We start from the raw sequence: 55,286 nt of genomic DNA, 5'->3' as shown, positions 1-55,286 counted from the left end.
GCGCGCCGCCGCCCGCGCCCCCCCCCCCCCCCCCCCCCCCCCGGGGGGGGGGCCGCCCCCCCCCCCCGGCCCCCCCCCCCCCGCCGGCCGGGGGCCCCCCCCCCCCCCCCCCCCCCCCGGCCGTGTCCTATTTCCCCTGGCCCTCGGTCACGGCCAGGGGGTGGTCCGCCTCGGGCCGCAGGCCGTCCGGCTGCGGCCGGGTCGCGCCGGACGGCCGGGTGCGGCGCAAGGCCGGCGCCCACCAGTTCGCCGGGCCGAGAGCCGCCATGACCGCCGGGACCAGCACGCCGCGCACCAGCAGGGCGTCGACGAGGGCGGCGACCGCCACACCGACGCCGACCAGTTTCAGGCTGCTGACCCGCGAGGTGACCAGGGCCACCGTGGAGACCGCGACGGCCGCCGCGGCGGAGGTCATCAGCCGGCCGGTGCGCGCGATGCCCCGGACGATGGCGAAGGTGTTGTCGCCGGTGCGGTCGTGCTCCTCCCTGAGCCGGCCGAGCAGGAAGACCTCGTAGTCGACCGACAGGGCGAGCGCGATGGCCAGCGTGAACAGCAGCAGCGAGGCGTCCAGCGCACCCGTGACGGAGAAACCGGCCACCAGGCTTCGGCCGTGGCCCAGTTGGAAGACCAGCACGAGCGCGCCCGCACTCGCGCCGAGGCTGAGCACGGCGACCACCAGGGCCTTGACCGGGGCGACCAGGCTCCGGGTCAGCAGGACCAGCAGGACCACGAACACGGCCGCCAGCAGGCAGCCCACCCTGGGCAGTGCCGCGCATACCGCGGCGACGGTGTCGGTGATCTCGGCGGCGCGGCCACCGACCAGGGCGACACCGGGTACCTGCCGCACCGCGCGCACGAGCCGGGCGGCCCGTTCGCCGCCGGGAGCGTGCCGGGCGGCCACGACGAACACGGCCTGCGCCGAACGCGTCGCGGCGGCCGTCGGCGTCGGTACCGTCCGTACCCCGGCCACCCCCGGCAGCGCGCGCAGCCTGCTCGCGTAGCGTTCGCGTGCGCGCCGCGCGTCCCCGCTGGCCGGGGGCAGGTCGGCGACGACGGACAGCAGCCGGTCGGGCGGATGGTCGAAGCCGGCCTCCAGATGGGCCACGGCGGCGGCGGCCGGAGCGGACGCGGGCAGCACCCGCTGGTCGATGACGCCGAGGTGCACCCGGCTGAACGGCAGGGCGAGGACGAGCAGCACCACGCCGGCTGCGGCCCCGGAGAGCAGCGGCCGGGCGGTCACCCGGCGGGTCACCGACTGCCAGAATCCGCTCGGCTCGCCCAGCCGGCACCGGCGCAGCCCGCGCAGCGGGTCACCGCGATGCAGATGGGGGCCCAGCAGGGTCAGCAGGCTGGGCAGCAGGAACAGCGCGGCCAGGGCCGACAGCACCGTGACGACGATCCCGGCCAGGGCCAGGGCCCGCAGCAGCGGTGAGGGGACGACGAGCGTGGCCGCCAGGCAGGCGGTGACCGCGGCGGCGGAGAAGACGACGGAGCGTCCGCTCGTCCGCCAGGCGGTGCGCAGGGCCCGTACCGGCGTCGCACCGTAGGCCGTCTCCTCCTGGTAGCGGGAGAGCAGGAACAGGGTGTAGTCGACGGCCAGGCCGAAGCCGATGGCGGAGGCGGCGTTGACGGCGAACACCGACACGTCCGTGACCCTGGCCAGCCGGCCCAGTACGGGGATGGTACACACCACCGCGCAGGCCGCGACCAGGACCGGCAGCAGCGCGCACACCAGTGAGCCGTAGGCGACGAGCAGCACCAGCAGCACGGCCGGCGCGGCCAGCAACTCGGCCCGCAGCAGGTCCCGTTCGCACTGTGCGTCGATCTGGGCCGTGAGCCACGCCGAGCCGCTGATCTCCAGCGTCGCCGGCGCGGCAGCCGCGCGCACCTCCGGCGCGATCCGCTCGGCGGTCCGTCCCCGGCGGCGTTCGTCGCCCGCCAGGTCGGCCGTGACCAGCAGTGTCCGCCCGTCGCGCGAGCGCAGCCACGGGTCACCCGAGCCGGCGAAGGAGGCGACCGCGTCGACGCCCGGGGTGTGCGCCAGCAGCGACGCGATCCTGCGGTCCGCTGCGGCGAGGCGTGCCGTGGACGCGGCGGCGGCCCCCGGGTCCGCGGACACCGCGAAGACGACGTCCGGGCGGGGCAGACCGAGCCGGGCGGCCCGCCGTTCGGCGCGTTCCGCCTCGGTCCCCGTGGCCAGGGTGCCCCCGGATCCCAGCATCCCGAAGGCCGGCACGATCTGCAGCGCGGCGATCACCAGCACGGACAGCGCACACAAGAGCATCGCCCACGCCTGTCTGCGGCTCTGGTCAAGCATCCGTCCGTCACTCCCGCCTCGGCACATCGACCCTTTCACCACAGGGGCCAACGAGACCGTGGCGTGCCGGGCATGGGTTTGCGCGGAATCCACCGCGTATGGGGGTCAGTTGGCGGCACGAGGTCCGACGGGAGCACCCGGCGCGGAAGCGGAAACGTTCAGCCCGTACCTCGGCTCCCCGCCGTGGGCGAGTAGGTCTGGACCATTGACCTGCACATGGCAATGCGGCTATGGAATGCAGTGCACGGGCGCATGTTCCCGTCCCGTACCCGAGGAAGGGCCCCCGCATGTTCAGACCCCGTACCACCCGCCGCTGGTCCCGGACCCTGTCACGGTTGTTCGCGCTGTTCGCCGTAGTGCTCGGCCTGCAGACGGTTCCGGTGCACGCGGCGCAGGCCGCGCCGGCCTTCAAGGTGCTCGCCTTCTACGACGGGACGTACGACGCGGCACACATCAGCTTCGTCCGCGAGGCCAACACCTGGTTCCCGCAGGCCGCCGCGCAGTACGGCTTCTCGTACACCTCGACCAACGACTGGAACCAGCTGAACACCGCCAACCTGGCCAACTACCAGGTGGTCATGTTCCTCGACAACTACCCGCACACCGCCGCGCAGCAGTCGGCGTTCCAGACCTACGTGAACAACGGCGGCGGCTTCTTCGGCTTCCACGTCTCCGCCTTCAACGCCGACAGCGGCGACTGGCCCTGGTACCACAACACCTTCCTGGGCACGGGCACCTTCCAGACCAACACCTGGGGGCCGACCGCCGAGACGCTCAGGATCGACGACCCCGCCCACCCGGCCACGGCGGGCCTGCCGGCCACCATCGCCTCCTCGGTCAGCGAGTGGTACAGCTGGCAGTACGACCTGCGGCAGAACCCGGCGATCGACATCCTCGCGTCGCTGGACGCCTCCACCTTCCCGGTCGGCACGGACCCCAACCAGTCCTGGTACAGCGGCTACTACCCGATCGTCTGGTCCAACCACAACTACAAGATGATCTACGCCAACTTCGGCCACAACGCGATGGACTACTCCACCAACACCCCCTTGTCCTCCACCTTCGCCAGCGCCCAGCAGAACCAACTGCTCATCCAGGGCCTGCGCTGGCTGGGCGGGCAGTCGGGCACCACCCCGCCGCCGGCCGCCACCGGACCGATCCACGGCTACGGGGGCAAGTGCGTGGACGTGGCCGGCGCGGGCAGCGCCAACGGCACCGCGGTGCAGCTCTACGACTGCAACGGCTCCGGCGCGCAGAACTGGACGGTGGCCGCGGACGGCAGCCTGCGGGCGCTCGGCAAGTGCATGGACATCACCTCGGGCGGCACCACGAACGGCGCCCAGGTGCAGCTCTACGACTGCAACGGCTCCGGCGCCCAGCGGTGGCAGCCCGGCACGGCCGGGTCGCTGGTGAACCCGCAGTCCGGGAAGTGCCTGGACGCCACCGGCCCCAGCTCCGCCAACGGCACCCGGCTGCAGATCTGGTCCTGCACCGGCGCGGCCAACCAGAGCTGGACCCTGCCCGCCTGACCGGTGGGGAGCAGGGCACGGCTCCACCTCCCCGGCAGGGGAGTGGCCGGGCCGCGGGACGCCACCGTCGGCGTCCTGCGGCCCGGCCGCCGTTCATCCCCCGCCTGCCGTTCCGGCCGCCGGGGTCACTTGGTGCGGTAGGCGTCGAGGACCGTCTGGGCGAACGCGTTGCCCTGACGGTCCTTCACCTCGGCGCGCAGCGAGACCGAGCCGCCCGCGGCCGGGTTGTCCACGGTGACCGCGCCGTGCCGGACGGCCACCGGCCGCCAGGTCCGTCCGCCGTCGTAGGACACGGACACCTTCAGCGACGCCAGGTTCCGGCCGGCCGCCGAACCCTGAACGGTGACCGGCACCGACTGCCGGACGCCGGCCGGGCCGGTGGAGTCCAGGTCGAGGTGCGGCGCGTAGCGGACCACACTGGCCGGGACGGAGGCGGCCGACGAGGTGTGGGCCGAGGTGAACTCGGCCTGCCAGGTGACCTCGGAGGTGACCGAGGAGACACCGGCCGCGGCCCGGCCGACCGTGGTCACCAGCCGGTAGCGGGCCTTGCCCGGCGGCAGTTCGAACCTCGCGGCGTCGAGCACACCGCTCGCGGTGGCGTAGCTCTTGCCGTTGCGGTACAGCGTGGTGGAGGCGGACGCCGCGTCGTACAGGCTGCCGCCGGGGTGTCCCGCGCCGTCCGTGAACGGGGCGATCGTCCCGGTGAGCGTGTCGCCGTCCCGGACGAGTCCGCCGCCGTCGCCGAGGGCGGGTCCGAACACGCCGGTGCCGACCGTCTCGGTGCGGCTCGTACCGGCGGGGTAGGTGCGGGCCGGGACCTCGTACTCGGTCTGGACGCTGCCGTTGTCCGGGTCGACCTGCTGGGAGAGCGCCGCCCAGGCGTGGTCGCCCTGCACGTACACCGTCCGGGTGTTCGGCAGGTCGTCGTAGAAGCCGACGGCCGAGCCCCCGGCGCCCGGAAGGATGGTCCAGTTCACTCCCAGGGCGTTCGGGACCGACGCCCCCTGGCGGAGTGTCAGCTCGGCCAGGTCGTCGGCGGCGACGTGCTGGACGTGACCGGTGTAGAAGCCGTCCTTGAGGGTGTCGGCGATGTGGTACTCGGTCGCGCCGTCGGACCAGTGCGAGGCGAAGTACGACGTGACCTCGCCCGGCGCCGGCGCCTCGCCGATCATTCCGGTGCGGGCGCCCTTCAGACTGGCGCTCAGGCCGATGCCGACGGACGCCTCGGCGCCGCCGGAGCGCACCACCGTCGAGATGAGCGTGGCGTAGCCGGTGGCCTGCGGGTCCGGCAGGGTCACCTCGACGGGCCGGGCGTCGCGCGCGTCGAAGGCGATGGTCATGTCGTGGTCGACCGTCACCTTCGGGGCGACGAGATTGTCGATGCCGTCGGTGGCGAAGTTGCGCCCGACGAAGGCGTAGTCGCCGGCCGGCACCTCCACGGTGGCGGTCCCGTCCTCGCCCCTGACCAGCTCGAACACACCGTTGCCGATGCCGGTGAACCAGGCCGCCCAGTTGAAGTAGTCGGGCGGCAGGCCGTCGCGTCCGGTGGCCTTGACGGTGACTTGGTAGGTGTTCGCCGCGCGGTCGAGTCCGCCCACGCTGCGGACGGTCTGGCCGCCGCCGGCGGCGGCGAGCGTCACGCTGTACGCGCCGTCGGCCTCGCCCCCGACCCGGGTGTCCGCGGTCACCTCGACACCGGCGGTGCCGCCGGCCGGGACGGTCACCCGGTCGGCGCCGAGAGTGAAGAGACCCTCGGGAGCGGCACCGCCGCCGGGGCCGGTGGTGGTGGCGGTCAGGTCCAGGGTGACCGGCTGGTCCCCGAGGTTGCGGTAGGTGACCGTACGGGTCTGCGGCTCGTCGTCGGTGTGCGGCCACTCGGCGCGGCCGAAGTTCAGCGAGCCCGGCTCGGCCACGACGGTCTGCGCGGTGGCCCGGGTGAGGTCGATCCGTCCGGTGCCCTGCTGGTAGGCGCTGTAGCCGCCGGGCTTCGCGGATCCGGTCAGCAGCGCCTTGATCTGCGCGCCGCTGAAGTCCGGATGCTGCTGCATCAGCAGGGCCGCCGCGCCGGTCACGTGCGGGGTGGCCATGGAGGTGCCGCTGAGGGTGACGTACCCGGGCGCGGGGTGCGGGTCGCCCGGCCGGGTACCCTCGGCCGCGGCCGCGGTGATGCCGACACCGGGCGCGGTCACGTCGGGCTTGACCCCGCCGTCCATGCGCGGGCCGCGTGAGGAGAAGTCGGCGAGCTTGTCGAGCTTGTCGACGGCGCCCACGGTCAGGGCGTCCTCGGCCACGCCAGGGGAGCCGACCGTGCTCGCGGCGGACCCGGAGTTGCCCGCGGCGATCACGAACAGCGCCTGGTCGGAGAGGGCGTCGACGGCCTCTTCGAGGGGGTCGGAGCCCGGTTCGTCGGGGGCGCCGAGGGACATGTTGACGACGTCGGCGCCCTGCGCGACGGCCCACTCCATGCCCGCGACGATCTCGGACGTCAGACCGGAGCCGGCGGTGTTGAGGACCTTGCCGTTGATCAGCCGGGCGCCGGGTGCCACACCCTTGTACCTGCTGTCCGAGGCCGCCCCGGTACCGGCGGCCGTCGAGGCGACGTGTGTGCCGTGCCCGTTGTGGTCCAGGACGTCGGCGTCGGACGAGAAGTTCTGCTCGGCGACGATCCGGCCGGCCAGGTCCTGGTGCCCGGGGTCGATGCCGGTGTCCAGCACCGCGATCTTCACGCCGGTCCCGTCGAAGCCGGCCTTCCACATCTCGGGGGCGCCGATCTGCGACACGCTCACGTCGAGGGCGGCGGTCACCACCCGGTCGAGGCCGACGGAGGCCACGCCGGGGGCCAGTTCGCTCACGCCGTTCCCGGTGTCGGTGAGCGCGGACCAGGCCGCGGTGGCCTCCTCGGGGGACACCACCAGGGCCTCGGCGTCCACGGAGGTGAGTTCCCGTACCGGTGTGTCCGTGTCCGCGTGCAGCCGGCCGCGGGCCGCCGGGTTCGCCGCCGTGTACTCAACGAGCACCGGGGCGCCGCCGCGGGCCAGGTCGTGGTACTCGGGGCGGGCCAGTTCGGCCACGTCGAACAGCGCCCGGTCGACCTTGCCCTCGGCGATCAGCGCGTCGGCGTCGGCGGGGACGACATAGGTGTGGTCACCGGTGTGGCTGATCTGCAGGGGTATGCCGGCCCGGCCCTTGGCCGGCGTCACGCCGACGGCGTCGCCGCCGCGGTCCAGCAGGACCTGGTCGCCGGTGATCAGCGTGACCGTGCGGTAGGAGGGCGCGGCGGGTGACGGCGCCGCCGCGGCCGGGGAACCCGCCGCGGCGGCCGGGGCGGTGGTGAGCCCCGTCGTCATGGCCACCGTCAGCAGCAGTGCGCCGGAGCAGGCGGAGGCATACGTGAGCCGTCTTGTTCTTCTTCGTGATCCCAGCACTGTCGTCCTGTCTGTTGGTGGGGCAGGCAGAGAAACGTGTGACGTGAGCGCCGTTCGGAAAGCAGCTCATTCTGTCAGGGACGCGCCAGGTCCACCATGGTCGAGATGCCGGGGAAGATGTAGATCGGGACAGTCAACTACCTTGGAAAATAAGAGTGTTGACGTGGACGGTGCCGGTCGTGCCGGATGCTTTTCCGGGTCGCCTTTAACCTTCATTTAATGATCAGGGGGGGCGATGTTCAGGCGTCGATACGCGAGGGGGTGCCGCCCGGGTCCGGTGGCCCCGGTGGCGTGAACAATGCCGAGGGTGTGACTGCGGACGGTGCTCCGGACTCACTGTCCGTGTGGCGCGCGGGACGGCCGGGACGGCCCTGTCCCGGCGGTGGCGGGCGGACTTGTCGCCACCTTCGCCGAGTGTTTTACATATATTTGCCTTCTATGAGGAGATTGACCGGTGGGAGCAGGACACGCTGGCTGAGCCGAGTGCGCCGGGATCCGGTGCTGGTCTCGCCGGCGCTCCTCGCCCTGCTCATCGCCATCCTTGAGGTGCTGATGCCGCCCGAGAAGCCGGTCTACCGGCTCCTGCCGGCCGTGCCCGCGCTCGCGGCGGTGCTGTGGCCGGTCGTCCCCACGCTGCTCCTCGGGGTGGCCTGTCTGCTGGGGGTCGGTGTCTACGCCGTGGCGTCGGCCGACCACTCCGCGCTGTTCACCGTCGGGGCGATCGCCGCGGTCACCGTGGCGGCGGCCTACGCCAGTCATCTGCGGTTGCAGCGGGAGGACACGATCACCGAGGTCCGTACCGTGGCGGACGCCACGCAGAAGGTGCTGCTGCGGCCCATCCCGCGCCGCGTGGGACCGCTGGAGATCGGCAGCCTCTACCTGACCGCCACCCCGCACGCACGCGTCGGCGGCGACTTCTACGCGCTGGCCGACACCCCCGACGCGATCCGCCTGATCATCGGCGACGTCCGGGGCAAAGGACTGCCCGCCCTCGCCGCGGCCTCGGCGGTGCTCGGCTCGTTCCGGGAAGCGGCGTACGAGGCCACCGACCTCACCCAGATCGCCGACTGCCTGGAGACCACCCTGTGCCGGGACGACGCCGCCGCGCTCGCCCAGGGCGACCCCGCCGAACTCTTCGCCACCGCCGTCCTCGCCGAGATCCCCCGCCACGCCACCCACGCCACCATCCTCAGCTGCGGACACCCCCCACCCCTGCTCGGCCGCCACGGCGACGTCCACGTCCTCGACACCGACGACCCCAGCGCACCCCTCAACCTCGGCGGCCTGCTCACCCCCACCTTCCACCCCCGCCGCTTCGCCTTCACCACCGGCGACCAACTCCTGCTCTACACCGACGGCGTCACCGAGGCCCGTGCCGCCGACGGAACCTTCTTCCCCCTCACCGCCTGGGCCCGCGGCCAACTGGACAAACCACCCCGGCAGGTCCTGAAAAGCCTGCATGACGCCTTGCTGGAACACAGCGGGGACAACCTGGGCGACGACATCGCCGCCGTCGCGGTCCGCAGGCTCTGACCGGTACGGAGGCGAACCGGGCCGCGGGGCACCGGCCGTGGGCCCGCGCGCGGAGGGCGGACGGAAACGGGCGGACAGCGGTTGGAAAAGGGCGGACGGCGGGTGGAAGGGGGCGCGGCCCATGGAAAGGGGGGCGCTGCGGGCCGCTCGTGGTGGCTCGCAGCGCCCCCCTGGCTCGACCTGAGGGGTACTCAGGAGTGCTCGGCCGGGAGCGAGTGTCCGGCCGGGCTACGACCCGACCTGTGCGGCCACCAGGTTCGAGAAGGTGGTCAGCCGGGTGTAGACACCCGGGTAACCGGCCCGGGCGCAGCCCTCGCCCCAGGAAGTGATCCCTGCCAGGGCGCCCCCGATGAGCAGGGGACCGCCGCTGTCGCCCTGGCAGGTGTCCACGCCGCCGGAGGTGTATCCGGCGCACACCATGTCGGTCTGGACGAAGTCCGAACCGTAGGAGGTACGGCAGCTGGAGTCGGACACGACCGGCACGGTCGCGGTCCGCAGCTGGTTGGAGGAGCCTCCGTTCTCCGAGGTGGTGCCCCAGCCGAGGACGCGGGCCGTGGTACCGGCGGCGTACACACCCGTCTGGGAGGAGGAGACGTACGGCGCCGTGGTGTACGGCATCGACGTCGACAGGGTCAGCACGGCCACGTCGTCGCCGTTGGTGGCGTCCGTGTAGTCCGGGTTGATCCAGATTTTGCTGACCCGGCTGACCGTGCCGTTCGTCCCGTTGAGGTAGGTCCGGCCGCCGACCACGCGGATGCTGCCGGTGCTCTCGCCGACCATGCAGTGCGCGGCCGTGATCACCTTGGTGGCGGACACCAGGGTGCCGCCGCAGAACTGGTTCTGCGCGGCGTCCGTGATCTGCATGATGAACGGGTACGCCGTCGTCGTGGTCGTCGTCCCGCCGACGATGGGCTGCGGAGCGGCGAGCGCCGAGGGGGCTGCGATCAGCGCGGTGGCGGCGGCAGCGGTGGCCACGAAGGCGGCGGCGGTCTTTCTGGCACGGGTGAGCCCGAACATGAGTCTCCTCAGTGGGGGTGGCCGGTGGGGGACGCGCGGGGTGGGGGGTCATGAGGGCCGCGGGACCGACCCTCATGTGCCCGGGCGAGCGGCACGCCCTTACGCTAGGACTCGGAACCCTCGACTCCCAATGAGGGAACCCCCTAAGGGAGTAGGGCAGGGAAAACCCTCGGTCGCGCCCAGTTAACCGGCGGCTCCCTCACTTCGCGCGGCGGCCCGCCGCCAAACGGACGATATCCACCCGCGAGCGGATCCCTAGCTTGCGGTAGACCCGGGTCAGGGTCGCCTCGACCGTCTTCACACTGATGAACAGGCGTGCGGCGATCTCCCGGTTGGTCGCCCCCTCCATGACCAGCGCGGCCACCTGACGCTCCGTCGGGGCGAGCCCCTCAAGGCCGTCGAGCGTGGCCGGGGCGGCGGCCGGCCGCGGTTCCGGCGCGCTCGCGGCCTCGTCCACCCGGCGCAGCCAGGGCAGCGCACGGCACCGCCGGAAGAGGCGGGTGGCCTCCTCGTACGACGTCGTCGGGCCGCGGCCGGCCCCCGGGGCGTCGGCGCCCGCCCGCCGGGCGTGCAGCGTGGCCAGGGAGAAGGCGGCCCGCGCCTCCTCCAGGCCGTAGCCCAGTTTGGTGAGGCGGTCCTGAGCGGCGGTCAGCTGGGCGACGGCGGCCTCCTGGTCGCCGTGGGCGGCGCGCACCAGCGCCTCGGACCGGTCCAGGACGGCGAGGACGCTCTCCCGGCCGAGCCGCAGCGCGTGCTCCCGCGAGACGTCGATGACGTTCTGCGCCTCGTCCGGCTCACCGATACGGACGAGCGCCTCGGCGAGGTCGCCCTGCCAGCGGCCGCGCGCCGGGTCGGTGATGCCGAGCCCGTCCTCCAGTTCGCGCACCCGGCGCAGCGAGCGGACCGTGCCCGCCGGGTCCCCGGCCACCAGTTGGGCGTACCCGAGCGCGCCGAGCGCCCGCGACAGATACATCTGGTCGCCGTCCTCCGCGGCCTGGTCCACCGCCTCCCGGGCGAGCACGAGCCCCCGGTCCACGTCGCCACCAGAGGACTCGGCGAGCGAGGTGAGCATGGCGGAGGCGGTCTGTCCGATCCCGGAGTCCCGGGCCAGCCGGAGGCCCTCACGGGCCAGGTCGAGGGCCCGGCCGCAGTGCCCGGAGCGCAGCTCGGTCTCGGCCAGCCCGCGCAGGAAGTGCACCTCGCTCTCCACCGATCCGCGCCGGCGCACCTCGCGCAGCAGCGCGGTCACGGTCGCCCGCGCCTGGGCCAGCTGGTCGCCCATGACCAGCCAGCGGAACCGGGCGCTGCCCGCGCCGTTGTGATGGCAGGCCACCGCGGGGTCCTGAGGTTGCTTCAGGGCGCGCTTGATGGTGGCGGGTGCGTCCGGGTGACCCATCAGGGTCTCGGTCTGGGCCTGGAAGGCCAGGGAGAGCAACTCGGTGCGCCGGTCGCTGCCGCGGGCGGCCAACTCCGCGGCGTGCGCGGCGGCCTCGCGGGCCTCGGTGAAGTCGCCCTGAAGGATCAGGCCCCGCCAGGCCAGCTGGTAGTGGACCAGGGCGAGCAGCCGCGGGTCGTCCCCGGCGTCGGCCAGAGCCTGCGGGAAGACCGAGTCGACCTCGGTCATGGTGTGGCCGGCCGTGTCGATCACGATGATCCAGGCCCGTACCCGGTCGGCGGGCACGGTGGCCCGGGTCAGCACCTCACGGGCGATGTCCCCGGCGAGGTCGACCTCGCCCGCGGTGATGGCGTCCTCGGCGGCCTGCAACCGGTGCTCGTCCGGTCCCGGCGCGGTGCCGGCCGGGGTGTGCCGGCCGGCGAGCAGGCCGAGGTGCGCGGCCACCAAGGGGGCCCCGCGGTCCCGGGCCTGGGTGGCGGCCCCGGCGAGCCGGGCGGCGACCTCCGGGTCGGTGCCGGTGGTGGCCAGGGCGAGGTGGCGGGCCCGCTCGATCGGATCGCCGGCCGCGGTGGACAGCGCGGCGTGCGCGGCACGCCGCTCGTGCGCGGGCGCCTCCGCGTACAGCGCGGCCGAGATGAGCGGGTGCGCGAACCGGATCGCGGGACCTGAAGGGCCGTCGAGGTCGGTGGCGAGCAGACCGAGTTCGGCGGCCTGGGCGCACTCGGCCTCGGCGTTGTCGCGGCCGGCCGCGAGCAGCAGCGCGGGCGTCGGACGGGCGCCCGCGCTCGCCACCAGCAGGGTGCGGCGGGCCTCGACCGACAGCAGGTCGAGGCGGCTGAGCACGAGGGCGCGCAGCGAGGTGGGCACGGGCAGCGGCTCGCCGGGCCGGGGCGGGGTGGGGTTCTCGGCCAGGGCCCGGCCCAACTCCAGGGCGAACAGCGGGTTGCCGCCGCTGGTGCGGTGGATCTCGCGGACCGTGGAGCGCGGCAGGCGGTGGCCGCGGTGGTCGAGCAGCGTGGCGACCTGGGCGCGGCTGAGCGGACCGAGCCGGATGGCCACGGTGTCCGGCGGGGACGCGCGTAGATGACGGTCGTACTCCTGTCCCTCCGTGCGTACCGCGCACAGGAGTTGCACCGGGGTGCCGCCGAGGCGGCGCGCGGCGAAGCCGAGGAGTTCGGCGCTGGCCGGATCCAGCCACTGCAGGTCGTCGGCGACGATCAGGACGGGGCCCTTGGCGGCGAGCGCGCGCAGCGCGGACAGCACCGCGAGGCGCAGCGCCAGGCCGTCGCGTTGCAGGGTGGACTCGCCGCGGCCGGTGAGTGCCGACTCCAGCGCGGTGCGCTGGGCCGCGGGGAGATGGCCGGAGACCTCCTCCAGGACCAGGCCGAGGAGGTCGGCGAGGGCGAGGAAGGGCAGATGGGATTCGGACTCGGTGGCGGAGCAGCGCAACACCGTGCGGGCGGCTCCCGCGTATTCCGCTGCCAATGCCCGCAGGACGGTCGATTTCCCTATTCCGGCGGGGCCGTGCAGCAGCACGCTGCCACCCGAGGTGAGCTGGTCACGCGCGGCGGCCACCGGTTCGTCCCGGCCGAAGACCAGGTCGGGGCGGTGTCTTGCAGGCTCCCGGAAGTCCCGTCGCACGGTCACCGCTCCCCTCGTGTGTCGTGTCCGGGCCAAATTCTAGGCAATGATTCCTGAAATTCGGATGGACCGCGTACCGAGGGCATTAAACGGGGGCGCGCAGCGAGAAATTCAAATCTTCGTCAAGTGAACGGACGACTGGGCCGGGACGGACGTGGCGCGGGCCCCCAGGCCGCCGGCACCACCACCTGAAGCCGCCGGGCCCGGGTCGGCCGCTCGACACGCTCTCAAGGCGCTACTTCGGATCTTGCAGTCCAATGTTTTGATTATGCAAAATTCTGTCCGATTGTTGCGTCTTGATATCGCGGATATTACGGTCCCCCATGCGTCGCTGCCACTCGTCCTCCCTCCGTCCTCACCCCTGTGAACCGCTCCGCCGGCCACCGTCCATGAGGCCGGCGAGGTGTCCTGCCGTGCGCTGGAGTGTGTCGATCGCCTGTGTTCCCGCTCCCTCCCCGCCCCTCCCTCTCTGGTGGTACCGACGGAATAAATCCGGCATTTCACAGCAAAAGGAGTGATAAGTGTTCCCTTTCCTCCGAGATCTGAGACGAGCCCTGGCCTGGGCGGTCAGCACTGTGGTGCTGGCCGCCGCAGGCGTCCTGGCGCTGGTCGCCCCACCGGCTTCGGCGGCGACCGCCGCCACCGGCGGCAGCGGCGCGAGTCTGCCGTACGTCGAGGTGCAGGCGGAGAACTCCGCCACCAACGGCACGGTCATCGGCCCGAGTTACACCCAGGGCCAGTTGGCTGACGAGGCGTCGTACCGCAAGGCGACGACGCTTCAGGGCACCGGCAAGTACGTCACGTTCACCACGCCGGTGGCGACCGACTCGATCAACTTCCGGTACAGCATCCCCGACACCTCGGGCGGCTCGGTCTACACCGCCCCGCTGTCGCTCTACATCAACGGGGTCAAGCAGCCCGACTTCACCCTGACCAACGCCTACAGCTGGTACTACGGCAGCTACCCCTTCACGAACTCGCCGGGCAGCAACCCGCACCACTTCTATGACGAGGCCCACCGCCTGTTCCCCACGACCTATCCGGCGGGAACGACCTTCAAGCTACAGGTCGACGCGGCGGACACCGCCTCCTCGTACACGATCGACTTCGCCGACTTCGAGCAGGTCGGCGCCGCCCTGACCGCACCCTCGGGGTCGGTGTCGGTGACCAGCGAGGGCGCCGACGCGACCGGTGTGAACGATTCGACCAGCGCGTTCAACGCCGCGATCAGAGCGGCCGGTTCCGGCGGCACCGTGTGGATCCCGCCCGGCACCTACAACATCCCCGGCCACATCAGTGTCAACAACGTCACGATCGCCGGCGCCGGCATGTGGTACTCGACCGTCACCGGCACGGCACCCGGCTTCTACGGCAACTCCGCGCCCTCGCCGAGCACCGGCGTTCACCTCCAGAACTTCGCGATATTCGGCAATGTGCAGGAACGCGACGACAGCGCCCAGGTCAACGGCATCGGCGGTGCCATGAGCAACTCGGCCGTCGCCAACCTGTGGATCGACCACCTGAAGGTCGGCGCCTGGATGGACGGGCCGATGAACGGCCTGACGTTCAGCGGCATGCGCATCCGCGACACCACCGCGGACGGCATCAACTTCCACGGCGGTGTCACCAACTCGAAGGTGACCGACAGCGACATCCGCAACACGGGCGACGACGGCATCGCCACCTGGGCGGACTCCGGCATCGGCGCCGACGCGAACGACACGATCTCCGACAACACCGTGTCACTCCAGATCCTCGCCAACGGCATCGCGATCTACGGCGGCCACGACAACACCGTCAGCGGCAACCGGGTGGTGGACACCGGCCTCACCCAGGGCGGCGGCATCCACGTGGGGCAGCGCTTCTCGTCGACGCCCGTCGGCATCACCACGATTTCCGGCAACACCATGATCCGGGACGGCAGCCTCGACCCGAACTGGCAGTTCGGCGTGGGCGCCCTCTGGTTCGACGGCAGCCAGGGCGCGATCACCGGCCCGATCAACGTGACCAACGCGCTCATCCAGCAGAGCCCGTACGAGGCGGTCCAGTGGGTCGAGGGCACCATCAGCGGGGTCAACCTCGACAACGTGACCATCGCCGGAACCGGAACCTTCGCCCTCCAGGAACAGACCGGCGGCGCCGCGAAGTTCACCGACGTCACGGCCACCGGCGTCGGCTACTCCTCGCCGGTGTACAGCTGCTCGGTCGGGAGCTTCACGGTGACCGACGGCGGCGGCAACTCCGGCATCAGCGGGACGCCGTACTGCGGCGGGTGGCCGGCTCCGGTCTACCCGCCCTACCCGTCCGAAGGCGTGACGGCCACCCCCGGCGCGCTCAACTTCGGTTCGGTCCCGACCGGTTCGACCAGCGACGCACAGACCGTGACGGTCTCCAACCCGACCAACGCCGCCGCGCCCGTCTCGTCGGTCTCCACCAGCGGCGACTACGCCCAGACCAACACGTGCGGCTCGTCGATCCCGGCGAACGGCTCGTGCACCGTCAGCGTGAAGTTCGCGCCGACCGCGACCGGCAGCCGTAGCGGCGCCCTGACCGTCGACGCGGGCGGGATCACCCACACCGTCGCCCTCTCCGGGACCGGCACCGCGCCCGGCCCGGTCCTGACCACCGACCCGGCGAGCCTGACCTTCGCCAGTACGGTGGTCGGCTCCTCGGCCACCGCGCAGACGGTGAAGGTGACGAACTCGGGCACCACCTCGGCGACCGTCTCGGGCGTCGCGGTGACCGGTGACTTCAGCCAGACCAACACCTGCTCCACCCTCGCGGTCGGCGCGTCCTGCACGGTGAACGTCGGCTTCAAACCCACCGCAGGCGGCGCACGCACCGGCAACCTGACCCTCACCAGCAACGCCAACAACAGCCCGACCACCGTCTCCCTGGCCGGCAACGGCATCGACAGCACCACCAACGTCGCCGCCGGGCGTCCGGCGTCGGCGAGTTCGAGCAGCAGCCCGTACGTCGCCTCGAACCTCACCGACGCGGACGCGTCGACGTACTGGGAAAGCGCGAACGGCTCGTTCCCGCAGTGGGCCCAGGTCGACCTCGGCCAGAACTTCAGCGTCGGCAAGGCCGTGCTCAAACTCCCGCCGGCGACGGCATGGTCGGCGCGCACCCAGACCCTGTCGGTGCAGGGATCCACGGACGGGTCGAACTTCTCCACGATCAAGGCATCGGCCGGGTACACCTTCGACCCGAACACCAACGCCAACACGGCGACCATCACGTTCAACGCCGCCACGGCGAGATACGTGCGGGTGGAGATCACCGCCAACACGGGGTGGAACGCCGCCCAGTTGTCGGACTTCCAGGTGTTCCCCAGCGGCGGCGGCTCCTCCGGTGCGACCCTGTCGGCCGGCCCGACGTCGCTGACGTTTCCCAGCCAGGCACTCAACACCACCAGCAGCGCGCAGACGGTCACGGTGACCAACACCGGCACCGCGGCCGCGACCGTCTCCGCCATCACCACCACGGGCGACTTCTCGCAGACCAACACCTGCGGGACGTCGATCGCGGCGAGCGCCTCCTGCACGGTGAACGTCACCTTCAGGCCCACCGCGTCCGGCACGCGCACCGGTGACCTCACCATCGCCGGCAACGCGTCGAACGGCACCACCACGGTCGCGCTGACCGGCACCGGAGCCGGCACGGTGAGCAAGAACCTGGCGGCCGGAAAGGCCACCACCGAGTCCAGCCACACCGACGTGTACCCGTCGTCGAACGTGACGGACGGCAACCAGGGCACCTATTGGGAGAGCGCCGGCAACGCCCTTCCCCAGTGGGTACAGGTGGACCTGGGCTCCGCGCAGAGCGTCGGTCGCGTCGTCCTCCAGCTCCCCGCGACCTGGGGCGCCCGCACCCAGACGCTGTCCCTGTCCGGCAGCACCGACGGTGCCACCTTCAGCACCGTCAAATCGTCGGCCGCCTACACCTTCGACCCCACCACCGGCAACACGGTCACCCTCACGTTCACGACGACCACCCAGCGGTACGTCCGGATGAACATCACCGCGAACACCGGCTGGCCGGCCGGTCAGCTCTCGGAGTTCCAGGTCTGGAACACCTGATCCGACCTGGAGGGCCGGAATCTGCGGCCGTCCACGCATGAAGGCAGGGCCTCCTGGCGGCTCGGGGCGCGACCCCGTCCCGAGCGGTTCCCGGAGGCCCTGTGCCGCCGGCCTCGACGAACCCGCTCCTGACCAGCAGGAACAGCGAAACGCGCCCACGAGAGGACTAGGGCAGAAGACCGGCCCGGCGGGCCGCCGCCACCGCCTCCCCGCGGGTGTGGGCGCCCAGCCTGCGCATGGCCGAGCGGAGGTAGCCCTTGACCGTTTCGGGGCGCAGGCCCAGCCGGTCCGCCACCGCCGCGTTGGTCGCGCCCGCGGCCACCCAGGCGAGGACGTCCAGCTCGCGCGGTGCCAGATTCGTGCCCCGCGCCGACTCCGGCGCCGTCAACAGCCCGCAGGCGGCCAGGAGTTCGGCCCGCAGCCCCGGGTCGGTGATCCTCGGGGCCAGGGCGCGCAGCGCCGCGTGGGCCTCGCGCACCTGCTCCCAGGCGGGACCGGCGTCCCCGTCGGCCGGGCACCGAGGACGGGCCGCCGCCAGCAGCGCGCGTGCCTCCTCCTGCACCACGAGTGCCTGTTCCACGTCCCGGGCCGCCGCCATCGCCGCGCTCAGCGTGCGGTCGCCCAGCGGATGCGCCGAGCGCAGCGCGCCGTACAGCACGCCCCGCACCCGCCGGCGCACCACCACCGGCACGGCGAGCACCGAGCGCAGGCCCTCGGCGGCCACCGGGACGTCGTACTCGTGGCTGATGTGCCGCGAGGCCGAGTAGTCCGTCACGGCGCACGGCCTGGCCTGCTCCACCGCCTTGCCGCCGAGCCCGTTGCCCGAGGTCACCGCGAGCGCGCGCAGCGCCGCCGTGGACGTCCCGCTCAGCTCGCTGATCCGCACCCTCGGCCGGCCGGCCTCCACCAGGCCGCCGAAGGCGACCGGCAGCCCCGTGACACGTCGCAGCCGGGCCAGAGCACCGCTGATCTCCACCGCCCCCGCGACGTCTGCTGCCACCTGTTCGCCCCTTCACCGTGGCTCTGTGCGATCCACACCCCCGTTCGGGGGTAGTGAGATCTGCATCACGGATTACACGATGCCAGAGAGCCGCCCGGCAATGGTCCGGCACCGATGGGAGTGAGCCGTAGGGGTGAGCCGACGCCGGCAGCAGCCGGCGCGCCCCGGTGGCGAGCGACCGAGCAACAGGGAGCACAGATGACGACGGCGACTGAGCTGTTCCGCAGGGCACGGGACTTCCTGCTGGAACACCGCGAGGACTACGCCACGGCCTACGAGGGCTTCGCGTGGCCGCGCCCGGACCGCTTCAACTGGGCCCTCGACTGGTTCGACGTCATCGCGGACGGCAACGACCGCACCGCCCTGCACATCGTCGAGGAGGACGGCACCGAGCGCCGGCTGTCCTTCGCCGAACTGTCCGACCGTTCCGACCGGGTCGCGAACTGGCTGCGCTCGCACGGTGTCCGCGCCGAGGACCGGGTCCTGGTCATGCTCGGCAACCAGGCCGAACTGTGGGAGACCGCGCTCGCCGCGATGAAGCTGCGCGCCGTGGTCATCCCGGCCACCCCGCTGCTGGGCCCCGCCGACCTGCGCGACCGCGTCGAGCGCGGCCGGGTCCGGCACGTGCTGGTGCGCACGGCCGACACCGGCAAGTTCACCGACGTACCCGGTCGCTACACGCGGGTCGCGGTCGGCGGCGCCCCCGCGGGCTGGCAGCGCTACGAGGACGCGTACGCCGCCTCCGCCGACTTCACCCCGGACGGGCCGACGCTCGCCGACGACCCGCTGATGCTCTACTTCACCTCGGGCACGACCGCCCGCCCCAAGCTGGTCGAGCACACCCACACCTCGTACCCGATCGGGCACCTGGCCACCATGTACTGGATCGGCGTCAGGCCGGGCGACGTGCATCTGAACATCTCCTCGCCCGGCTGGGCCAAGCACGCCTGGTCCAATCTGTTCGCCCCGTGGAACGCCGAGGCGACCGTCTTCATCCACAACTACACGCGGTTCGACCCGGCCCGGCTGATGGCCGAAATGGAACGGGCCCGGGTGACCACCTTCTGCGCCCCGCCGACCGTGTGGCGCATGCTCATCCAGTCCGACCTGACCCAGCTGGGCACCCCGCCACGGGAGGCCGCCGCCGCGGGTGAGCCGCTCAACCCCGAGGTCATCGAGCAGGTCCGGCGGTCCTGGGGCGTCACCATTCGCGACGGCTTCGGGCAGACCGAGACCGCCGTGCAGGTCTCCAACAGCCCCGGCCAGCCGCTCAAGACCGGCTCCATGGGCCGGCCCAGTCCGGGCTACCGGGTCGTCCTGCTCGACCCGGTCTCCGGCGCCCCCGGGGTCGCGGAGGGCGAGATCTGCCTCGACCTGTCCGAGCGGCCCGTGGGCCTGATGGCGGGCTACCATGGCGAGCCGGACCGTTCGGCCGAGGCGATGGCCGGCGGCTACTACCGCACCGGTGACATCGGCTCCCGCGACGAGGACGGCTACATCACCTACGTCGGCCGCACGGACGACGTGTTCAAGGCTTCGGACTACAAGATCTCCCCGTTCGAGCTGGAGAGCGCGCTGCTGGAGCACGAGGCGGTGGCCGAGGCGGCCGTCGTGCCCGCGCCGGACGCACTGCGGCTGGCCGTACCGAAGGCGTACATCGTGCTCGCCGAGGGCTGGGAGCCGGGACCGGACACCGCGAAGGCGCTGTTCGAGCACTCCCATCAGGTCCTCGCCCCCTACAAGCGCATCCGCCGCCTGGAGTTCGGCGAGCTGCCCAAGACCGTCTCCGGCAAGATCCGCCGGATCGAACTGCGCGAGGCCACGGCGGCGGGTTCGGACAACGAATACCGCGAGGAGGACATCAGGTGAGCGAGTGGTCCTACGCCCACGGGACGAGCGGCACCGACCTGCTCGGCGACACCATCGGGGCCAACCTGGACCGGGCGGTGGCGGCCTGGCCGGACCGTGAGGCACTGGTGGACGTGGCGTCCGGGCGCCGCTGGACGTACCCCGAATTCGCCGCCGACGTGGACGTACTGGCCCGTGCGCTGCTGGCGAGCGGGGTCGCCAAGGGCGACCGGGTGGGCATCTGGGCGGTCAACTGCGCCGAGTGGGTGCTGGTCCAGTACGCCACCGCCAGGATCGGCGCGATCATGGTGAACATCAATCCGGCCTACCGCTCCCACGAGGTCGGCTTCGTCCTGCGCCAGGCCGGTGTCCGACTGCTGTTCGCGTCCGTGCGGCACCGGAGCAGCGACTACCGGGCGATGATCGGGGAAGTGCGGGGCGACTGCCCCGAGTTGCGGGAGACCGTCTACATCGACGACCCGGGCTGGGCGGAGTTCACCGCACGCGCGGGGGACGGGCAGCGGGGCGAACTCGCCGCACGAGAAGCCGAGTTGTCCTGCGACGACCCCATCAACATCCAGTACACCTCGGGCACGACGGGCTTCCCGAAGGGCGCCACGCTCTCCCACCACAACATCCTCAACAACGGCTATTTCGTGGGAGAGCTGATCGACTACAGCGAACAGGACCGGATCTGCATCCCCGTCCCCTTCTACCACTGCTTCGGCATGGTGATGGGAAACCTGGCGGCCACCTCGCACGGCGCGTGCATGGTCGTCCCGGCACCCTCGTTCGACCCGGCGGCGACGCTGGAGGCGGTCCAGAGCGAGCGCTGCACCTCGCTGTACGGCGTACCGACGATGTTCATAGCGGAGCTGAACCTGCCCGGCTTCGCCGCCTACGACCTGTCCACGCTGCGCACCGGCATCATGGCGGGCTCGCCCTGCCCGGTCGAGGTGATGAAGCGGGTGGTCGCCGAGATGCACATGGCTCAGGTCGCCATCTGCTACGGCATGACCGAGACCTCCCCGGTCTCCCTCCAGACCCGGACGGACGACGACTTGGAGCACCGCACGGGCACGGTCGGCCGGGTGCTGCCGCACCTGGAGGTGAAGGTCGTCGACCCGGCGACCGGGGTGACCCGGCCGCGCGGCGCGGCGGGGGAGCTGTGCACCCGCGGCTACAGCGTGATGCTCGGCTACTGGAACGAGCCCGAGCTGACCGCCGAGGCCGTCGACGCGGGCCGCTGGATGCACACCGGGGACCTCGCGACGATGCGGGAGGACGGGTACGTCGAGATCGTCGGCCGGATCAAGGACATGATCATCCGGGGCGGCGAGAACGTCTACCCGCGGGAGGTCGAGGAGTTCCTGTACACCCATCCGGGGATCAGAGACGTGCAGGTCGTCGGGGTGCCGCACGAGCGGTACGGCGAGGAGGTGCTGGCCTGCGTCGTCCCGCACGATCCGGCCGACCCGCCGACCCTCGCGGACCTGCGGGCCTTCTGCACGGACCGGATCGCGCACTACAAGATCCCGAGCCGGCTGGAGATCGTCGACTCCTTCCCCATGACCGTGTCGGGGAAGGTGCGCAAGGTCGAACTGCGGGCGCGGTACGCGTAGGCGCTCCGCGGGGTCGGGGTGTCTCTGTGCTTTGTCAGGCGCGCGCCTAGCGGCGGGGGCCCCCTTGGGCCGTCCCGGGTGGCTGCTGCGCCTGCGCAGCGGATTGGCGGCTGATTGAGGGGAGTGGTCCGCTGCTCGGGTTGTAGGCGTAGGCGCTGCCGATTGGGGGGAGTGTGTTCTGGGCGTAGGCGCTGATTGAGGGGAGTGGTCCGCTGCTCGGGTTGTAGGCGTAGGCGCTGCCGATTGGGCGGAGTGTGTCCTGGGCGTCGGCGCTGGTTGAGGCGAGTGTGTTCGGGTCGTTCGGGTTGCGGGCGTAGGGGGACTGGGCCGGGGCTGCGGCGAAGGTTGCGACGGCTTCGGTACCAAGGACACCGGGTTGACCCTGGGGATCGGGAGGGTAAAGGTTCGCTTGTACTGAACCCGAGGCGGCCGGTCCTCCCCGCATGAATCCACCCCGACTATCCTCGGTGGATTGGTCCGCTCTTTTCTCTTTTATTTTGAAAACAGTTTTGGATTGGAGAAAAGAGTCCCTCTCAAGCTTCCCAAGAAGGGTGTTCTCTTCTTGCTCCGTCAGGTCATGGCTACGATTTTTAACCCAGTCGCCGAAAGCGCGTCGAGTTACATTTGCATCAGGTTTTTTTTCCAGGAAAACATGCACGCTCACGATCGGGGAGGTCAAGTATTCTCGCAGAATTCCGCTTCTTTCTGTAATGTCTGTTGACTTCTTAACCATGGTCGGATCCGGCGCGGGTGCCTGTGCTGCTGCGGTGTTCACATCCGGCTGCCAGAGACGTTGATGTTGGTTCTCCTGCAGACGTTTTCCCAGCTGCTGCCGCTCGTCGACCGTCAACCCCTGGTAAGCAGCGCCTTTCTTGTGGCTGGCCCAGCTGGCGGCGTGAGTTTCGCTGTAACCTCGGCGAGCCCCGTATTCCCTCACTGACAATTGGCCGGACTTGTTTGGATCTATATAGTCTCGGAGGAAAGCCGTCGCCTCGCTTGTGGAGGTTCGGGGCGCGTACGTTCTCGTGTCGGTTTGGTTTCTTTCCGGCATCCTTCAGCCTCCGGTAGGTCTGCGGCCTGGAGCCCGGCCGCTGGGGATTCTCCCCTGCTTGTAACGGGACCGGCCCGTCGGTGGTTCATCCGGACGCGGCGTCAGGGGCCGCGGTCCAGGCGTGCGGCAGGGGCGTTGACCGGTTGCGGTGTGCCGGTGAGGTCCAGGACGAACAAGGGGATGTCCAGGGTGTCGGCGCGGTCGCGGGCGTCGTCGGCGTACCCGCACAGGGAGAAGTAGACGCACTGCGCGGACTCCGACATGGCCGTCAGCCACAGGCACTCGACGTCCCGGAGTGAGGCCGGGCCGGTCGTCGGGTCGACCTGGGCCGGCAGGCCCCGGGCGGCCAGCCCGATGCCCGACGTGGGCCGCTGGTCGGCGCGGCGGATGTCCCGGTAGCCCAGCCGGCGCAGATGGAGTGCGGCAGCGGTGACCGCGTCGCGCGCGCTGCGGATGGTGACGGGCCGGAAGGCCGCCCGGGGGTCGGTGCCGTCGGCCGCCGCCGTGCTGCCCGTCACTGGGACCCTGAGGGCTGTCCCGCACGGGCAGCCCAGCTCCGGGTGTGGCCAGTCGTCCCGGCGGCCGCAGGCCGGGCAGTGCACGGTGACCTAGTGGTCGTCCCAGGCCGGGTGGGCGATGACGACCGGCTCGGCGCCGGGATTCAGCGCGGGGGCGACCGGGACGCCGCACGCGCAGGGGTAGGCGGGCGCGGTGTAGACGTGCTCGCGGCGGCAGGCCGGACAGCGCACCGGGAGGCTCTCGGGCATGGCCCTCTCCCACCCTCTCCATCGCGTCGTGTCGAGGCAGCCGTCCCATCGTGCTCCCGTCGGACCTCCGTTGTCCGTCTCTTGACGACGTTGGCCCCCCGGCCTACATTGATTCCAGATAGTAGAAGTTGAATTCCACAATACGGAAGTAATGTGGAAGTGTCAGTGCGGAAGCGGTGCCGCAGGCATCGCACGTCACCACAGGGCAGTGCTCACCGCGGGGCGCGACGGGAGTACGCATCCGACAGCCGAAGCAGGAGTACTCGATGGCTCGTATGACCGCTGCCCGCGCGGCAGTTGAGATCCTCAAGCGGGAGGGCGTCACCGACGCCTTCGGTGTGCCGGGCGCGGCGATCAACCCCTTCTACGCGGCGCTCAAGGCATCCGGCGGCATCACCCACACCCTCGCCCGCCATGTCGAGGGCGCCTCGCACATGGCTGAGGGGTACACCCGCACCCACGCGGGCAACATCGGTGTCTGCATCGGTACCTCCGGCCCGGCTGGCACCGACATGATCACCGGGCTGTACTCGGCCACCGGCGACTCCGTTCCGATCCTGTGCATCACCGGCCAGGCGCCGACCGCGGTGATCCACAAGGAAGACTTCCAGGCCGTCGACATCGCCTCCATCGCCGGGCCCGTCACCAAGATGGCGGTGACCGTGCTGGAGGCCGCGCAGGTCCCGGGCGTCTTCCAGCAGGCGTTCCACCTGATGCGGTCCGGCCGGCCAGGACCGGTCCTGATCGATCTGCCGCTCGACGTCCAGCTCACCGAGATCGAGTTCGACCCGGAGACCTACGAGCCGCTGTCCGTCTACAAACCGGCCGCGACCCGCGCCCAGATCGAGAAGGCGCTCGCGCTGCTCAACGCGTCCGAGCGGCCCCTGATCGTCGCGGGCGGCGGTGTCATCACCGCCGACGCCTGTGAACTCCTCGTCGAATTCGCCGAGTTGACCGGTACCCCGGTGGTGCCCACACTCATGGGCTGGGGTGCGCTCCCGGACGACCACGAACTGAACGCCGGCATGGTCGGCCTGCAGACCTCGCACCGCTACGGCAACGCGACCTTCCTGGAGTCGGACTTCGTCCTCGGCATCGGCAACCGGTGGGCCAACCGCCACACCGGGAAGCTCGACGTCTACACGGCCGGCCGGACGTTCGTCCACGTCGACGTGGAGCCCACCCAGCTCGGCAAGATCTTCGCGCCGGACTACGGCATCGCCTCCGACGCGAAGGCGGCCCTGGAGCTGTTCGTCGAGGTGGCCCGGGAGCTGAAGGCGGCCGGCCGGCTGCCCGACCGCTCCGGCTGGGCCGCCGCCGCGCAGGAGAAGCGGGCCAGGCTCCAGCGCCGTACGCACTTCGACGACATCCCGATCAAGCCGCAGCGGGTCTACGAGGAGATGAACAAGGCATTCGGCCCGGAGACCCGGTACGTCACCACGATCGGCCTCTCGCAGATCGCCGGCGCCCAGATGCTGCACGTCTTCCGGCCCCGGCACTGGATCAACTGCGGTCAGGCGGGCCCGCTGGGCTGGACCGTCCCGGCGGCGCTCGGCGTCGCCAAGGCGGACCCGGAGGCGTCGGTCGTCGCCCTCTCCGGGGACTACGACTTCCAGTTCATGATCGAGGAACTGGCCGTCGGCGCGCAGCACCGGATCCCGTACGTCCACGTCCTGGTGAACAACTCGTACCTGGGCCTGATCCGCCAGGCGCAGCGCGCGTTCGACATCGACTTCCAGGTCAACCTGGAGTTCGAGAACATCAACTCGCCCGAGCTGGGCGTCTACGGCGTCGACCACGTCAAGGTCGTCGAGGGCCTCGGCTGCAAGGCGATCCGGGTCACCGACCCGAACGAGCTGGGCGCCGCGTTCGAGCAGGCCAAGAAGCTCGCCGCCGAACACCGGGTGCCGGTGGTCGTCGAGGCGATCCTGGAGCGCGTCACCAACATCTCCATGTCGGGCACGAACGACATCGGCAACGTGGTCGAGTTCGAGGAGATCGCGACCGAGCCCGGTCACGCGCCGACGTCGATCCGGACGCTCAAAGTCTGACCCGGCCGGTGCGTGCGGGGGCGGCCCGGGGACGGGCCGCCCCCCGGCGTGCCGCGCAGCGCCCCCGCCGTCGGGACCACGGGCCGACCCGCCGGCCGTCGACTGCGCGGGCGCTCAGCCGTACCCGCCGCCTCCGCAGCCGCCGCCGTAGTCATGGCCGTGGGAGCCGCCACCGTAGTCGTGGCCGTGGTGCGCGGAGCCGCCGCCGTGGTCGCGGTCGTCCCCGTCGAAGTCGGCCAGGAAGCCCTCGTCGGCCCCGTGGCGGAAGTAGCGGATGTCGTTGCCGCGGCCGAAGGGGAACCGGCTTTCGTCCGCGAGCGAGCCACGGCCGACGAGCCCGGCCTCGCGCGCGAAACGCGGCAGGACGGCCATCAGGGCGCGCTCGCCGTACAGCGCGACCGCGAACAGCACGGCGTCCTCCGCAAGGCCGTCGGGGCCGTCCGGAAGGGCATGGTGGTCCCGCAGCTCCGCCAGGTACCGGCGGGCGCCGCGGGTGCGGCCCGGTGGCAGCGCCCGCAGCAGTCCTTGCGCCACCAGCTCCGCCCGCATCCTGGCCAGGGCCCGTCGCACCACCTCCCGGGCGGGCAGCTCCCGTGGTCCGGCCGGCCGGTAGAGACTGGTGCGTACCGCCTTCTCCAAGGGATGGCGGAGGGACACGGCGCCCTTAGCCCCGGTCCGGCGCACCGTGCCCGGCCGCCCGGCCTCGACCACGCCGCGCAGATGCAGCCCGGCGAGGGCGACGGTCAGCGCGGCGCGGTCGCCGCCGCGGAGCAGGGCGACCGCGTACGGGTCCGGTGCGGTCGATGTCGCATGGCTCATGAGAAACCCCCGTGCGGGGCCCGCCGTCCCGGTGTCGGAGGGCGCCGCGTGCCGGTGGTGTGCCCGCAGGCGCGGGCTGTCGAAGCCTCCGCGCGCGATGCTCAGAGGTTGATTTGAGGGTTGCGTAGGCCGGGGTACGGCAGCGGCCGTACCCCGGCCTCGTCGCGGTCCTGCCCGCGCGAACCTGGCCGCCCGGCGGCGCGTGACCGGGCGCGACAGGACATGCGCGCCGCCGGGCGGGATCGGGGGCCTCTTCGGTCAGAGGCGGGGCCGGGACCGTGGCCGCCCAGGGAGGCGGCCGTGCTCCCGGCCCTGGGAGGTGGGGCCGGGGCCGCGGCGGTCGCGACGGACCGGGGACGCCCTCCCCTCCGGTCGGGCAGGAGGTCCCCGAGTCCTTCACCACCGCACTGGTTCGCAGGTCCCCGGGCCTCGGCTTCGCCTGGCCCCGGGGACGTCCGCCGCGGTCCCCGCCTCGCCCGCGCCGCGTCCTCGGCGGCCACGCCTGGACAGCGGCCCGGCCGTCCGTCCGGACACGGCGCGGGGGCTCGCTCCACGCGTCGCGGAGCGCGGGCCGCGGGAGACTGGCGTCCGGCAGTCCGCCGAACTGGATTCCGGGCGGCGCCGGCGCCTGGGCGCGACACGACAGATGTCGGCACCGGCGCCGCCCGGAAGCAGGGGCCGGCTCAGACCTGGGAGCCGGACAGGCGTTCCACGGCCCGCAGCAGGGCCGAGTGGTCCAGGCCGCCGTCGCCCTGGGCGCGCAGGCTGGCGACCAGCTGGGCGACCACCGCACCCACCGGCAGCGGCGCGCCGACGGCGCGCGCGGCGTCCGTGACGATGCCCATGTCCTTGTGGTGCAGATCGATGCGGAAGCCCGGCTTGAAGTCCCGGTGCAGGAAGTTGTCCTTCTTGCGGGCCAGCACGGTCGAGCCGGCCAGGCCGCCGCCCAGGACGTCCAGGGCGGCCGCCAGGTCCACGCCGGACTTCTCCAGGAAGACCACGGCCTCGGCGCACGCCTGGATGTTCACGGCGACGATCAGCTGGTTGGCCGCCTTCACGGTCTGGCCGGAGCCGTGCGGACCGCACAGCACGATGGTCCTGCCCAGCGCCTCGAGGATCGGCTTCGCGGCCTCGAAGTCGGCCGGCTCACCCCCGACCATGATGGACAGCACGGCCTCGACCGCGCCCGCCTCGCCGCCGGAGACCGGGGCGTCCAGGACGCGGACGCCCTTCTCGCGGGCGGCCTCGGCCAGGTCGACGGAGGTCTGCGGGGTGATGGAGGACATGTCGATCAGCAGCGTGCCCGGCCGTGCGTGCGCCAGGATGCCGTCCGGGCCGTAGGCGACCGCCTCGACCTGCGGGGAGGCCGGCACCATCGTGATGACCACGTCGGCGTCCCGTACCGCCTCGGCGATCGTGCCGGCCGCGGTGCCGCCGGCGGCGCGGAGCCGGTCCAGCTTCTCCTGCTCCAGGGTGTAACCGGTGACGTCGTACCCCGCTTTGATCAGGTTCTCGGACATGGGCGAGCCCATGATGCCGAGGCCGATCCAGGCGATCGTCGGAAGGGTGGCGCGGGGGGAGTCGGCATGGGTGCTCATGACGGGGGTGCCTCTCTGACTGCTGTGCTCGGTCGGGGGGTCGGCGTCGGGGTTCAGCGCGCTTCGCGCGGGAGCCACGCGAACGCCTCGGCGCTCGGGCGGTCGCCCGGCTTGTACTCCAGGCCGACCCAGCCTTCGTAACCGGCCTTGCGCACCTGGTCGAGGAGGTCCTCCAGGGGGAGCGAGCCGGTGCCCGGGGCCCCGCGGCCGGGGTTGTCGGCGATCTGCACATGGCCGGTCTTCGGTGTGTGGCGCTCGATGACCGCCGGCAGGTCCTCGCCGTTCATGGACAGGTGGTAGAGGTCCATGAGGAAGCGGGCGTTGCCGAGTCCCGTCGCCTCGTTCACCCGGTCGACGACCTCGACCGCGGCCGGTGCCGAGACCAGCGGATACAGCGGTGACTCGGGTTTGTTCAGCGCCTCGATCAGCAGGATCGCGCCGATCCGGTCGGCGGCGCGGGCCGCGAGCACCAGGTTCTCCAGGGCCAGGGCGTCCTGCTCGGCCGGGTCCACGCCTTCGACACGGTTGCCGTACAGGGCGTTGAGCGCCGTGCAGCCGAGCGAGGCGGCGAAGTCCGCGGCCACGTCGACGTTGGCGCGGAACCGCTCGGACTCCTCGCCCGGGACGGACAGTGCCCCGCGGTCCGGTCCCGGTAGCCGGCCCGCGTAGAAGTTCAGGCCCGTGAGCTGGACGCCCGCGTCGTCGATCGCCTGTTTCAGGGCGGCGAGCCGGGACCGCTCGGGGGCGGGCTCGTCGACCCAGGGCCACCACAGCTCGACCGCGGTGAAGCCGGCCGCGGCGGCGGCCGCGGGACGCTCCAGGAGCGGGAGTTCCGTGAAGAGGATCGACAGGTTGACGTTGAAGCGCTGGTCTGCGAATCCCATCGGGGCCGCGCCCCCTTCCGGTCCAGAATTTCATATTGCGGAAGTTGAGTTCTGCTTAATGGAAGACTGTAACCCTGGGTGGGTGGTTGTCAAGGCCAGGAGCCGTCGGCCCGGGTGTCCGTTAAGGTCGACCCACAGCGGCCGGGCGAGCGATGCCATGGGGGCACAGTGCGATTGCGGGTGGAGTTCACGACGGAGCCCTTCGATCTCGACGAGGCTCCGGCGCACGCGCTGGTGGCCCGCGAGGTCATCGAGGGGGCCGGGCTGGACGCGGTGGACGTCGGCCCGTTCGGCAACACGGCGGAGGGTTCGGCCGACGCCGTGCTGAGCGCCGTGGACGCCCTGCTGCGCCGCACGCTCGACGCCGGCGCCACCCGGATCTCGCTCCAGGTCAACGTGGCGGGGGAGGGGGGCAGTTGACCGGGGACGAGCCGTTCATCGCGGCGGTGAAACCGCTGGTCGACGCCATGGGCGGGCAACTGCTGCCGCCGGACGAGGCCGGCCCCGACGACGTCGTGCTCGCCTGGGAGGGCGCCGACGTAGTGGCCGTACGCCTGCCGCAGCTCGCCGACTCGCTGGACCACATCCTGGCCGCCATGGAGCGCGGGCGCGGCAAGCCGCTGGCCGACCTGGACCGCAAGGCCAAGCAGGAGGTCGTACGGGCCCTGGAGTCGCGCGGCGCCTTCACCGTGCGGCACGGGGTGGAGACCGTGGCGACCGCCCTCGGGGTCAGCCGCTTCACCGTCTACAACTACCTCAACCGCGAGAAAGAGACCTGATCAGGGCCTTGGTCGGGGGGAGCGGGCAGACGCCACCAGGGGGCCGGACGGCGGTGGTCCGAGCCCTCGAATTTTCAACAAAGTGTTGACGTCGGGTGGCGCAGGGCGTTAGCTGGCCGCAGCCCGATCCGTACGAAGCCGCTCCCGGCAACGGAGGCTCCCGTGACTTCGACACCCACGCCCCCGGGCCTGGCCCGGTTCAATGTCCTGGCGGAGCAGACGGCCCGCGCCGCCCTCCAGGCGGCGTGCGCCGCTCCGGCGTGGGTGGGCCGGCTCCTCGTCCACCGCCCGTACGCCACGGTGGACGACCTCTACGCCGCCAGCGACGCCGCCACGGCCGCCCTGACCCCCGCCGACCTCGCGCAGGCGATGGCCGCGCACCCGCCGATAGGCCGCCCGAGACCCGGCGACCCGGCCTCGGCCCGGGAGCAGCGTGGCATGGCCGGCGCCTCCGCGCGGCTGAAGGCCGAGATACTTGAACTGAACCTGGCCTACCAGGACCGGTTCGGCCAGGTGTTCCTTGTCTGCGCCACCGGGAAGACCGCCGGGCAACTGCGCGACGCGGTCAGGGAACGGATCGGCAACACGCCGGAGCAGGAGCGGGAGATCGTCCGCGCCGAGCTGGGAAAGATCAACCGTGTCCGGCTGGCCCGACTCGTCGAAGAGGACCTTCCCCCATGAGCACGACCACCGCCGCCTCGCGGCAGAGTTCGGTGTCCACCCACATCCTGGACACCAGCGTCGGCCGCCCCGCCGCGGGCGTCACCGTCCGGCTCGCCGCCCGCGCCGGGCGCGACGCGGACCTGCGGCCGCTCGGCGGCTCCGCGACCGACGCGGACGGCCGGTGCAAGGATCTGCCGGCACTGCCGGAAGGGACCACCCACGTACGGCTCGCCTTCGAGGTCGAGGCGTACTTCGAGAACAGCGCGAAGAACCAAGCCGATGCGCAGCAGGACGCCCCCGCGAACCGGGACAGCGGCACGGTGTTCTTCCCCGAGGTGGCGGTCACCTTCGCGGTGACCGCCGGGGAGCACTACCACGTACCGCTGCTGCTCAACCCGTTCGGCTACTCCGTTTACCGAGGGAGCTAGCAGACACATGGCAGTCAATTCCCGCCCCGCCCACCCGTCCGACCCCCGACCCGCCCCCCGGGCGGTCCGGGGACAGCACGTGATCCTCGGACAGAACCAGTACGGCAAGGCCGAGAACCGGGTCGTCAGGATCACGCGGGACGGCGCCACCCACCACATCAAGGACCTCAGCGTCTCCGTGGCGCTGAGCGGCGACATGGACGACGTCCACCACTCCGGATCCAACGCCAACGTCCTGCCGACCGACACCACCAAGAACACGGTGTTCGCGTTCGCCAAGGAGTACGGCATCGAGTCCGCCGAACAGTTCGGCATCCACCTCGCCCGCCACTTCGTGACGAGCCAGGAGCCGATCAGGACGGCCCGCATCCGCGTCGAGGAGTACACCTGGGAGCGGATCCCGGCCGCCGGCGCCGACGGCCGGCCCGCCGGTGCGGGCGAGGCCGGGCACTCCTTCGTCCGCAAGGGCCAGGAGACCCGGCTGGCCCAGATCACCTACGACGGCTCGTCGTGGGAGGTCGTCTCCGGCCTCAAGGACCTGGTCGTCATGAACTCGACCGACTCGGAGTTCCGGGGCTACGTCAAGGACAAGTACACGACGCTCCCGGAAGCCCGCGACCGGATCCTGGCCACCGAGGTCTCCGGCCGCTGGCGGTTCGGCTGGAGCGACGACACGCAGCCCATGCCCGACTGGGAGACGTCCTACGAGGAGACCAGGAAGCACCTCCTCCTGGCCTTCGCGGAGACGTACTCGCTCTCCTTGCAGCAGACCCTCTACCAGATGGGCACGCGCGTCATCACCCACCGCGGCGAGATCGACGAGATCCGTTTCTCGCTGCCGAACAAGCACCACTTCCTCGTCGACCTGGAGCCCTTCGGGCTGAAGAACGACAACGAGGTGTACTACGCCGCCGACCGCCCCTACGGCCTCATCGAGGCCACCGTCCTGCGGGAGGGCCGCGAGGCGCGGATCCCGGTGGACCTCACCAACCTCTGACCGACCCGTCTTCGGCACCCGCGGCCGACAAGCAGCGCTCCTCGGCCGCGGCACTCACATCCCCGGGGTCCTGCCGTGCCCTCACCCCTTCGGTCCACAGAGCGCAAAGGACGAATCATGGCAGCACCCCAGCGCATCGTCATCGAGAACTGTTCGATCGCGACGGTCGACGCCGACGACACCGAGTACGCGGACGGACACGTCGTCCTCGCCGGCAACCGCATCGAGGCGGTCGGCGCGGGCCGGGCCCCCGGGGGACTGACGGACGTCGTACGCCGTATCGACGCCACCGGCCACCTGGTGACCCCCGGCCTGGTCAACACCCACCACCACTTCTACCAGTGGATCACCCGGGGCCTGGCCACGGACCACAACCTCTTCGACTGGCTGGTCGCGCTGTACCCGACCTGGGCACGCATCGACGAAGCGATGGTGTACGCGGCGGCGCAGGGCTCGCTGGCGATGATGGCCCGCGGCGGCGTGACCTGCGCCATGGACCACCACTACGTCTATCCGCGGGGCTCCGGCGACCTGTCCGGCGCGATCATCCGCGCCGCCCAGGAGACCGGCGTCCGGTTCACCCTCGCCCGCGGCTCGATGGACCGCAGCCGCAAGGACGGCGGGCTGCCGCCGGACTTCGCCGTCGAGACCCTTCAGGACGCCCTCGCCGCGACCGAGGAGACCGTCCGCCGGCACCACGACGCCTCCTTCGACGCCATGACCCAGATCGCCGTCGCGCCCTGCTCGCCCTTCTCCGTCTCCACCGAACTCCTGCGTGCGGGCGGCGAGTTGGCCCGTCGGCTCGGAGTACGGCTGCACACCCACGGCTCGGAGACGGTCGAGGAGGAGAAGTTCTGCCACGAACTGTTCGGCATGGGCCCGACCGACTACTTCGAGTCCACGGGCTGGCTCGGCGAGGACGTGTGGATGGCGCACTGCGTCCACATGAACGACTCCGACATCGCCGCCTTCGCCCGCACCGGGACCGGCGTGGCCCACTGCCCCTCCTCCAACGCCCGGCTCGCCGCCGGTATCGCGCGCGTCCCCGACCTGCTCGCGGCCGGCGTCCCGGTCGGCCTCGGCGTCGACGGCACGGCCTCCAACGAGTCCGGCGAACTCCACACCGAACTGCGCAACGCCCTGCTGATCAACCGTCTCGGCGCCCACCGCGAGGCCGCACTGACCGCCCGCCAGGCGCTCAGACTCGCCACGTTCGGCGGCGCCCGGGTGCTGGGCCGCGCGGCCGAGATCGGCTCGCTGGAGCCGGGCAAGCTGGCCGACCTGGTGCTGTGGAACCTCGGCACGCTGGCCCACGCGTCCATCGCGGACCCGGTGGCCGCGCTGGTGCTCGGGGCGGCGGCGCCGGTCACGGCGTCGTTCGTGAACGGCCGGCAGATCGTCGCGGACGGGCGGCTGCTGCACGTCGACGAGGACGCCGTCGCCCGGTCCACCAGGGCCGAGGCCCAGCGCCTGGCGCGGCTCGCCGCGCAGGACTGACCAGCTGAAGCTCCGGCCGGGAGGGACGGCTCCCGGTCGGCGGCCGTGGATCCCAGGGGGCTCCACGGCGGCCGTCACCGGGGCGCGCGGCCGAGCCGCGCGCCCCGGAACGGTCACCGTTCCCCGGAACGGGCCCGATCCGGGTACCCTCCCACCGTCCGGCCCGGCCGCGGCGCGAGGTACCCGCACAACCGCACATCCCACCTCCTTGACACCCACGTCAGAGCAGACGTGCAACCGACCGGAGGAGAGCCGCCGTGTCCGCGAACCCCGTTGCCGCGCCCCACCCAGTCGACGCGAAACTCCCCGCCCTCAAGCTGGCGACCAGCGGCCTGCAACACGTGGCCGCCATGTACGCGGGGGTCGTCGCCCCGCCCCTGATCGTCGGCGCCGCCGCGGGCCTGTCCGGCACCGACCTCGCCTTCCTCACCGGCGCCTGCCTGTTCACCGCGGGCCTCGCCACTTTCCTGCAGACCATCGGGTTCTGGAAGATCGGCGCCCGGCTGCCCTTCGTCAACGGCGTCACCTTCGCCGGGGTCGCCCCCATGACCGCGATCGTCGCCGCGAGCCATGACAGGTCCGACGCCCTGCCGGTCATCTTCGGCGCGGTGATGGTCGCCGGAGTCCTCGGTTTCCTGGCCGCGCCCTTCTTCTGCAAGGCGGTCCGCTTCTTCCCGCCCGTCGTCACCGGGTCGGTCATCACGCTCATCGGCGTGTCACTGCTGCCCGTCGCCTTCGGCTGGGCGCAGGGTCCCGACCCGGCCGCCCACGACTACGGTTCGGTGAAGTACCTGGGCCTTTCGGCCGCGACCCTCGTGATCGTGCTGCTGCTGCGCCGCTTCACCCGTGGCTTCGTCAAACAGATCGCGGTCCTGCTCGGCCTGATCGCCGGGACGCTCGTCGCGATCCCGTTCGGCGTCACCGACTTCGCCCCGGTCGCCGACGCGGACGTGGTCGGCTTCCCGACCCCCTTCCACTTCGGGGCACCGCAGTTCCACCTCGCCGCGATCCTGTCCATGTGCGTGGTCATGGTGGTGTCGATGACGGAGTCGACCGCGGACATGCTGGCGCTCGGCGAGATCGTCGAACGGCCCGCGGACGAGCGGACCATCGCGGCCGGACTGCGCGCCGACACGCTCGGCACGGCGATCAGCCCGCTGTTCAACGGGTTCATGTGCAGCGCCTTCGCACAGAACATCGGGCTGGTCGCGATGACCCGCGTACGCAGCCGGTTCGTGGTCGCCGCGGGCGGTGGCTTCCTGGTCCTGATGGGCCTGTGCCCGATGGCCGCCTCGCTCATCGCCGTCGTACCGCCCCCGGTGCTCGGCGGCGCGGGCGTGGTGCTGTTCGGCTCGGTGGCCGCGAGCGGCATCCAGACGCTGGCCAGGGCCGGTCTGGACAGGGACAACAACGTCCTGATCGTGGCCGTGTCCCTCGCCGTCGGCATCATCCCGATCACCGCTCCGGACTTCTACCACGCCTTCCCGCAGACCGTACGGATCGTCCTCGACTCGGGCATCTCCACGGGCTGCGTGGCCGCGGTACTGCTCAACCTGGTCTTCAACCACCTCGGCCGCGGCGGGCAGGCGCGGGACGTCACCCACCCCATGGAGGCGGGCGAGGAGATCGCGGCCGGCCACTGACCGCGCTCTCCGCGTCCGCCGGCCGCCGCGCGGGTACCGGGTCGCTCGGAGCGGGCCGTCCCGCGGGGCGTCACAGCCCGAACGGGCCGAAGTCGGTCGCCAGTTCCTTGAAGACCTTCCGCGGGTCGGCGACCAGCTTGCGCAGCTTCAGGTCCAGCACACCGCTGACCCCGGTGATCTCCGCGGCCACGGTGCCGTCGGCCTTCCGAATCGTCTGCCGGATCCGGAAGGTCTTGCCCTCGCCCCACTCGAACTCGCAGGTCACATCGACCTCCTCGCCCGCGACCAGTTCGCGCAGATAACGGATCGTCGTCTCCAGCACGACCGGGCCGACGCCCTGGCCGGAGAGCCGGCTCTGGCTGATTCCGGCGGCCTGGAGCGCCGACCAGCGGGCGTGTTCCGCGTAGCTGAGGTACACCGCCTGGTTGAGGTGGCCCTGGACATCCGTCTCGTATCCGCGGACGGTCACCCGGACGGAAAACGGCTCGCTCACAGTTGGCTCTCCCTCGTGTTCCGGTGTTACTCGTGTGTATGAGGCACTGATGCCTCCGATCCTGGCATGCCCCCTCTCACACCCGGCGCGGGGAGGCCAGGAGATACCGCTCCCGTGTCCGCGGCCGGGTGTACTCCCCGGCTTGCCAGCCCGCTCTCTCCAGCGTGGCCGCGCACGCCCGCAGCAGCTCGGCGTCGCGCGCGTACACCCCGACCGCCTCCGGCTGCGGGGTCGCGCGCACCCGGTACCCGTCGGTGTCCGGCTCCGGCCCGGCCGGCCGGTGTCCGGCCGCCTCCAGGGCGAGTGCGGCGGCCCGCACCAGATGCGCGCGCTCCCAGCCGCACGGACGGTCGGCGGACCCGTCCGGGTTGGTCATCCGGCGCAGTTCGAGCAGCCCCTGCCAGGCGGTGTGCACCTCGCGGGCCCGGTCCGGCCCGGAGGCCACCTCGGTGTCCTCCGGGCCGCCGACACGGGCCGCGAACACCCCGCTGTCGGCGGCCGGGCCGGTGGGACGGTGGGCGTGCTCGGCGGGAGCCGTGGCCGGTGCGGCAGGGGCGGTGGTCGGCGGGGTCGTCGCACGCAGCCGGTGTCCCGCCGGAGTGAGGAAGTGGTCGTGCGGCGGACGCGGATGCCGGAAGGCCAGCCCCCGCTTCACCAGCGCCGCGAGCTGCGGCTCCGTACCCCGCAGCCGCCCGGTGACCGGGTCGGCGGCGTCGATCACCTGCCGCTGCGCGGCGGTCGGCGGTCGGGTCACGGTCTGGCTCCTCCCCGATGGTCGGCCCTTCGCGGAGCCGGTGGACGCTCCCTGTGCTGAGCCGGTGGCCGGCTCTTGCACGGGGCCGGTCGTACGCTCCCTTCGAAGCGTACGACCGGGGTCCGACAGCGGGCCTGACCCGACGATGGGCCCGGCTCGGCCCGGTCAGTCGGCCGGCCGGACGTTCCACTCCGCGACGACCGGCCGCTCGTGCTCGGTGCCCAGTCGGCACAGCGTGCCCGTCTCCAGCAGGAACAGCGCCCCGTGCGTGGGCGGCAGCCCCAGGCGGCGGGCGGTGAGGACGCGCAGGAAGTGCCCGTGCGCGACCAGCAGCACATCGGCGTCGGTGTCGGCGTCGATGTCGGCGAGCGCGGCGTCCACCCTGGCCAGGACACGGTCGGCCCGAGCGCCGACCTGCTCGGGAGTCTCCCCGGGGTGTTCCGGCGGCCCCGGTACGACCCCGTCGGTGAACAGGAACCAGCCGGGCCGGGTGCGGTGGATCTCGTCGGTGGTGATCCCCTCGTAGCCCCCGTAGTCCCACTCGTGCAGGTCGGCGTCGACGCGGGCGTCACCCGCCCCGATCAGTTCGGCGGTCTCCCTGGCCCGGTGCAGTGGGCTGACGAAGGCCGCGCCGATCCGCTGCGAGCGCACCAGCGGCGCCAGTCGGCGGGCCTCCTCCCGGCCGTGCTCGGTGAGGGGTACGTCCGTCCAGCCGGTGTGCTGTCCGGACAGCGACCACTCGGTCTCGCCGTGCCGGACCAGGAGAAGATCACCCATGTGTCAGAGGCTACGGGCCCAGCGCGCCAGCTCCGTGAATTCACGCTCCCGCAGGCCGTGGCGGGGGTCGACCGGAAGGAGCAGCGCGGGGCCGTCGTGGTGCGCGGCGACATGCCGTACGTCGAGATCCGTGATCATGTCGTCGACCCAGACGAAGGGCCGCCCGGCCGCCCACGCGACCACGTGCCGGGTCTTCCAGTACAGGCCCTCGGGATCCGTGGCGAACAACTCGGGCCATTCGATGACCGGCAGCGTGCCCGGCAGCCCGATCACCGGCGCGATCATCTCGTTGGCCTCGTGCATCCAGGTGGTCGCCCACGCCAGTTCGTACGGCAGCGCGAGCAACCGGGCGCCGTGACCGGGGTGCAGCCGCACCCGCAGCCCGCGGCGCAGCCGCCGCGAGCCCGGCTCCTGCCGCGCCGACCAGCCGGCGGGACGGAGCCGCCGGGTGACGTAGCCGTGGTGCCGCAGGAACCGGGCGCGGAAGGGATTGAGGGGGCCGTCGACGTCGAGGAGCAGCAGCGGGCGGCGGTCGGTCATGCCGGTTCCCGTCATTGGGGCCCCCTTTCGGTTTGTCGTCCTCAGTGGCCGGTGGCGTACGAGACGAAGGCGGACCATTGCTCGGGGCCGACAGTGAGCCGGGGGCCTTGGTAGTGCTTCGAGTCCCGTATATGGACGATGCTGGGGGCGAAGGCGACCTCTACGCACTCCGGGCCGTCGTTCGTGCTGTAGCTGCTCTTGAACCACATGAGCGAGGAGTTGGTCCCGGTTGGGGCGTTGGTCATCATGTTTCTCCAAGTACTTTGCCGATGAAGGCCAGCGACTCGCGGGGGGTGAGGGCCTGCGCCCGAATGGCGCCGTAGCGGACTTCGAAGATCTGGATCTCCTTGGGGAGCGAGATCAGGCGGCTGGTGAGCTGCACCTCGTTGTGTGCCACGGTGTCCCCCTCCTTGAGGCGAAGCAGCTGAAGTGACCCTGCAAGACCGGCATGGTCCTCGCGGTCCGTGGGCATCACCTGGATCTCCACGTTCCGCCGTCGACCAATCTCCAACAGGTGTTCGAGCTGCTTTCGCATCACCATTCTGCCCCCGAGCGGACGGCGTAGTGTTACTTCCTCCAAGACGAAACTGAAAACGGGGACTGGCTGTTGCCGGTCGAAGATCTCCTGGCGTGACAGACGCGCGGCAACAAGGCATTCCACCTCCTCCTCGGTGAACGGTGGACGTCGCATCCCGTACAACGCCCCTGCATACTCCGGTGTTTGAAGCAATCCGTGGATGGCGGAGTTGGCGTACGCGCAGATCTCAACCGCCTCCCCCTCCAGCTTCGCCAGATCCCGCACCTTCTTCGGATACCGCGCCTGCTCCACGTCCTTCGTCAGCCCGGCGATCATCCCGCCCGCTTCGAGCACCTGGTCCGCCGCTTCGAGGAGTTGCGCCTTCGGTGCCCGCCGTCCCCGTTCCACCGAGGACACCTGCTCCTCGCTGTAGCCGATGGCCGTGCCCAGTTCGGCCTGGGTGAGCTTCTTCCGCTCGCGGTACATCTTGACGACCTTGCCGACGGTCCGCAGGACGGCCGCCGACTCCTCGTCCTCGGCGTCCCCACCGGTCACGTCCACCACTCCGACACCTCCACCACGCGGCTCCCGTGAGCAACTTCCGGCCCGTCCGCCGCGTCACGCATCGCGGCCCGAACAGTCCCGGACAGCGACCGGACAGTGACGCTGCGTACTGACGGCGCTGCTGTTCAGGGTAGATACACGTGACCACGCTGGGTGAGGTGAACGCTGATATCGCCGACTCGACGGTCCGTCATTCCGCCCTCCTCCTCTCGGCCACTCCGAGAGGCGCCCGGCTCGCCCGGCACCTGGCGGCCGAGCAGGTCCACAGCTGGGGCTGGACGTACGACACCGAGGCCAACCGCACGGTGGCCCTGCTGGTGACCGAACTCGCCGCGAACGCGGCACTGCACGGCCGGGCGCGGGGCCACGGCTTCCGCCTCCGGCTCACCCTGTACCGCGCGGACGCCACGCTCCGTATCGAGGTGACGGATCCGCGGCCCGACCGCCGTCCGCCCGGCCCCGGAACCCTCCGACCGGCCGGTCTCGAAGCCGAGTCCGGCCGGGGGCTGCTGCTGGTGGAGGCGCTGGCCACCCACTGGGGTACGACGTGTGCGGACCCGTACACCAAGACCGTCTGGTGCGAGGTCGCTCTCACGTGACCCGTGTGACCCGCGTGACGGTGCCCCGGCCGGTGACTTCCTCAGGCGGTCGGGTGCGGCGTCCCGGTGCGCAGCGCGCGGGCGAGCAGGCCGATCAGGGCCGCGTTGACCAGACCGGACAACGCCACACCGGCGGAGAAGATCAATGGGCTCAGCCAGGAGAGCGAGGAGTCCCATTCCGGGGTCGGCACCAGGAAGGCGAGGATGCTGAGCGGGGCCGTGGTCATGTACGGCCAGATCGCGGCGAACCCCGGGTCCGGCGACAGGTACACGGCGTACAGGAAGACCGCCAGCGACGCGGCGACCACGGCGAGATAGCCGCGTGCGGGCCAGTTGTCCGTGGCGAGCGCGAGGAAGCGGCGCGTGCGGGAGGCGTTCGGCATGTCAGGTGTCCTTCGGGTCGGGCCGTGATGGTGTCCTCACAGGGTGGCCCGGGGAACGTTTCGCGGGGATGAGTACCGGTACTCATCCCCGCCTGGGGGCCACACCGCGCTCAGGCACCGGGCCCGGCGGATGTCACTGCCGGTATCCGCCGAGGAACCGTCCGATCCGCCCGATCGCCGCCTCCAGGTCGTCCGCGTGCGGCAGGGTGAGGATCCGGAAGTGGTCCGGGGACGGCCAGTTGAACCCGGTGCCCTGGACGACCTGGATCTTCTCGCGGAGCAGCAGGTCGAGGACGAACTTCTCGTCGTCGTGGATCCTGTGCACCTTGGGGTCGAGACGGGGGAAGGCGTACAGCGCGCCCTTGGGCTTCACGCAGGTCACGCCCGGGATCTCGTTGAGCCGCTGCCAGGCCACGTCCCGTTGCTCCCGCAGGCGTCCGCCGGGCGCGGTGAGTTCGTGGATGGACTGGCGGCCACCGAGCGCGGCCTGGATGGCGTACTGGGCGGGCGCGTTGGGGCACAGCCGCATGGAGGCCAGCATCGTCAGGCCCTCCAGGTAGTCCTTGGCGTGCTGCTTGGGTCCGGTGACCACCAGCCAGCCCGAGCGGAAGCCGGCCACCCGGTACGTCTTCGACAGTCCGCAGAAGGTGAGGACGACAAGGTCGGGGGCGAGCGCGGCGGTGGGGTGGTGGACGGTGTCGTCGTACAGGATCTGGTCGTAGATCTCGTCGGCGAAGACCATCAGGCCGTGGCGGCGGGCGAGGTCCAGGATGCCCTCGACGACCTCCTTCGGGTAGACGGCGCCGGTCGGGTTGTTGGGGTTGATGATGACGACGGCCTTGGTGCGGTCGGTGATCTTCGACGCCATGTCGGCCAGGTCCGGGTACCACTCGGCCTGTTCGTCGCACAGGTAGTGGACCGGTTTGCCGCCCGCCAGCGTGGTGACCGCCGTCCACAGCGGGAAGTCCGGCGCAGGGATGAGGATTTCGTCGCCGTCCTCCACCAGCGCCTGCACGGCCATCGACACCAGCTCGGAGACGCCGTTGCCGAGGAACACGTCGTCGACGCCGACGGCGAGGCCCAGGTTCTGGTAGCGCTGGGCGACCGCCCGGCGGGCGGAGAGGATGCCGCGCGAGTCGGTGTAGCCGTGCGCCTGCGGCAGCATCCGGATCATGTCCTGGAGGATCTCCTCCGGCGCCTCGAAGCCGAACAGCGCGGGATTGCCGGTGTTCAGGCGCAGCACGCTGTGGCCCGCCTCCTCCAGCGCGTCGGCGTGCTCGATCACCGGGCCGCGGATCTCGTAGCAGACCTCGCTGAGCTTGTTCGACTGCCGGAACTCCATGCGCCGCTTCCCCTCAGATAACTGGTGTTGCTTGGTTTTACCAAGTGGGAGCTTGGAAAGTCCAACAACATGTCTAGACTGCGTCGCATGTCACCTCGCCGAAGCTACGACCAGTACTGTTCCGCCGCCCGTGCGCTCGACCTCGTCGGCGACCGCTGGACTCTGCTGATCGTCCGGGAGCTGCTCGCCGGTCCGCGCCGCTACACGGACCTGCACGCGGACCTGCCGGGAGTGAGTACGGACGTACTCGCCTCGCGGCTGAAGGACATGGAGCGGGACGGACTCGCCACCCGCCGCCGGCTGCCCCCGCCGGGCGCCGCGTACGTCTACGAACTGACCGGACGCGGACGGGAGTTGCTGCCCGTCGTGCAGGCACTGGGCGCATGGGGGCAGCCCGAGCTGGGGGAACGCGGCCCGACCGACGCGGTGCGCGCGCACTGGTTCGCGCTGCCTCTGCTGCGGGCGCTCGCGGAGGAGGGGCTCGTCGACGTGCGCCCGGCCGACGTGCGCCCGGCCGACGTCCGCCTGACCGATGTCCCCCCGGCCGATGTGCGCCTGGTCGAAGTCCGTCTGGACGAAGGGGACTTCCACCTGTACGTCGGCGCCGAGGACGGACCGGTGTACGGCGACGGACAGGCGCCCGCGGAACCCGAGGCACGGCTCTCGATGGACACCGGGACCGGTACGGCCGTCGCCCGGGGCCTGCTGCGGGTGTCGGACGCGGTGCGGTCCGGGCGCATCACCGTCACCGGGGACGGCCCCCTCGCCAAGGCGCTGCGGGAGGCGTGAAAGGAGTGAGGGCCCGCCGATCCGTCCGGCGGGCCCTCCTGTGCGCGAGTCGTTCTCAGACGCCCGGCGGCACCCGGTTCGGCCGCCCCGAGCCACGGGTCAGCGCGTACCCGCCGATACCCGCGAGCGCGGCCAGCACGCCGCCCACCCCGGTCCACACCCAGCGGTCCGACCACCAGCCGGACGACCAGCCGTCGTCGGGCTTGATGCTGGAGAGCACCGCGGTCTTCACCGACCCGTCCTTCTCCGCGTCCCCGGCCGTGTCCTGCTTGACGGAGTTCCCGGGCACCAGCGGCTCGGCCAGCGAGCCGTCCACCGCGGCCGAGCCGCCGATGTGCTTGGCGTCGGCGCGCACCTCGGCGCGCACCGGCTGCCCCAGATCGGCCGGGGTGAGATCCACCACGGTCAGCCGGACGTAGTACGTACCCGGCAGCGGGTCGTTCGCCCACGGCTCCGACCAGGCCCGCACCGTGCGCAGCACGCAGTGCAGCTCGACCGTGCCGGTGCCCGCCGCGGCGGTACGGGTCTGGGTGCCGTACTGGCAGGACTGGCGCCGGCGCAGACCGTCGTACACGTTCAGCTGCCAGGTCTGCGTGCCGTGCGTCCCGGGGAGCTTGACCGTCGCGCGGACGTCCGGGCGCTGCCCGGCGTCCGCCGGGAACGACCAGTACAGGTAGTCACCCGTGGAGCCGTCCGCGGTGGCCTGCTGGCCCTGGTCGATCTCGGTCGCCGTACGGAACGAAGTCCCCGCCTGCGTGGGCGCGTTGCCGCCGTCCGACGCGCTCGGCGACGGCGTGGAGTCGGCCGCCGCGGGCGCCGCGGCCAGCCCGAGCAGCAGCAGCGCACCGGTCACCATACGTGTGATTCGCATCAGTTGGTCCTCCAGACCGCGACCCGCCAGCGCGACACCCAGCCCCACAGCAGCCCCGCGACGAAACCAATCACCACCAGCGCGCCGAGCAGCCACCAGCCGCGTCCGAGACCGAAGGCGGCCACGTCGTGCGCCTGGTCCGGGCCGCCCACGACGTCGACGGTCAGTTCGAGCGGCAGCCCCGGCTGCGTCTTCACCCCGGAGGCCGCCGAGTACGAGTTGGTGACCTGCAAGCAGATCGACTCCGCCGGGGCGTTGTCGTCGTCGCTCTCGGGCTTCGGGTAGCGCAGGCCCGTCGAGATGACGTCCGTACGGCCGTTGCCCGCCGCCTCGCCGCGCACGACCTCCCGGCCGTGCGTGGTGACGGCCCGCAGCAGCACCCCGTAGTCGGGGTTCACGGCCCGGTCCGCCGCCACGCTCACCGAGGCGCGCAGCTCCTGGCCGGGCTCGACGTCCACCTTGTACCAGCGCTGCTGCCCGAACTCCTCGCGGTCCGTGTACAGGCCGGGCTTCAGCGCGGGCGCCTTGGCGCACTCGCCGGACCCCTCGGTGGCCACCGGAGTGACCACCGGATCCGCCGCCCGGTCCACCAACTGGCCCACGCGGTCGCTGAGTTCCGCCTTGTGCTGCACGGAGGTGTAGGTGCCGCCGGTGGCGTCCGCGATGCAGCTGAGCTGGTCGCGGGTCTTGGCGTCGGGCACCAGACCGAGCGTGTCGATGGTCAGCCCGATGCCCTTGGCGGCGATCTCACGGGCCACCTCGCACGGGTCGAGCGGCTGGCAGGTGTCCTCGCCGTCGCTGATCAGGACGATACGGCGGGTACCGGAACCGCCGTCGAGATCGGTGGCCGCCTTCAGCAGCGCCGGCCCGATCGGGGTCCAGCCGGTCGGCGCCAGCGTCGCCACCGCCGTCTTGGCGTCGGTCCGGTTCAACGGGCCGACCGGGTAGAGCTGCTCGGTGTCCTTGCAGCCCTCCTTGCGGTCGTTGCCGGGGTAGTTGGCCCCCAGCGTGCGGATGCCGAGCTGCACCTCCTCGGGGGTCGCGTCCAGCACCTCGTTGAACGCCTGCTTCGCCGCGGCCATCCGCGTTCCGCCGTCGATGTCCGCCGTACGCATGGAACCGCTGACGTCCAGCACCAGTTCCACCTTCGGAGCGGCCTGCTCCGTCTCGTCGGCGGACGCTGAGGCGGGGAACGCCAGCGCGGCCGTCAGGGCGGCGAGCAGAGCGCAGACTCCCGCCGCCAGCCGTTGTGTTCTGATCATCGGCGGATCCTATTGATCAGAGGTGTCGGGCTCCAAAACGAACGGGTTGGGCAGCGCCGCCCACTGGTCACCGGGGGTTCGCGGCGACAGCCGCATCAGCGTCAGGGCCTTGGCGGGCAACGGCCCTTCGCGCAGCGCGGCCAGATCGGCGGTGCGCGGCAGATCCGGCAGGGCCGCCGCCAGCGCGGCCCTCAGCGCCTCCCCCGAACCCGCCACGGCGGCCAGCGCCCCCGCCACCAGGGAGCCGAACAGCTTGCGGCGCAGGGTCCGCACGTCGTCCGTGACCAGACGGCCCGTCAGCTCCGGCGGGACGATGCCGTGCCGGGCCAGCCGGGCGGGGCTGATCCGGATGTCGGCGAGGTCACGGTAGACCAGCCGCAGCGGATCGCCCGACCCGGACAGCACCACCAGGAGGTTCTGGCCGTGCGCCTCCAGGGCCACCCCCAGGTCCAGCAGCCGCAGTCCGACGGTGAGCGCGAGCCGGACGAACGCCGCGAGCCGGGCCGGGGAGCGCGGCAGCCCGGTGGCGGCGAGGGCGGCGACCGGGAGCACGTACTCGCCCGGCGCCGCGAACCGCTGCGGCGACTCGCGCAGCACCGCCGCCAGATCGGGGGAGTGGGCGGTGGCCGCGCCCAGGGTGCGGGTGACGTGCAGCAGCCCGTCCGTGCGGGCCGCAAGGCCCTCCGCGAACGCCGACAGGGTTGCCGAGGCACCCACCGAGTACACCGAGATGTCCCGCACCGAGGACGTCAGCCGGGTGCTCAGCGCGGTCTTGACGTGCGGTCCGTCCGGCAGGGCGAGGGTGCGCAGCGACATCAGCGGGTGGGCGGACGGACCGCCCCCGCCCGGGGACTTGAGGACATGGGCGGCCTGCCAGGGATGTACGGGGATCAGCAGCCGCCCCCCGTCCCGCAGCTCCGCGGGCCACTCGCCGCTCACCAGGCACTCCGCGGCGGCGACCGGCACCGTCCCCAGGTCCACCACCGGACGGTGCTCCGGCGCGTACGCGAACTGCTCGGCCACCGAGAAACCCGGCCGGGACCGGCACCCGGGGTGGAACGGATGACCGTCGACCACCCGCTGCTCCCACTCCCAGTCCCGCGCGGGCCACACCGCGGAGGGCTCCGGCCGACCGGCCCGCGACAGCGCCAACGAGGCCACGCTGTGCGCGAGTTCACCCGCGAAACCGGCCGCGTGCGGCACCGCGAGAGCGGTCAGCAGCCGGGCCGGATCGTCGTACGCCGTGCCGTCCAGGGACACGGCCGTCACATACGCGTCGGTCGCGTACGGATCCGCGAGCGGCCCGTCGAGCGTCCGGCCGTCGGCGAGCCGCAGGGCGAGCCCGTCCGGACCGGCCGTCCGCCCGGCCAGCCACGGCAGCGGCTCGTGGGCCAGCGCCCGCCACAGGCGGGTCAGCACGGCCGCGCGGGCACCGGGCAGCTCGGCCGCGTACCGCGGCACGAGGCCGGGCCGTACGTCGGCCAGCTCGGCGGCGACCTGGGCCTCGGCGGTGGGGGGACGGTGCACGGGCTGGCTCCTCGGATCCGGGTGGGTGGCACGCATGCCGGGTTCGTTCGACAGACATACTGATCGGGATAGGGCCGACCGGGCGCGTGAGGCCATGTGGCCCGTGACACCATCTGCACCCTGGACGAGGAACGGGACCGCGTGGACCTCTTGCACCTCGGCGACGACGTCGGCGTACGTGCCGACGCGTACGCCGCCGCGCCCCTGCTCAACTGCCTGCTCAGGGAGGTCGCCGAACGACCGCCGCAACTGGGCGGGCCGCTGGTCCACCGGCTGCCCGCGAGCGGCCGGCTGCTGCGCGTGCGCGGCCTGCGGCGGCCCGCCGCACCCGAGGTGTACACGGCCGGCGCCTGGCGCCGCCTCGACCACACCGAGCTGGTCGGACTGGTCGCCGACGAACTGCGCCGGCACACCGGAGTGCCCAACGACGAACTGCCCGGCGAGATGCTCGACAGCCGCGACACCATCGCCGCGCTGCTCACCGCCCGCGCCCGGGCGACACCGCCCGACGACCCGTACCTGCGCTCCGAGCAGTCCCTCCTCACCGGCCATCCCTGCCATCCGGCGCCCAAGGCCCGCGGCGGCGGCCCGGCCGACGGCTGGCTGCCGTACGCCCCCGAGGCCCACACCCGCTTCCCGCTCGTACTGCTGGGCGTGCGCGCCGACGCCGTGGTCGACGAGGGCGACACCGCGGCGCTGGACGCCCTCGGCACCGCCCCGCCCGGCTACCGGCTGCTGCCCGCCCACCCCTGGCAGCTCGACCTGGCCGCCCCCGCCCTCGCGCCCGCCTTCGCCGACGGACGCCTGCTCCGGCTGGGCACGACCGCGTCCACGGCGTGGCCCACGGCGGCGATCCGCACCCTGTACGAACCCGGGCTCGATCTGTTCCTGAAGTTCAGCCTCGACGTGCGCATCACCAACGACATCCGCCGCTTGTGGCGGCACGACCTGCTCAGGCTGCGCCGCACCGACTCCGCCGCGAGCCGCGCCTTCGCCGCCTTCGACGGCCCGGCGGCCTGGCTCGGGGACCGCGGCTACCGCACGGCCGCCTTCGCCTTCGAGGAACTGGCCGTCCTGGTCCGCGACGGGTTCGGCGGCCACCTGCTGCCGGGCGCGACGCCGCTGCTGGCCGCCGGACTGGTGGAGGGCTTCGACGGCGACCCGCTCGCCGCGACCGCCGACCCGGCCGCCTGGTGGGCGGCGTACCTGCGCCAGGTGGTCCCCCCGGCCCTGGCGGCCTTCGCCGACCACGGCGTGGTGGTCGAGGCGCATCTCCAGAACACGCTGATCGCGGTGGACGGTGCCGGTCTGCCCGTGCAGGCGCTGTTCCGGGACGCCGAGGGCGTCAAGCTGCTCTCCGACGTGTCCCGGGCGGCCGGCTGGGAACGGCTCGTCTACACCCTGGTGGTCAACAACGTCGTCGAGGTCGCCGCTGCCCTCGCCGAGCGCCATCCCGGCCTCGACCCCTGGCCCGCCGTCCGCGGCGAACTCGCCCGGCACGGCCTGCCGGAGGCCGGCGCCCTGCTCGCCTCACCCACCCTGCCGGGCAAGACGAACCTGCTGCTGCGCTGGACCCGCGCGGACGGCGCCGACGCCCGCTATCTGCCGCTGCCGAACCCACTGGCGGGCGGGTAGCGCCGACGCCGCCAGTGGGCGGTGGGCGGTGACAGGGACCAGAGGCGCGGGTACGGGCGCCGGGCCGGTCGCGCGTGTGGTCGTGGGTGTGGTGTGGGTCGGTCCGCTCAGGCGGTGAAGACGTGCTGGCCCGGTGCGAGCAGCCGATGGGGGTCGTAACGGCGCTTGGCGGCGTCGAACTCCTCCCACAGCTTGCCGTACTGGCCGCGCCAGTCCGCCGCGGTCATCGGGACGGACCCCACGGGATACTGGGTGCCGCCGGCCGCGCGGACCGTCTCGTAGGCGACGCGGTTGGCGGCCGTCCGGGCGCTCACCGCCGCCTGGTCCGCCGGGTCCAGCGTCCACAGCACGGCCATCAGATACGGCACCGGATCGTCCGGGACCCGCAGCAGCGGGGTGTGCAGGCGCCGGTGGACCAGCGGGTAGAGCAGGACGACACCGCCGGGGCCGACGTCCTGCCCGGCGAACCCGTCCAGCAGGGTCCGGGACAGTTCGGCGACGCGGTCGCCGGGCAGCAGCAGGTTCAGCCACGGGTGGCACCACGACCAGAATCCCTCCTGCTGGAGGGCCGCCACCCCGTCGGCCAGACGGTTCAGGAAGTCGAAGTATCCGAGCGTCTGCGCGGTGATCTGCCCGGACCGGTCGTACCGCAGGCCGCACAGCAACGCGCCGTCGTCCCGCTCCGGCCCGGCGGGCGGCCCGTAGGCGACGGCCTCCAGCACGTACTTCGTGTACGCGCCCGACTCGTCCGGCTCGGCCGTGCCCTCGACATACGTGAACCGCTGGTCCCCGGCGAGGAGCCGCTGGTCGGCGAGGAACGTCTCCAGGTCCGCGTACGGCAACAGGAAGTGCCGTACGGTCTCGGGCGCGGTCACCAGCCGCAGCGTCGCCGAGATGATCACCGCGCACTGGCCGAGCCCGGCGAGCACCGCGTGGAACAGGTCCGGCTGCCGGGTGGGCGAGCAGGTGACCACCTCCCCGGTACCGGTGACCACCTCCAGCGCGAGGACGTTGTCCACCTGGGCGCCGTACAGGTGGGCCTGGCCGCCGAGCCCGCCGGCCGAGAGGGTGCCGCCCACCGACAACTCCAGGTAGTCCGTGAACACTGGCGGCGTCAGCCCGTGCCGCAGCGTCTGACGCGCCACCGCGCTCCACACCGTCCCGGCGCCCACCGTGACCTGCCCGGCCGCCACCGGCCCGATCCTGTCCAGGGTGCTCGTCTCGATCACCAGGCCCTCGGCGACCTGCGCCTGACCGTACGTCGCATGTCCCTGACCGCGGGCCGCGGCCGCGACGCGGTAGTCGTTGCAGAGCTTGATCATCTCCGCGACGTCGTCGGCGGACTCGGCCTGGAGCACGACCGCCGGGACCTCGTGCACGAGGTGACCGAAGTCGTCCGCGTCGTCGTCGAGCGTCCCCGCGTCCGCTCGCAGGGAACCCTCCAGCCGTGGCACGGGCACCAGACCGGGCCGCCCGGCCTCCGCCCCCGCCCGCGTCACCCACACCCGTGCCGCCGGATCGAAGGCCACCACGTCGATCCCCGCCGCCCGCGCGGCTAAGTCCGTCCGCCCTTCCGACCGCTCCACCATGCGTCCCCCTCCTCGCCCGCGCCCGCGTCGAACGGGGCGCCTCGAAGTCCCTGTCGAAGTCCCTCTCGAAGTCCCTGTCAAAATCGCGATCGTACCGCCCCTTCCGGGCCCGTACGGTGGCATCGACCTGGAATTTCCGGTACGGACACGCAGGGCGTGATCGCCGCCGACTCGCCGTCCGCCCCAGCGGGGCACCAGCGCGTCGTGCACGGGCGCCGGTCGTCCGCCGGGCCGGGGCCCGGCGGACGGCGGGAGCCGGGCGGCCGGAATGTCCGTCAGCTCTTGAGGCGGTCCCGGTCGCCCATCACCATGACGGGGTGCCGGGCCGGGTCGAGGGTGCGCAGCAGGGTTTTCATCCCGGTCTCCGGGACCGTGACGCAGGCCGACGTGCCGTCACCGTGGTCCAGGTGCAGCCAGATGCCGCCGCCCTTCTCCACGCCTTCGGGCCGGGACCAGTCATAGGGCGGGGCGCCCTTCAGCCGGTTGTAGTTGATGGCTATGACGTAGTCGAAATCGTGGACGTGGGCCTCTTCCTCGGGCAGTGTGGCGGCGAAGGCGTTGTCGTCGTACCAGTACCGCAGTCGGCTGCCCGGGTCCCGCAGTGAGCCTCCCGCGTCCGTGAGGCCGTACACCCCGACGGGCGTGCGCTCGTCGTCCAGGCGGTGGTCCGTCGTCCAGCCCATCCTGCCGTTGTGCGCGGGCCAACTGCCCGTCCGCTGCCAGGCCGTACCGCGCTTCTCGTAGAGCACGAGGAGGCTGTCGGGGGAATCCCCGCTCTCGCCGTAGACGACGACCACTTGACGGGTGCCGGCCGGTATCTGCTTCCCCATCCGGTCTCCGACGCCCGGGAGGTGTATGCCCACCGCCGGGCGGGGGGAGCCCGATGACGCCGGGTTGTTGTTTCCTGGTGCGCCGCCGGGACTCGTCGAGCCGGTGGTGTCACCGCATGCCGTGGTCGTCGTCAGCAGGATGCCGAAGGCGAGGGCCGCGGATATGGCGTGGCGCGCACTGCCGCGTCGCATCGGCCGGAGAGACGGCCGAGTAACAATTGATGTCCGCATGATCAGGATCTTGTGGCGGAACGCGGGGGGCGCGCATCCGCACGCGGGCATCTGGCCTAAGCGGCGAACCGGAACCGGGAGCCGGACCGGGAGCCCGCCGGGGAAGTGCCCACACCCGGACGACCGCCGTCGGCTGGTCGACGTCGCGCACCGCCTGAGCGCCCACTGGGGGACGGCCGGTGTGCGCCGAGGCCGAGGACCAGTGCCGTAGGCGGCTCTGCCTCGCCGGGTACGAGGCACACCCGACGCCGTTGCCGGCGGGGTCCCGCTCGTCGGCGCGGTAAGCCGGTCGCGGCCGGGCCGGGGTCAGCGCGATTCCAGGAATCCGGCGAGGCGCTGGGTGTCCGCAAGGTAGCGGTCGTAGGGGAAACCGGCCGCGATGAGCCCGGTGCGGAGTTCGTCCTGGAGGGGCTTCCCCTCGGTCACGAACGTCGCCTTGCCCGCAGGGGTGAGGACGACGAGGCGTCGGCGCCGGTGGGCGGGGTCGACGCTGACGCGGACGAGTCCGTCCTGCTCCAGCGGTCGCAGTGCGCGGCTGATGGCCGGGTCGGACACGGAGAGGGCTGTTGCCAGCTGGTGCTGGGTCGCGGGTTGGATCTCTTCGAGTGTGCCCAGCAGCCGCAGCTGACTGTACGAAAGTCGCTGGGCCGGGTCGGCGTGGCGCCGAGCTGCCTCGCCCATGAGCATGACGACGCGGTGCAGGAGGTCTGCCAGTCCTTCATCCATGCGTCCGAGGATAGCGGAATCTTGCATAGTTAATATTAACCGGGTAAGACTGAAGTCATGGACACCCTCCCTTACGCCGTTCAGTCCGCTTTCCCCCTGCTCTTCCTGGTGGTGCCGGCCGCCGGTGCGCTGGTGAGCTGCCGCCGCCGTGCCCCGGAACGGCGCCCGGCGGAAATCTGGCAGCGCTGGTGGGTCATCGGCGCCCTCGGATGCGGAAGCCTGTGGATGACCCTCTCGTTCCTGACGATGCCGGGCGCCATGGCCGAGACCATCGGCTTCGCCCGGACGCCCTTCCAGTTCGAGATCGCCTTCGCCAACCTGGGGCTCGCAGTGCTGGGCTTCCGTGCCGCATCCGCGTCGCCCCGTGAGCGTCTCACGGTCGGGCTGTCGGCTGCCGCGTTCCTCTGGGGTGCCGTGGTGGGCCACCTCGACCAGTGGTTCGCCCACGGCGATCACGCCCCCGGCAACACCGGCGGCGTCCTGCTCTACGATCTCCTGATCCCCGCCGTCGTCATCGCCATGGCCCTTCGGGACATGCGTCAGGCGAGCGCACTCCGGAGCGGAGCCGCCGTGCCGGCGGCCTGAGGGGATGTCGCGCCCCCTCCCCGGCCCCGAGGGGCCCGAGCGCCCGCCCGTGACCGCCGACGGGGCCGGGCCCCTCGGGGCCGGATCGAGATCCTGGGCGTCGATCCTGGGCGTCGATCATGGCGGAGGCGGGGGAGCCGGTGGCGACGTCGGCGCGACGGTCCGCGCACTCCTGTCCGGCCGTCCCACCTGGTCACTATGCTCGCTTCAGGCCGGAGGCCGGAAGCGAGGGGCCGCACCGCCGTCGACGGCCTGCCGGGGAGACGGGGAAGCGAGCGGCCCGGCCGGGACTCCCAGCGCCTCCCCAGGGCCGATCAGGGAGAATTCCCTCGATCGCACCGCATTGGAGCTGGCCGTGGAACATGAGACAGACGACCCGTTGGGCCTTGGACGATGCTGAGAGAGGTCGCGGCAACCCGCTACGTCACCCCCCTCCGCTCGGGTGGCTCCGTGCCCGGCGTCGTCGAGGCCGACGACCTCGGGACGTACGTGGTGAAGTTCACCGGCTCGGCGCAGGGCCGCAAGGCGCTGGTCGCCGAGGTGATCGTGGGTGAACTGGCGCGCGCTCTCGGGCTGCGCTTCCCCGAACTGGTCCTGGTGCACTTCGACCCGGCCATCGCCGCGCACGAGGAACACCAGGAGGTGCGCGACCTGCACGGCGCCAGCGCCGGGGTCAACCTCGGCATGGACTATCTGCCGGGCGCCCGCGACTTCACCCCCGAAGTGGCGCGCGACTTCCCCGTGGACCCGCTGGAGGCGGGCCGGATCGTGTGGTTCGACGCGCTGACCGTCAACGTCGACCGCACGGTGCACAGCTCCAACCTGATGATCTGGCCGACCCTGGGCGTCGCACCGCCCCGGCTGTGGCTGATCGACCACGGTGCCGCCCTCGTCTTCCACCACCGCTGGGACACGGCGGACCCGGCGAAGCCCTACGACTTCCGGCACCACGCCCTCGGCCGGCTGCGTCTGCCGGGCCCGGCCGGCGCCGCGGGGACGTCCGCCGCGCCGGACGTCCGGGCGGCCGACGCCGAGCTGGCGCCCAGGGTGACACGGGACCTGCTGCGCGAGGTCACGGCCGCCGTACCGGACGGGTGGCTGGCGGACGAGCCCGGCTTCCCGACGCCGGACGACGTCCGGCAGGCGTACGTGGACTACCTGCACGCGCGCGTGCGGGCGTCGGCGGCCTGGATACCCTCGGACTTCCCCACCGGCGAGGAACTGGCCGCCGAGGAGGCCCGCCGGGCGGCGCGCCGGCAGGAAGGGCGCCCCAACTGGCTCAAGCAGGTCCCCGACCTGCACGGCAGACCGGGGGCCGAACAGGATTGGTCGGTGCACCTGGGATGAACCAGCGCGTCGAGATCGAGTACTGCACCCAGTGCCGCTGGCTGCCCCGCGCCGCCTGGCTGGCGCAGGAACTGCTCACCACCTTCGAGGCCGAGCTGACGGAGCTGGCCCTGAAACCGGGCACCGGCGGCGTCTTCGTGGTCCGGGTGAACGGTGAGGTCGTCTGGGACCGGCGTGACCAGGGCTTCCCCGAACCGACGGCGGTGAAGCGGGCTGTACGCGACCGAGTGGCCCCGGAGAAATCCCTGGGCCACTCGGACGGATGAGCACGGACGCCCGCGGGCGGCGGGCCCGGCGGGCAGGGCCGGTCGCTAGTCCGCCAGCTGCTCGTACGCCGGGAGCGTGAGGAAGTCCGCGTAGTCCTCGTCGAGGGAGACCCGGAGCAGCAGGTCGTGGGCCTGCTGCCAGTGACCGGCGGCGAAGGCTTCGTCGCCGATCTCCGCGCGGATGTCCGCCAGTTCCTCGGCGGCGACCTTGCGGGCCAGTTCCGGAGTGGCCTTCTCGCCGTTCTCGAACTCGACGCCCGCGTTGATCCACTGCCAGATCTGGGAGCGGGAGATCTCGGCGGTGGCCGCGTCCTCCATGAGGTTGAAGATGGCGACCGCGCCCAGGCCGCGCAGCCATGCCTCGATGTAGCGGATGCCGACCTGCACGGCGTTGACCAGGCCCGGGTACGTCGGCCTGGCGTCGAGGGAGTCGACGGCGATCAGGTCGGCCGCCGCGACGTGCACGTCCTCGCGCAGCCGGTCCTTCTGGTTCGGCCGGTCGCCCAGCACCTTGTCGAAGGACTCCATGGCGATCGGCACCAGGTCGGGGTGGGCGACCCAGGAGCCGTCGAAGCCGTCGTTCGCCTCGCGGTCCTTGTCCGCCCTGACCTTCTCGAAGGCGACCTTGTTGACCGCCTCGTCACGCCGCGACGGGATGAACGCGGCCATGCCGCCGATGGCGTGGGCGCCGCGCCTGTGGCAGGTGCGGACGAGGAGTTCGGTGTACGCGCGCATGAACGGGGCGGTCATCGTCACGGCGTTGCGGTCCGGCAGGACGAACTTCGGACCGCCGTCCCGGAAGTTCTTGACGATCGAGAACAGGTAGTCCCAGCGGCCGGCGTTCAGCCCGGAGGCGTGGTCGCGGAGTTCGTAGAGGATCTCCTCCATCTCGTACGCGGCCGTGATCGTCTCGATCAGGACGGTGGCGCGGACGGTGCCCTGCGGGATGCCGAGGTGGTCCTGGGCGAAGACGAACACGTCGTTCCAGAGGCGGGCCTCCAGGTGCGACTCCGTCTTCGGGAGGTAGAAGTAGGGACCCTTGCCGAGGTCCAGCAGGCGCCGGGCGTTGTGGAAGAAGTACAGGCCGAAGTCGACCAGGGCGCCGGGCACCCGGGTGCCGTCGGCGTCGGTCAGGTGGCGCTCGTCCAGGTGCCAGCCGCGCGGGCGCATGACGACCGTCGCCAGCTCCGCGTCCGGCCGCAGGGCGTACGACTTGCCGCTCGCGGGGTCCGTGAAGTCGATGGTCCGGCGGTAGGCGTCGGTCAGGTTGAGCTGGCCGGTGACGACGTTCTCCCAGGTGGGCGCCGACGCGTCCTCGAAGTCCGCGAGCCAGATCCGCGCGCCGGAGTTGAGCGCGTTGATGGTCATCTTGCGGTCCGTGGGGCCGGTGATCTCGACCCGGCGGTCGTCCAGGGCCGCGGGGGCCGGGGCCACCCGCCAGGAGTCGTCCGCGCGGATCGCGGCCGTCTCCGGAAGGAAGTCGAGCGTGGAGGTGCGGGCGATCTCGGCGCGGCGCTCCGCACGGCGGGCGAGCAGCTCGTCACGGCGCGGCGTGAAACGCCGGTGCAGCTCGGCCACGAAGGCGAGTGCCGCGTCGGTGAGGACCTCCTCCTGCCGGGGCAGGGGCTCGGCGTCGACGATGGCCAGCGGGGACGGCGCTGGTGCGGACATGAGCGGTCACTTCCTTCAGCGTGGCACCGGGTGCCCATCGTTCCGTGAAGCCCGTGGAGCGGTCGGGCGCTTCTGACCAGTGGATACTAGTTTCCTCATCGTGGAACTTCAATGGTTTGTTGATGTCGAGATTCTCCGGGTCGAGGCAAGGTGGCGCGGGGTGCCACGCCCCTCACTCAAGGTGGACCAGGTCGGCCTCGGTGTCGATGTCGTACGGCCGCGCCACGTCCCCGCACTCGACGAGCGCGATCTCCCCTTCGTGGGCCTTCAGGTAGGCGCGGGCGCCCCGGTCTCCGGTCGCGGCGGCGGCGATGCCCGCCCAGTGGGCGGAGCCGAGGAGGACGGGGTGGCCGCGTACGCCCGCGTACACCGCCGAGACGAGCGACGTCTCGTCCTGGTACGCGGCACGGACCCGGCGCGTCGCCGCCGCGCCGATGCCCGGCTGGTCGACCAGCGAGACCAGGGCGGCCCGCGCGTTCGTGCCGGCGAGCGAGTCCAGCCCGGCCCGCAGCGAGGACCCCATGCCCGCCGCCCAGTCCGGGTTGTCCACGAGGACGCAGCCGCCGAGGGCGGCCCGCTCCCGGACGGCGTCCGCCGCGGCCCCGAGGACCACGTGGATCCGTTCGCAGCCTGCCGCCCGCAGCACCGCGGCCGCGTGCTCCACCAGCGGTCTGCCCCGGTGTTCGAGCAGCGCCTTGGGCCGCCCGCCGAGCCGCCGCCCGCCGCCCGCCGCGAGCACCAGCCCGGCGACCGGACCTCCGCCGCCGGCCGGACCCGGGCCGCTTCGGTCGTCTCTCATACGTCCTCCGTCATACCTCCTGCATACCTGACATCAGGAGGATCGCCCGGTGTCCGAGGGCTGAATTTCGGTCCGTGGAGTGGCGCGGCACCGGCCGGGTGGCGTTTACTGGCCGTTCCCCGGCGTCCGACCAGCGTCACGGGGCAGGGGGTGGGACCGCCGGGCGTGTGCGCCACGCGGAGTACGAGGGGGGAGGGCCGTGTTGCGGAGTTTGGGGCAGATGCCGGTGACCGGCAGCGACGAGGACCCGAGGGTGGCGGAACTGCGGACCGCGGTGTCCCGGCTGCGGCGGGAACTCGCCGCGCACCCGGCCGAGTTCCGGGACCGGGTCATAGCCGAGGACGAACTGGCGGCACTGGCCGCGATGACCTCCGGCGGGGCCCCGGAGATCCCGCGGCTGCGCCGCTCGCTGCTCCTGATCGCGGGCGCGATCGGCTCGGTCAGCGCCCTGTCCCGGGGCCTGTCGGAGGTCCGCGCCGCGGTGGACCTGTTCGGAGAACCACCACGCCCCTGAACCCGAGCCCCACGACACGCCGACAACAACGCCCGTAAGCCCGCAAGGAGGCACGGGAAGCCACGCGACCGGCCACGTTGGTGCCGCG

At 72.0% G+C, this 55,286-nt stretch carries 45 protein-coding genes and 1 pseudogene; 20 read left to right on the top strand and 26 right to left on the bottom strand.

Annotated elements, in window-relative coordinates; genetic code table 11:
• Positions 1-127 precede the first annotated feature (127 nt).
• A complete protein-coding gene (locus ACFY2B_RS33190; RefSeq protein WP_390766777.1) occupies positions 128-2,317 on the bottom strand; it encodes an MMPL family transporter in 2,190 nt (729 codons plus the stop codon).
• Between the two features lie 287 nt (positions 2,318-2,604).
• On the opposite strand from ACFY2B_RS33190, the gene ACFY2B_RS33185 reads away from it, so the two are divergent.
• Positions 2,605-3,846, top strand: coding sequence for a ThuA domain-containing protein (locus tag ACFY2B_RS33185; RefSeq protein WP_390766776.1), 1,242 nt, complete (start codon positions 2,605-2,607; stop codon positions 3,844-3,846).
• A gap of 125 nt (positions 3,847-3,971) precedes the next feature.
• Here ACFY2B_RS33185 and ACFY2B_RS33180 read toward each other — a convergent pair whose 3' ends face one another.
• On the bottom strand, positions 3,972-7,193 hold the full coding sequence (locus tag ACFY2B_RS33180) for a S8 family serine peptidase (RefSeq protein ID WP_390766775.1): 3,222 nt from the start codon (positions 7,191-7,193) through the stop codon (positions 3,972-3,974).
• A 516-nt stretch (positions 7,194-7,709) separates the two neighbouring features.
• On the opposite strand from ACFY2B_RS33180, the gene ACFY2B_RS33175 reads away from it, so the two are divergent.
• Positions 7,710-8,804: a PP2C family protein-serine/threonine phosphatase gene (locus tag ACFY2B_RS33175; protein ID WP_390766774.1), complete on the top strand. Its 1,095-nt coding sequence runs from the start codon at positions 7,710-7,712 to the stop codon at positions 8,802-8,804.
• A gap of 228 nt (positions 8,805-9,032) precedes the next feature.
• On the opposite strand, the gene ACFY2B_RS33170 is transcribed toward ACFY2B_RS33175, so the two are convergent.
• Both ACFY2B_RS33170 and ACFY2B_RS33165 read right to left on the bottom strand, forming a co-directional pair.
• Positions 9,033-9,821, bottom strand: a complete 789-nt coding sequence (locus tag ACFY2B_RS33170) for a S1 family peptidase (protein WP_390766773.1) — start codon at positions 9,819-9,821, stop codon at positions 9,033-9,035.
• Positions 9,822-10,020: 199 nt separating this feature from the next.
• Entirely contained in the window at positions 10,021-12,864 is a 2,844-nt protein-coding gene (locus tag ACFY2B_RS33165) for an ATP-binding protein (RefSeq protein WP_390766772.1), read from the bottom strand.
• Positions 12,865-13,379: 515 nt separating this feature from the next.
• Here ACFY2B_RS33165 and ACFY2B_RS33160 point away from each other — a divergent pair.
• The gene (locus ACFY2B_RS33160) at positions 13,380-16,940 is read left to right on the top strand and encodes a choice-of-anchor D domain-containing protein (RefSeq protein ID WP_390766771.1); all 3,561 of its coding nucleotides are present in this window, start codon (positions 13,380-13,382) and stop codon (positions 16,938-16,940) included.
• 166 nt (positions 16,941-17,106) lie between these two features.
• Here the strand turns inward: ACFY2B_RS33160 and ACFY2B_RS33155 are convergent, their stop codons facing one another.
• Entirely contained in the window at positions 17,107-17,940 is an 834-nt protein-coding gene (locus ACFY2B_RS33155) for a response regulator transcription factor (protein WP_390766770.1), read from the bottom strand.
• Positions 17,941-18,138: 198 nt separating this feature from the next.
• Here ACFY2B_RS33155 and ACFY2B_RS33150 point away from each other — a divergent pair, with 198 nt between their 5' ends.
• Entirely contained in the window at positions 18,139-19,809 is a 1,671-nt protein-coding gene (locus tag ACFY2B_RS33150; protein ID WP_390766769.1) for an AMP-binding protein, read from the top strand.
• Positions 19,806-21,410, top strand: coding sequence for an AMP-binding protein (locus ACFY2B_RS33145; RefSeq protein ID WP_390766768.1), 1,605 nt, complete (start codon positions 19,806-19,808; stop codon positions 21,408-21,410). Before ACFY2B_RS33150 ends, ACFY2B_RS33145 begins: the two co-directional genes overlap by 4 nt.
• Before the next feature lie 46 nt (positions 21,411-21,456).
• On the opposite strand, the gene ACFY2B_RS33140 is transcribed toward ACFY2B_RS33145, so the two are convergent.
• Complete coding sequence (locus ACFY2B_RS33140) at positions 21,457-22,260, bottom strand: hypothetical protein (RefSeq protein ID WP_390766767.1); 804 nt, start codon at positions 22,258-22,260, stop codon at positions 21,457-21,459.
• A 302-nt stretch (positions 22,261-22,562) separates the two neighbouring features.
• A pseudogene (locus tag ACFY2B_RS33135) lies at positions 22,563-23,228 on the bottom strand (hypothetical protein).
• Between the two features lie 266 nt (positions 23,229-23,494).
• On the opposite strand from ACFY2B_RS33135, the gene gcl reads away from it, so the two are divergent.
• Positions 23,495-25,279, top strand: a complete 1,785-nt coding sequence (gcl, locus tag ACFY2B_RS33130; protein ID WP_390766766.1) for a glyoxylate carboligase — start codon at positions 23,495-23,497, stop codon at positions 25,277-25,279.
• A gap of 114 nt (positions 25,280-25,393) precedes the next feature.
• Here the strand turns inward: gcl and ACFY2B_RS33125 are convergent, their stop codons facing one another.
• The 3 genes from ACFY2B_RS33125 to ACFY2B_RS33115 all read right to left on the bottom strand — a co-directional run bounded on the left by ACFY2B_RS33125 (position 25,394) and on the right by ACFY2B_RS33115 (position 28,580).
• Positions 25,394-26,098 (bottom strand): TIGR04222 domain-containing membrane protein, encoded by a 705-nt coding sequence (locus ACFY2B_RS33125; protein WP_390766765.1) that lies wholly within the window; start codon positions 26,096-26,098, stop codon positions 25,394-25,396.
• A 683-nt stretch (positions 26,099-26,781) separates the two neighbouring features.
• Positions 26,782-27,696: a 2-hydroxy-3-oxopropionate reductase gene (locus tag ACFY2B_RS33120; protein ID WP_390766764.1), complete on the bottom strand. Its 915-nt coding sequence runs from the start codon at positions 27,694-27,696 to the stop codon at positions 26,782-26,784.
• Between the two features lie 53 nt (positions 27,697-27,749).
• Positions 27,750-28,580 carry a TIM barrel protein gene (locus ACFY2B_RS33115; RefSeq protein ID WP_390766763.1) on the bottom strand — a complete coding sequence of 277 codons (831 nt, stop codon included), beginning with the start codon at positions 28,578-28,580 and terminating at the stop codon, positions 27,750-27,752.
• Between the two features lie 168 nt (positions 28,581-28,748).
• On the opposite strand from ACFY2B_RS33115, the gene ACFY2B_RS33110 reads away from it, so the two are divergent.
• The 7 genes from ACFY2B_RS33110 (at position 28,749) to ACFY2B_RS33080 (ending at position 34,587) form a co-directional block, all read left to right on the top strand.
• Positions 28,749-29,000, top strand: a complete 252-nt coding sequence (locus ACFY2B_RS33110) for a hypothetical protein (protein WP_390766762.1) — start codon at positions 28,749-28,751, stop codon at positions 28,998-29,000.
• 47 nt (positions 29,001-29,047) lie between these two features.
• The gene (locus ACFY2B_RS33105; RefSeq protein WP_390766789.1) at positions 29,048-29,359 is read left to right on the top strand and encodes a helix-turn-helix domain-containing protein; all 312 of its coding nucleotides are present in this window, start codon (positions 29,048-29,050) and stop codon (positions 29,357-29,359) included.
• A gap of 162 nt (positions 29,360-29,521) precedes the next feature.
• Positions 29,522-30,040: a 2-oxo-4-hydroxy-4-carboxy-5-ureidoimidazoline decarboxylase gene (gene uraD, locus ACFY2B_RS33100; protein ID WP_390766761.1), complete on the top strand. Its 519-nt coding sequence runs from the start codon at positions 29,522-29,524 to the stop codon at positions 30,038-30,040.
• Positions 30,037-30,450, top strand: coding sequence for a hydroxyisourate hydrolase (gene uraH / locus ACFY2B_RS33095; protein WP_390766760.1), 414 nt, complete (start codon positions 30,037-30,039; stop codon positions 30,448-30,450). Before uraD ends, uraH begins: the two co-directional genes overlap by 4 nt.
• Positions 30,451-30,457: 7 nt before the next feature.
• Positions 30,458-31,447 carry a factor-independent urate hydroxylase gene (pucL, locus tag ACFY2B_RS33090; protein WP_390766759.1) on the top strand — a complete coding sequence of 330 codons (990 nt, stop codon included), beginning with the start codon at positions 30,458-30,460 and terminating at the stop codon, positions 31,445-31,447.
• A gap of 117 nt (positions 31,448-31,564) precedes the next feature.
• Positions 31,565-32,944, top strand: a complete 1,380-nt coding sequence (locus ACFY2B_RS33085) for an 8-oxoguanine deaminase (RefSeq protein ID WP_390766758.1) — start codon at positions 31,565-31,567, stop codon at positions 32,942-32,944.
• A 257-nt stretch (positions 32,945-33,201) separates the two neighbouring features.
• Positions 33,202-34,587: a nucleobase:cation symporter-2 family protein gene (locus tag ACFY2B_RS33080; protein ID WP_390766757.1), complete on the top strand. Its 1,386-nt coding sequence runs from the start codon at positions 33,202-33,204 to the stop codon at positions 34,585-34,587.
• 70 nt (positions 34,588-34,657) lie between these two features.
• Here ACFY2B_RS33080 and ACFY2B_RS33075 read toward each other — a convergent pair whose 3' ends face one another.
• The 6 genes from ACFY2B_RS33075 to ACFY2B_RS33050 form a co-directional block, all read right to left on the bottom strand.
• Positions 34,658-35,080 carry an acyl-CoA thioesterase gene (locus ACFY2B_RS33075; protein ID WP_376532947.1) on the bottom strand — a complete coding sequence of 141 codons (423 nt, stop codon included), beginning with the start codon at positions 35,078-35,080 and terminating at the stop codon, positions 34,658-34,660.
• Between the two features lie 76 nt (positions 35,081-35,156).
• On the bottom strand, positions 35,157-35,834 hold the full coding sequence (locus ACFY2B_RS33070; RefSeq protein ID WP_390766756.1) for a hypothetical protein: 678 nt from the start codon (positions 35,832-35,834) through the stop codon (positions 35,157-35,159).
• Between the two features lie 165 nt (positions 35,835-35,999).
• On the bottom strand, positions 36,000-36,611 hold the full coding sequence (locus ACFY2B_RS33065) for a histidine phosphatase family protein (protein ID WP_390766755.1): 612 nt from the start codon (positions 36,609-36,611) through the stop codon (positions 36,000-36,002).
• A gap of 3 nt (positions 36,612-36,614) precedes the next feature.
• Positions 36,615-37,151, bottom strand: coding sequence for a hypothetical protein (locus ACFY2B_RS33060; protein WP_390766754.1), 537 nt, complete (start codon positions 37,149-37,151; stop codon positions 36,615-36,617).
• A 41-nt stretch (positions 37,152-37,192) separates the two neighbouring features.
• Positions 37,193-37,396 (bottom strand): DUF397 domain-containing protein, encoded by a 204-nt coding sequence (locus tag ACFY2B_RS33055; protein ID WP_390766753.1) that lies wholly within the window; start codon positions 37,394-37,396, stop codon positions 37,193-37,195.
• Positions 37,396-38,229, bottom strand: a complete 834-nt coding sequence (locus tag ACFY2B_RS33050; protein ID WP_390766788.1) for a helix-turn-helix domain-containing protein — start codon at positions 38,227-38,229, stop codon at positions 37,396-37,398. Before ACFY2B_RS33050 ends, ACFY2B_RS33055 begins: the two co-directional genes overlap by 1 nt.
• Before the next feature lie 143 nt (positions 38,230-38,372).
• Between ACFY2B_RS33050 and ACFY2B_RS33045 the strand changes: the two genes are divergently transcribed.
• Positions 38,373-38,831: an ATP-binding protein gene (locus ACFY2B_RS33045; RefSeq protein ID WP_390766752.1), complete on the top strand. Its 459-nt coding sequence runs from the start codon at positions 38,373-38,375 to the stop codon at positions 38,829-38,831.
• Between the two features lie 41 nt (positions 38,832-38,872).
• Here ACFY2B_RS33045 and ACFY2B_RS33040 read toward each other — a convergent pair whose 3' ends face one another.
• Both ACFY2B_RS33040 and ACFY2B_RS33035 read right to left on the bottom strand, forming a co-directional pair.
• On the bottom strand, positions 38,873-39,214 hold the full coding sequence (locus ACFY2B_RS33040; protein WP_390766751.1) for an SCO4225 family membrane protein: 342 nt from the start codon (positions 39,212-39,214) through the stop codon (positions 38,873-38,875).
• Between the two features lie 133 nt (positions 39,215-39,347).
• On the bottom strand, positions 39,348-40,556 hold the full coding sequence (locus tag ACFY2B_RS33035) for a pyridoxal phosphate-dependent aminotransferase (RefSeq protein ID WP_390766750.1): 1,209 nt from the start codon (positions 40,554-40,556) through the stop codon (positions 39,348-39,350).
• An 87-nt stretch (positions 40,557-40,643) separates the two neighbouring features.
• Here ACFY2B_RS33035 and ACFY2B_RS33030 point away from each other — a divergent pair, with 87 nt between their 5' ends.
• Positions 40,644-41,345, top strand: a complete 702-nt coding sequence (locus ACFY2B_RS33030) for a winged helix-turn-helix transcriptional regulator (RefSeq protein ID WP_390766749.1) — start codon at positions 40,644-40,646, stop codon at positions 41,343-41,345.
• Between the two features lie 55 nt (positions 41,346-41,400).
• Here the strand turns inward: ACFY2B_RS33030 and ACFY2B_RS33025 are convergent, their stop codons facing one another.
• The 3 genes from ACFY2B_RS33025 to ACFY2B_RS33015 are packed head-to-tail and all read right to left on the bottom strand — an operon-like array spanning position 41,401 to position 45,005.
• Positions 41,401-42,216 carry a hypothetical protein gene (locus ACFY2B_RS33025; protein ID WP_390766748.1) on the bottom strand — a complete coding sequence of 272 codons (816 nt, stop codon included), beginning with the start codon at positions 42,214-42,216 and terminating at the stop codon, positions 41,401-41,403.
• On the bottom strand, positions 42,216-43,478 hold the full coding sequence (locus ACFY2B_RS33020) for a VWA domain-containing protein (RefSeq protein WP_390766747.1): 1,263 nt from the start codon (positions 43,476-43,478) through the stop codon (positions 42,216-42,218). Before ACFY2B_RS33020 ends, ACFY2B_RS33025 begins: the two co-directional genes overlap by 1 nt.
• A 9-nt stretch (positions 43,479-43,487) precedes the next feature.
• A complete protein-coding gene (locus ACFY2B_RS33015) occupies positions 43,488-45,005 on the bottom strand; it encodes an IucA/IucC family protein (protein WP_390766746.1) in 1,518 nt (505 codons plus the stop codon).
• Positions 45,006-45,155: 150 nt separating this feature from the next.
• Between ACFY2B_RS33015 and ACFY2B_RS33010 the strand changes: the two genes are divergently transcribed.
• Entirely contained in the window at positions 45,156-46,640 is a 1,485-nt protein-coding gene (locus ACFY2B_RS33010; RefSeq protein WP_390766787.1) for an IucA/IucC family protein, read from the top strand.
• A gap of 107 nt (positions 46,641-46,747) precedes the next feature.
• Here ACFY2B_RS33010 and ACFY2B_RS33005 read toward each other — a convergent pair whose 3' ends face one another.
• The 3 genes from ACFY2B_RS33005 to ACFY2B_RS32995 all read right to left on the bottom strand — a co-directional run bounded on the left by ACFY2B_RS33005 (position 46,748) and on the right by ACFY2B_RS32995 (position 50,016).
• A complete protein-coding gene (locus ACFY2B_RS33005) occupies positions 46,748-48,229 on the bottom strand; it encodes an FAD-binding protein (RefSeq protein ID WP_390766745.1) in 1,482 nt (493 codons plus the stop codon).
• Positions 48,230-48,504: 275 nt separating this feature from the next.
• Positions 48,505-49,059, bottom strand: a complete 555-nt coding sequence (locus tag ACFY2B_RS33000) for a hypothetical protein (protein ID WP_390766744.1) — start codon at positions 49,057-49,059, stop codon at positions 48,505-48,507.
• Between the two features lie 537 nt (positions 49,060-49,596).
• Complete coding sequence (locus ACFY2B_RS32995; protein WP_390766743.1) at positions 49,597-50,016, bottom strand: MarR family winged helix-turn-helix transcriptional regulator; 420 nt, start codon at positions 50,014-50,016, stop codon at positions 49,597-49,599.
• A gap of 57 nt (positions 50,017-50,073) precedes the next feature.
• Between ACFY2B_RS32995 and ACFY2B_RS32990 the strand changes: the two genes are divergently transcribed.
• The 3 genes from ACFY2B_RS32990 to ACFY2B_RS32980 all read left to right on the top strand — a co-directional run bounded on the left by ACFY2B_RS32990 (position 50,074) and on the right by ACFY2B_RS32980 (position 52,214).
• Entirely contained in the window at positions 50,074-50,601 is a 528-nt protein-coding gene (locus tag ACFY2B_RS32990) for a DUF6790 family protein (protein ID WP_390766742.1), read from the top strand.
• 393 nt (positions 50,602-50,994) lie between these two features.
• Entirely contained in the window at positions 50,995-51,948 is a 954-nt protein-coding gene (locus ACFY2B_RS32985) for a HipA family kinase (RefSeq protein WP_390766741.1), read from the top strand.
• The gene (locus tag ACFY2B_RS32980; RefSeq protein ID WP_389024656.1) at positions 51,945-52,214 is read left to right on the top strand and encodes a SelT/SelW/SelH family protein; all 270 of its coding nucleotides are present in this window, start codon (positions 51,945-51,947) and stop codon (positions 52,212-52,214) included. The genes ACFY2B_RS32985 and ACFY2B_RS32980 overlap by 4 nt, the downstream gene beginning before the upstream one ends.
• Before the next feature lie 45 nt (positions 52,215-52,259).
• Here ACFY2B_RS32980 and aceB read toward each other — a convergent pair whose 3' ends face one another.
• Positions 52,260-53,885 carry a malate synthase A gene (aceB, locus tag ACFY2B_RS32975; protein ID WP_390766740.1) on the bottom strand — a complete coding sequence of 542 codons (1,626 nt, stop codon included), beginning with the start codon at positions 53,883-53,885 and terminating at the stop codon, positions 52,260-52,262.
• Positions 53,886-54,057: 172 nt separating this feature from the next.
• Complete coding sequence (locus ACFY2B_RS32970) at positions 54,058-54,684, bottom strand: NTP transferase domain-containing protein (RefSeq protein WP_390766739.1); 627 nt, start codon at positions 54,682-54,684, stop codon at positions 54,058-54,060.
• Positions 54,685-54,883: 199 nt separating this feature from the next.
• On the opposite strand from ACFY2B_RS32970, the gene ACFY2B_RS32965 reads away from it, so the two are divergent.
• Complete coding sequence (locus ACFY2B_RS32965; RefSeq protein WP_390766738.1) at positions 54,884-55,198, top strand: DUF5955 family protein; 315 nt, start codon at positions 54,884-54,886, stop codon at positions 55,196-55,198.
• The last annotated feature ends 88 nt before the right edge of the window (positions 55,199-55,286 follow it).

Origin of the sequence: Streptomyces sp. NPDC001270 (assembly GCF_042896695.1) — a bacterium.
Lineage (GTDB): Bacteria > Actinomycetota > Actinomycetes > Streptomycetales > Streptomycetaceae > Streptomyces.
Note: the sequence above shows the minus strand (reverse complement) of the source record. Positions and strands in the feature narration are given on the sequence as shown.

Coding starts and splice junctions, on each gene's coding strand:
- ACFY2B_RS33175 (WP_390766774.1), top strand. CDS start 7,710: ATGAGGAGATTGACCGGTGGGAGCAGGACACGCTGGCTGAGCCGAGTG.
- ACFY2B_RS33005 (WP_390766745.1), bottom strand. CDS start 48,229: ATGGTGGAGCGGTCGGAAGGGCGGACGGACTTAGCCGCGCGGGCGGCG.
- ACFY2B_RS32995 (WP_390766743.1), bottom strand. CDS start 50,016: ATGGATGAAGGACTGGCAGACCTCCTGCACCGCGTCGTCATGCTCATG.
- ACFY2B_RS33065 (WP_390766755.1), bottom strand. CDS start 36,611: ATGGGTGATCTTCTCCTGGTCCGGCACGGCGAGACCGAGTGGTCGCTG.
- ACFY2B_RS33060 (WP_390766754.1), bottom strand. CDS start 37,151: ATGACCGACCGCCGCCCGCTGCTGCTCCTCGACGTCGACGGCCCCCTC.
- ACFY2B_RS33115 (WP_390766763.1), bottom strand. CDS start 28,580: ATGGGATTCGCAGACCAGCGCTTCAACGTCAACCTGTCGATCCTCTTC.
- ACFY2B_RS33020 (WP_390766747.1), bottom strand. CDS start 43,478: ATGATCAGAACACAACGGCTGGCGGCGGGAGTCTGCGCTCTGCTCGCC.
- pucL (WP_390766759.1), top strand. CDS start 30,458: ATGGCAGTCAATTCCCGCCCCGCCCACCCGTCCGACCCCCGACCCGCC.
- ACFY2B_RS33085 (WP_390766758.1), top strand. CDS start 31,565: ATGGCAGCACCCCAGCGCATCGTCATCGAGAACTGTTCGATCGCGACG.
- uraH (WP_390766760.1), top strand. CDS start 30,037: ATGAGCACGACCACCGCCGCCTCGCGGCAGAGTTCGGTGTCCACCCAC.
- ACFY2B_RS32990 (WP_390766742.1), top strand. CDS start 50,074: ATGGACACCCTCCCTTACGCCGTTCAGTCCGCTTTCCCCCTGCTCTTC.
- ACFY2B_RS33030 (WP_390766749.1), top strand. CDS start 40,644: ATGTCACCTCGCCGAAGCTACGACCAGTACTGTTCCGCCGCCCGTGCG.
- ACFY2B_RS33120 (WP_390766764.1), bottom strand. CDS start 27,696: ATGAGCACCCATGCCGACTCCCCCCGCGCCACCCTTCCGACGATCGCC.
- ACFY2B_RS33025 (WP_390766748.1), bottom strand. CDS start 42,216: ATGCGAATCACACGTATGGTGACCGGTGCGCTGCTGCTGCTCGGGCTG.
- ACFY2B_RS33170 (WP_390766773.1), bottom strand. CDS start 9,821: ATGTTCGGGCTCACCCGTGCCAGAAAGACCGCCGCCGCCTTCGTGGCC.
- ACFY2B_RS33180 (WP_390766775.1), bottom strand. CDS start 7,193: ATGACGACGGGGCTCACCACCGCCCCGGCCGCCGCGGCGGGTTCCCCG.
- ACFY2B_RS32970 (WP_390766739.1), bottom strand. CDS start 54,684: ATGAGAGACGACCGAAGCGGCCCGGGTCCGGCCGGCGGCGGAGGTCCG.
- gcl (WP_390766766.1), top strand. CDS start 23,495: ATGGCTCGTATGACCGCTGCCCGCGCGGCAGTTGAGATCCTCAAGCGG.
- ACFY2B_RS32985 (WP_390766741.1), top strand. CDS start 50,995: ATGCTGAGAGAGGTCGCGGCAACCCGCTACGTCACCCCCCTCCGCTCG.
- ACFY2B_RS33105 (WP_390766789.1), top strand. CDS start 29,048: ATGGGCGGGCAACTGCTGCCGCCGGACGAGGCCGGCCCCGACGACGTC.
- ACFY2B_RS33040 (WP_390766751.1), bottom strand. CDS start 39,214: ATGCCGAACGCCTCCCGCACGCGCCGCTTCCTCGCGCTCGCCACGGAC.
- ACFY2B_RS33185 (WP_390766776.1), top strand. CDS start 2,605: ATGTTCAGACCCCGTACCACCCGCCGCTGGTCCCGGACCCTGTCACGG.
- ACFY2B_RS33190 (WP_390766777.1), bottom strand. CDS start 2,317: ATGCTTGACCAGAGCCGCAGACAGGCGTGGGCGATGCTCTTGTGTGCG.
- ACFY2B_RS33000 (WP_390766744.1), bottom strand. CDS start 49,059: ATGGGGAAGCAGATACCGGCCGGCACCCGTCAAGTGGTCGTCGTCTAC.
- ACFY2B_RS33150 (WP_390766769.1), top strand. CDS start 18,139: ATGACGACGGCGACTGAGCTGTTCCGCAGGGCACGGGACTTCCTGCTG.
- ACFY2B_RS32980 (WP_389024656.1), top strand. CDS start 51,945: ATGAACCAGCGCGTCGAGATCGAGTACTGCACCCAGTGCCGCTGGCTG.
- ACFY2B_RS33125 (WP_390766765.1), bottom strand. CDS start 26,098: ATGAGCCATGCGACATCGACCGCACCGGACCCGTACGCGGTCGCCCTG.
- ACFY2B_RS33035 (WP_390766750.1), bottom strand. CDS start 40,556: ATGGAGTTCCGGCAGTCGAACAAGCTCAGCGAGGTCTGCTACGAGATC.
- aceB (WP_390766740.1), bottom strand. CDS start 53,885: ATGTCCGCACCAGCGCCGTCCCCGCTGGCCATCGTCGACGCCGAGCCC.
- ACFY2B_RS33055 (WP_390766753.1), bottom strand. CDS start 37,396: ATGACCAACGCCCCAACCGGGACCAACTCCTCGCTCATGTGGTTCAAG.